Raw genomic sequence first — 54,517 nt, 5'->3', positions numbered from 1 at the left:
GATCCCGGTGGTGGCGTATGACCGCCTGATCGAGGCGGCCGGGGTGTTCTACATCACCTTCGACAACGTCGAGGTGGGCCGCATGCAGGCGCGCGCGGTGTTCGAAGCCAGGCCCAAGGGCAACTACGTGATGGTCAAGGGCTCGCCCACCGACCCGAACGCCAACTTTCTGCGCGCCGGGCAGCAGGAAGTGATCGAGGCGGCCATCACCAAGGGCGACATCAAGATCGTTGGCGAGGAATACACCGAGGGCTGGAAGCCCGAGGTGGCGCAAAAGAACATGGAGCAGATCATCACCAAGACCGGCGGCAAGATCGACGCCGTGGTGGCCTCCAACGACGGCACCGCCGGTGGCGTGGTGGCGGCGCTGACGGCCAAGGGCATCAAGGGCATTCCGGTGTCGGGCCAGGACGGCGACCACGCCGCGCTCAACCGCGTGGCCCAGGGCTCGCAGACGGTGTCGGTCTGGAAGGATGCACGCGACCTGGGCCGCGATGCCGCATCGGCCGCTGTCTCCCTGGCCAAGGGCCAGAAGATTGCTGGCGCGCAGGCCTGGAACGGGGGCGAGAAGAAGGTGTCCTTGCAGGCGCAGTTCCTCAAGCCCGTGCCGATCACGGCGAAAAACCTGGACCTCGTGGTCAAGGCGGGCTGGATCAAGAAGAGCGAGCTGTGCAAGGGCGTGGACGCCGCCAAGGGGCCCGAGGCGTGCAAATGATGGCGTTGCCTGCCTGACGGCTGAAGGCTCCCGGACCGTGAGCCGCCCCTCGTGTCCTGTCCCGCAAATAAATGCCAATAAAACCGCGTCTTTCACGCCAGAGCCGCGTTGCAAATCCTCGCGATAGCTACGGCTATCGCTGCGGTTTGCGCCTTGCCCTGGCGCGAAATCCATCGGTTTTATTTTTGGCATTTATTTGCGGGACAGAACACTAGCCTGCGGTCCCTTTTTGTTTCTGGTGGAGTGCGCTTGTGAGTCCTGTTCCCAATGCCCTCAGGCAGTTGGCCATCGATTGGCGGCTGGTGCTGATGGGGGTGGTCCTGGTGGCCACGGCCATCGTGTTCAACATCCTCTCCGGCGGCCTGTTCCTGTCGCCCGAGAATCTCTACAACATTGCCCAGCAGACCGCGGTGGTCGGCATCGTGGCCACGGTGGTGGTGCTGGTCATCGTCGCACGCCACATCGATCTGTCGGTCGGCTCGGTCATGGGTTTTGTGGGCGTGCTGATCGCCACGCTGATGTACACCGCCGGCTGGCACTGGGTCGAGGCCTCCCTCGCCGGGCTGGCCGTCGCCATCGGCGTATCGCTTTACCAGGGTGCGCTCACGGCAATGCTGGGGGTGCCGTCTTTCGTGGTCACGCTGGGTGGCCTGATGTCGTTTCGCGGCGCGGCCTTTCTGGTGGCCGACGGCAAGACCCAACCGGTCAGCGACGCATTCTTTCAAAGGCTGGGCGGTGGTTTTGATGGCGCCATCGGCGTGCAGGCCAGCTGGTGGCTGGCGCTGGCTCTGGTCGTGGCCATGGGGGTCAAGACCTGGCTGCGGCGCCGGGCCAAGGCTGCGTATGGTGTGCCCAGTCCGCCGCTGTGGCTGGATTCCCTGGTGGCCGCCGTGCCAGCGTTGATTGCCGTGGCCTTTGTCGCCACGATGAACGCCTACCAGATCCCCACCAAGGACGCGCCCCAGGGCGTGCCGATCCCCGTGCTGATCTGGGGCGGCGTGGCCGTGGTGCTGTCGTTCATCGTGCGCCGCACACGTTTTGGCCGCTATGTGTTTGCCATGGGGGGCAACCCGGAGGCCGCCGCGCTGGTCGGTATTCCGGTGCGTCGCGTCACCCTGATGCTGTTTGCGCTGATGGGGGTTCTCATCACCATCGCGGCCATGGTCTCCATTGCACGGCTGAACGCGGGCACCAATTCACTGGGCACCGGCATGGAGCTGTTTGTGATCGCAGCGGCCGTGATCGGCGGCACGGCGCTCTCCGGCGGCAGTGGTTCCATTCTGGGATCGGTGCTGGGCGCGCTCATCATGCAAAGCATCGACAGCGGCCTGTTGTTGCTGGACATCTCGATTGGCCTGCGCTACGTGATCATCGGCCAGGTCCTGATTGCCGCCGTGGTGTTCGACGTGGTCTATCGCCGCTTGACGGGAGACGCGGCATGAACGCGCCCCTGGTGGAAATGCGCCACATCGGCAAGTCGTTTGGCGGCGTGAAGGCGGTGGACGGTGTCAGTCTGAACCTGCACCCGGGCGAGGTGGTCGCCTTGCTGGGGCACAACGGTGCAGGCAAGTCCACGCTGATGAAGATGCTGGCGGGCGCCTACCCGATCGACAGCGGAGAGGTGCTGGTGCAGGGGCAGAAATCCCACATCCGTACGCCCGTCGATGCCCAGCGCCTCGGCATCGAGTCGATCTACCAGACGCTGGCGCTGGCCGACAACCTGGACGCAGTGGCCAACCTGTTCCTGGGGCGTGAGCTCCTCACACCCTGGCGCACGCTGGACGACCACCGCATGGACGCCGAAGCGCGCAAGGTGTTCGAGCGCCTGAACAAGAACTTTCGCAACGTGCGCACGCCGGTGCGGCGCCTGTCGGGCGGCCAGCGCCAGGTGGTGGCGATCTCGCGCGCCATCTACTTCAACGCGCGCATCCTAATCATGGACGAGCCCACTGCCGCGCTCGGTCCTGAGGAAACCGCGATGGTGGGCAACCTCGTGCGCCAGCTCAAGGCCGAGGGCGTGGGCATCTTCCTGATCACCCACGACATGCCCGACGTGTTCGGGCTCAGCGACCGCCTGGCGGTGATGAAGAATGGGCGCCTGGTGGGCATCTACCGCACGGCCGAGGTTACCGAGGACGAGGTTCTGGGCATGATCATCGCCGGCAAGCAACCCGAGGGAAAAGCGCAGGCCCACAGCCTTTGAAAACCGGCGCTCCGAAGACCACACCATGAAAACCACCGGCGACCAGCAACTTGTCAAACGGATCAACCGCAGCGTGCTCCTGCGGTTGCTGCGCCAGCGGGGCGGCCTCTCGCGCGCGCAACTGGCCAGCGAGAGTGGCCTGACCAAGTCGACCGTGAGCCTGCTGGTGCGCGAGTTGATCGAAGAGGGCTGGATCACCGAAACCAGCCTGGCGGCCGCACAGGGCCTTGGCCGCCCCTCCACACCCTTGCAGCTGGACGGCAGCCGCCGCGCCATGCTGGGCGTGGAGATCGGGGTCGAGTCGCTGCGCGTGGTGGGTGTGTCGCTCACGGGCGAGGTGCTGTGGTCGGCCGAGGAGCCCCTGGCCGACCGCGCGCCTGGAGCGGTGTGCGGCCAGGTTGCGGCCCTGGCGGTGCGCGCGCATGGCGAACTGGCGGCCAGGCCGGTGCAGGTCTCTGGCATGGGCATCGGCGTGCCCGGCGCGTTCGACGAGGCCACCGGCACCATCCGCTTCGCGCCCAACCTGGGCTGGCGCGATGTGGCCTTCCAGCCGCTGATGGCACGCGCCCTGGCCGAGGCTGGCTGCCCGTCGGTGGCGATGCATGTGCAAAACGAAGCCGACACCGCCGCGCTCAGCGAATACGAGTTTGCGGGCGGTGAAGCGACGGATTCGCTGATCTTCGTGACCTGCGGCGTGGGCGTGGGCGCTGGCATCGTGCTCAACGACCGGCTGTTCACCGGGCTGCAGGGCATGGCTGGCGAAATCGGCCACAGCATTGTGCAGATCGACGGACCGGCGTGCTCCTGCGGACGCAAGGGGTGTGCCGAAACCTTTCTTGGCGCCCGCGCTCTGGAGCGGCAGGCCGAGCCAGCGCGCGGCGGCGTCTACCTGGGCGTGGTGCTGCAAAACCTGTGGACTACCTTCAACCCGGGCGCACTGGTCGTCGGTGGACCCTCCTGCGAGCGCTATCCCGACATCCTGCGCGTGGCCCGAGAAACGCTGGAGGGCTATGCGGCCAGCGCAGGCATGGCCGCGCCCAAGGTGCGTTCGGCCCGCTACGGGCTGCTGGCCTCGGCCGTCGGCGCGGCCGCACTGGTGCTGCACCACGAGCTTCGGCCCATGCATGCGCCTGCGGTCACCGCGCCACCGGACGAGCCCGAACACCGGCAGGGCGAAGCAGCGCCCCAGTTCCTTCACTGATTGATTGCAACAACCCATGTACATCGGCATCGACATTGGCACCTCCGAAGTCAAGGCCCTGCTGCTGGGGCCTGACCAGTGCGTGGTGGGCTCGGCGGGCGTGGCCCTCACGGTGTCGCGGCCCCATCCGGGCCACAGCGAGCAGGACCCCGCTGACTGGTGGGGCGCCACGCAGGCAGCCCTGGCCAGCCTGCAGGCGGCGCACCCGGGCGAGTATGCGGCGACGCAAGCCATCGGCCTCTCGGGCCAGATGCATGGCGCCGTGCTGCTGGATGCGCAAGACCGCGTATTGCGGCCCGCGATCCTCTGGAACGACACGCGCAGCGCCGCAGAGTGCAGCGAGATGATGCACGAGCTTGCCGCCCTGAGCGATCTGGGCGGCAGCCTCGCGATGCCGGGCTTCACCGCGCCCAAGCTGCGCTGGGTCGCGCGCCACGAGCCCGAGGTGTTCCGGCGCGTGGCCAAGGTGTTGCTGCCCAAGGACTATGTGCGCCTGATGCTGACAGGGGAACACGCCAGCGACATGTCGGACGCCAGCGGCACGCTCTGGCTTGATGTGCGGCGCCGTGACTGGTCCGACCCCCTTCTGGCGTTGACTGGCCTTTCGCGCCGGCACATGCCCCGGCTCGTTGAAGGCAGCGAGGTCAGCGGGCGGCTGCGGGCCGAGGTCGCGCAGTCGCTGGGCCTGCGGCCTGGCACCGTGGTGGCGGGTGGTGCGGGCGACAACGCGGCCAGCGCCGTGGGCATGGGCGCGGTGCAGCCAGGCCAGGGGTTCCTGTCGCTGGGCACCAGCGGTGTACTGTTCGTGGTCACGCCCACTTACCAGCCCAATGCCGCCAGCGCCACGCATGCGTTCTGCCATGCCGTGCCCGGCCGCTGGCACCAGATGAGTGTGATGCTCGCGGCGGCCAGCGCGCTGCAGTGGGTCGCGAAGCTGCTGGGTACGGCCCATGTCGCAGACGTGGCGGCACGCGCGGCGGCGCTGGATGCTGCGGGCCGAGAGGCCGCGCCACTGTTCCTGCCGTACCTGAGCGGCGAGCGCACGCCCCACAACGACGCCAATGTGCGGGGCAGCTTCCACGGCCTGGACTTCGATACCGATGCCGCGCGCCTGGGCTACGCGGTGATGGAAGGCGTGGGCTTTGGCTTGCGCGATGGCTTGGCCGCATTGAACGCCGCTGGCAGCGAGGTCACGCGCCTGTCGCTGGTGGGCGGCGGCGCCCGCAGCGCCTTCTGGGCCCAGATGCTGGCCAGCGCGCTCGATGTGGAGATCGTCACCCACGGTGGTTCGGCCGTCGGCGGCGCCCTGGGCGCCGCCCGCCTGGGCGCCCTGAGCGCGGGGGCCCCGATGGCCTCCACCTGCCTGCCTCCCCCCGTGGACACCGTCTACCAGCCCGACCCGGGCGAGAGCGTGCTGCTGGCGCCTCGCCATGCCCTGTTCCGCAGCCTGTACCGCAGGCCCTGACGTCCTTAGCCGAGAAACCCATGAGCACCTACTTTTCCGACATTGCCCCCATCGCCTACGAGGGCCCTGAGTCTTCCAACCCGCTGGCCTTCAAGTGGTACGACAAAGACCGCCTGGTGCTGGGCAAGCGCATGGAGGAGCACCTGCGTTTTGCCGTCTGCTACTGGCACAGCTTCTGCTGGAACGGGTTTGACCCTTTCGGCTACGACGGCACCTTCGAGCGTCCTTGGCAGCGCACGGCCGACCCCATGGCCGCTGCGCGCATGAAGGCTGATGCGGCGTTTGACTTCTTTGTGCGCCTGGGCGCGCCTTACTACTGCTTTCACGACCGCGACGTGGCGCCCGAGGGCAGCACACCCCGCGAAAGCGTGAACCACCTGCACGAGATGGTCGATGTGCTGCAGGCCAAGCAGGCCGAGACGGGCATGAAGCTGCTGTGGGGCACGGCCAACCTGTTCAGCCACCGCCGCTTCATGTCCGGCGCCTCGACCAACCCCGACCCCGAAATCTTTGCCCTGGCCGCCCTGCAGGTGAAAGAGGCGATGGACGCGACGCTCAAGCTCGGCGGGGAGAACTATGTGCTGTGGGGTGGCCGCGAGGGCTATGAGACCCTGCTCAACACCCGCGTGGGCCACGAGCTGGACCAGATGGGCCGCTTTTTGAACATGGTGGTGGAGTACAAGCACAAGATCGGCTTCAAGGGCACGATCCTGATCGAGCCCAAGCCGCGCGAACCCTCCAAGCACCAGTACGACTTTGACACCGCCACGGTCTATGGCTTCCTGGCCCGCTATGGGCTGGACAAGGAGATCAAGGTCAACATCGAGGCCAACCACGCCACGCTGTCGGGCCACAGCTTCGAGCACGAGATCGCCACCGCCATCGACCTGGGCATCTTCGGCTCGATCGACATGAACCGCGGCGACATGCAGTGCGGCTGGGACACCGACCAGTTCCCCAACAACATCCCCGAGACGGCTTTGGCCCTGTACCTGATCCTTCAGGCCGGCGGTTTCACCACGGGGGGGCTGAACTTCGACGCCAAGGTGCGGCGCCAGTCCCTGGACGCCGAGGACATGTTCCACGGCCACATCGGCGGCATGGATGTCTCGGCCCGGGCGCTGCTGATTGCCGAGAAAATGATCACCGACGGGCGCCTGGCCCGCCATGTCGATGCCCGCTACGCCGGCTGGGGTGATGCGTTTGGCCAGGACCTGCTGGCCGGCCGGCTGGGGCTAGACGAGGTGGCGGCCCGTGCGCTGCAGCGCAACCAGGACACGCGGCCGGTTTCCGGGCGGCAGGAGCTGCTCGAGAATCTGCTCAACAGCTATCTTTGACTCGCCCTTGTGAACGGGGAGTGCCCATGAAACCCGTGGTGTGGGGTGTTCTGAGTACGGCCAGGATCGGCATCCAGCATGTGATTCCCGCCATGCGGGCCAGCCCGCTGGTCGAGTTGCGCGCGATCGCTTCGCGCTCCCTGTCCGCTGCCGAGGGGGCTGCGCGATCATTGGGCATTGCCCAGGCCTACGGGAGCTACGAAGAACTGCTGGCCGACCCGGCCATCGAGGCGATCTACAACCCCCTGCCCAACCACCTGCATGTGCCGCTGACCCTGCAGGCGGCGGCCGCTGGCAAGCATGTGTTGTGCGAGAAGCCGGTGGCGCTCAGCGCGGCAGAGGCCGAGCTGCTCAGGGCCGCGAGTCGCAGTGTGCATATTGAAGAGGCCTTCATGGTGCGCTACCACCCGCAGTGGCTGCGCGCCCGCGAACTGGTGCGCGCGGGGCGCATTGGCACGCCCCAGGCGGTACAGGTGTTCTTCTCGTACTTCAACGACGATCCGGGCAACATCCGCAACCAGCCCGGCATCGGCGGTGGGGCGCTGTTCGACATTGGTTGTTATGCGGTTCTGGCGGGGCGCTATCTGTTCGAGTGCGAGCCTTTGCGCGCCGTTTCGCTGGTAGACCGCGACCCGCAACTGGGGACCGACCGGCTCACCAGCGCACTGCTGGATTTTGGCTCCGGCAGGCAGGTGGCATTCACGGTCTCGACGCAGAGCGCCCGGTTTCAAAGGGTGCAGGTGGTGGGCACGCGCGGACGCATCGAACTTTTCATCCCCTTCAATGCGGTGCGGGGCGGCGAGATGCGCTTGGCGGTGGACGACGGCGGTCAGCTCGATGGCAGCGGCATCACCGTCGAAACCCTGCCGCCCTGCGACCAGTACCGGCTGCAGGTGGAGGCGTTTTCCCGCCGGGTACGCGACGCAGCGGGGCCGCAGCCCGATGGCCTTGATGACGCGGTGGCCCAGGCGCGGGTGATCGATGCCCTGTGGCTGTCCGAGCGCACGGGGCGCTGGGAGCCGGTGGCCTGAGGCGCATCGGCTGCAACGCCCGATAGGCCGGTGTTGCCGGGTTTTACCTCCGACCTGCGGGGGAGCACCCTGCGTTTATCGGTACTGCGGAATGTCCCGTCCCCTGCGCAAATGCCCGATGGACCGCGCGGGCCATCGGCACTCCGGCTTACTCCGGCTGAATCCCCGCCTCCTTGACCACCTTGCCCCACTTGAGCAGGTCCGACTTGATCAGCGCCGCATACTCCTGCGGCGTGCCGCCCTGGATCTCGATGCCGGCGGCCTCCAGCTTGCTGCGCACGTCGGGCAGCTTCAGCGCCGCGTTGATCTCGGCGTTGAGCTTGGCGACGAAGGCCTTGGGCGTGCCGGCCGGTGCGAGAAAGCCGCCGTTGGTGTTGGCGTCGTAGCCCTTGAGGCCCTGTTCGTCGGCCGTGGGCACGTCGGGCAGGGCGCTGGAGCGCTTGCGGGTGGACACGGCCACGGCGCGCACGTTGCCGCCCTTGACCTGCGGCAGGATGGCGCTGATGGTGTCGATGTACAGCGCAGTGCGCCCGGCCAGCAGGTCGGGGTGCGCGGCCGACGAGCCCTTGTAGGGCACCAGCAGCATCTGGGCGCCGCTGGCCATGCGGAACATCTCGGCGGCCATTTCCTGGGCGCTGCCCCGGCCCGAGGTGGCAACCTTGGCCTGGTCGGGGTTGGCCTTCATCCAGGCGATGAACTCGGGCAGCGTCTTCGCCGGGATCTGCGGGTAGATGGCAAAGACTAGCGGCACCTCGTGCGTGTAGACGATGGGCTCGAAGCTCTTTTCCGGGTCCCAACCCAGGTTCTTGAACAGGTACTTGTTGATGTTGTGGCTGCCGCCCACGATGCCGATGGTGTAGCCGTCGGGCGCGGCCTTGGCCAGCACGTCGGTGCCCAGGTTGTTCGAGGCGCCGGGCCGGTTGTCGACGATGACCGCCTGGCCCAGCGCCGCAGCGAGCTTGTCGCCGACCACGCGGGCAATAGTGTCGATGGCCCCGCCGGGCGGCGCGGGCACGATGATCTTGATGGCGCGCGTGGGGTAGGCGGCCGCCTGGGCCGATGCCAGCTGTGGTGCGGCTGCCAGCAGGGCCAGCACCGCCGTGTGGGCCAGCGCCTTGAAGCGTGTGGATGTGGTTTGCATGGTGTTTGTCTCCGTTGTGGTCTTGTGGAATCGGGTCGTCGCCAGGCGTCAGCCGCGCCCGACGAAGGGCATGGCGCTGGCCATGAGGGTCATGTTCAGCACGTTGGCCGACAGCGGCAGCGCGGCGATGTGGCGCACCGCATCGGCCACGTGGGTGGCGTCCATCATGGGCTCGGGCGCCACGGTGCCGTTGGCCTGCAGCACACCCCTGGTCATGCGCTCGGACAGCTCGGTGAGCGCATTGCCGATGTCGATCTGGCTGGCCACGATGCCGAAGGCGCGGCCATCGAGCGCCAGCGCCTTGGTCAGGCCCGTGACGGCGTGCTTGCTCAGCGTGTAGGGGGCCGTGAAGGGGCGCGGCGTGTGCGCCGAGATAGAGCCGTTGTTGATGATGCGCCCGCCCTGCGGCGCTTGGCGGCGCATGAGCCCGAAGGCCGCGCGGGCGCACAGGAACACGCCGCCCACGTTGGTGTTGAGCACGCTCAGCCACTTCTCCAGCGGCAGCTCGTCCATGGGCACGGCCGGGGCGTTCACCCCGGCGTTGTTGAACAGCAGGTCCAGCCGGCCAAAGCGCTGCTCGATGGCGTCGAACAGGGCCTGCACGCTGGCCGGGTTGCTCACGTCGGTGGGCACGGCCAGGGCCGTCTGGCCACGCGCGGCGGCCTCGTCCGCCAGGGCCTGCAGCGGCTCGGGGCGTCGGCCCGCCAGCACCACGGTCCAGCCGTCGCCCAGCAGGCCAAGCGCGGTGGTGCGGCCGATGCCGCTGCCCGCGCCGGTGACCAGGGCGATGCGGGGGGGGGAAAGTGCGTTCATGCTCAAGGGCCGTCTCCTTCAATGGGGGAAATCGGCGATGGGCCTGCGCCCACCGCCATGGAAAGTTCGCCGATGCCCTGCACGCCTGCGCGCACCACATCGCCCGGCTGCAGCGGGCCCACCCCGGCAGGGGTGCCGGTGTAGACCAGGTCCCCCGGCGCGAGCGCGACCGAGCGCGACAGCATGGCCACCAGCTCCGGCACCGTCCACAGCAGGCCGGACAGGTCCGCCCGCTGGCGCTCCTGGCCATTCACCGTGAGCCAGATGGCGCCTTGGCGGGGGTGGCCACACACCGCAACGGGCACGATGGGCGTGCAGGGGGCGGATTGGTCGAAGGCCTTGGCGGGCTCCCAGGGGCCACCCGCCTGCTTGGCCTGTTGCTGCAGGTCGCGCCGTGTCATGTCCAGCCCGGCGGCATAGCCCCAGATGTGCTCTGCCTCCACGCGCTCCGGTGAAATGTCACGGCCGCCCCAGCCAATGGCCACCACCAGCTCGATCTCGTGGCAGAAGTCGCGGGTTTGTGCAGGGTAGGGCAGCACACCCTGCGCGGGTACCACGGCGCTGGCGGGCTTCATGAACCAGGCGGGCATTTGCACGGGCCGGGGTTCATCGGGCGCCCAGCGGTAGTTGCGGCCGATGCAGAACACCCGGCCCACGGGGAACAGGGAGCTGCTGCCCGCCACCGGCAGGGCGGTGGCGGCGGGTGGAGGGAACGCGAAGTCCGGCATGGTGACTCACTCGATGGTGATCTTGCGGCTGCGGATGATCTGCGCGTAGCGCGCCCTGTCGGCCGCGATCAGCTTGCCGAACTCCTGCGGCGAGGTGGCGCGCGGCACGCCGCCCAGGCCGGCAAAGCGTGCCTTCACGGCTTCGTCCGCCAGCACGGCACGCACATCGGCCGCTACCTTGTCCACCACTTCTGGCGGCGTGCCGGCGGGCGCCAGCAGGCCGATCCACGAGATGGCATTGAAGCCCGGCAGCGCGCCTTCGCCCAGTGTGGGCACCTCGGGCAGCGCAGGCAGGCGCTTGTCGCCGGTGACGGCCAGGGCGCGCAGCTTGCCGGCCTTGATGTGGCCCGAAGCCTCCAGCGCGGTCATGAACGACAGCTGCACGTGGCCCGCCAGCAGGTCGGCAATCGCAGGGCCGCCGCCCCGGTAGGGCACGTGCAGGATGAAGGTGCCCGTCTGGTCCTTGAACATCTCGGCCGCCAGGTGTGGCGCGCCGCCGGCCCCCGAACTGCTGTAGCTCAGCTTGCCGGGCTGCGCCTTGGCCAGGCCAATGAATTCGGCAGGTGTCTTTGCCGCCACGGCCGGGTTGACCATCATCGCCAGCGGCAACTCGGCCACCAGCGAGATGGGGGCGAAGGCCTTGTCCGCGTCGTAAGGCAGTTTGGCGTACAGCGAGGGGTTGATGGCCTGCGTGCCGATGTTGCCCAGGAGCAGGGTGTAGCCGTCGGCCCTGGACTTGGCCACGTAGTCGGCACCGATCTGCCCGGCCGCGCCGCCCTTGTTCTCCACCACCACGGGCTGGCCCCAGCGCCGGGCCAATTGCTCGGCGATGACACGGCCCCCGGTGTCGGTGCCGCCCCCGGGCGGGAAGGGCACGACCAAAGTGACCGGGCGGTTGGGATAGGCCTGTGCAAAGGCGGCGGGTGCCGCCAGGGCCGTAGTGCCAAGGGCGATGGCCAGGGTGAAGGCGAAGCGTCGTCGTGTGGACGTCATGGTGGTGTCTGTCTCCGTTGTGTTTTTTGGGGGATGGGGAAGCGGCGGGTACCGCCAGGCTCAGTTCATGTGGTCAGGCTCATTGCCGGCCGCTCGCCGGCCAGCGCCTGGGCCACGCTGTCCAGCACCATCTGGCCCATGGCTGCACGCGTCTCCCAGGTGGCGCTGGCGCGGTGGGCCTGCAGCACGGTGCGCTCGCTTTGGCGCAGCGCCAGGGGCACGCGCGGCTCGTCCACGAACACATCCAGCCCTGCGCCTGCGATCTGGCCCGCACTGATGGCTGCCGCGAGGTCGGCCTCGTTGACCAGGCGGCCACGCGCTACGTTGACCAGGTAGCCCTGCGCGCCCAGCGCATCGAGCACGGCCGCATCGACGATGCCCTCGGCGCTGTCGGCCGCAGCGCACAGCACCAGTGCGTCGGACTCGCGCGCCAGGTCCATCAGGGTGGGCACGAAACGGTGCGCCACATCGCTCATGGCGCGCAGATCGGTGTAGGCGATGGTGCAGCCGAAGGCGGCGGCGCGCACGGCCACGGCGCGGCCCACCCGCCCCATGCCGACGATGCCCACGCGCATGCCGGAAAAGCGCCGCGCCAGCGGGATGGCGCTGGGCTGCGGAAACTGCTCCCACTGGCCGTCGCGCACGAAGCGGTCGCCGGTGCAGATGTTGCGGCAGGCGGCGATCAGGAGGCCGATGGCCAGGTCGGCCACGTCCTCGGTCAGCGCGCCCAGCGTGGCGGTGACGGGCAGGGCGCGGCCACGGCAGTAGGCCAGGTCTACCGCGTCGGTGCCCACGCCGTTCACGGCCACCACCTTGAGGGCGGGCAATTGCTCCAGCATGGCGCGCGAGATGCCCGTGTGCCCGCCGGTGATCACCGCGCCGATGCCTGCGCCGTGCGCTTGCAGCCATGCCGCGCCATCGGCCATCTCGAAGTATTTGTGCACCGTGTACAGCGAGGCGAGCGCGTCGTTCACCGACGGGATCAGGATGGGGTTGAGTTGCAGAACCTGGGGCTTTGTCATGTCGGTATGCGGAAACACGTTGGAATGGAAGGCATCGTAGTTTTGTGTTGATGCTGTGGTCAATCTTGACGTGTAAAATCAATGTATAGACCTCAACGACGACCACCACCATGGCTTCCTGGATTTCGATGACCGAGGCCTGCCAACTCCTCGGCGTGCAACCGCAGACCATCTATGCCTACGTGAGCCGCGGCAAGCTCGAGGTCATGCCCGACCCGGCCGACACGCGCAAGAGCCTGTACCGCGCCGAGGACCTGAGCGGCCTGGCCCGGCGCAAGAAGGCCGGTAGCAAGCGCGAGACGCTGGCCACCAACACCTTGTTCGGTTCTGAGCCCAGCATCCCGACGGCGCTGTCGGCCTTCTTCCGCGAGCGCCCGCACTACCGGGGTGAAGACGCCATCGTGCTGGCGCGCACCGCCACGCTCGAAGATGCGGCGCAGCTGCTGTGGGCGGCAGAGCAGGCGGTGGACTTTGCCAGCGATGCGCCGGCCGGCACCGCGGCACCGGGGCGGGGCGCCGCGTTCACGGTGCTCGCCGGGCTGGCCGCCACGGGGCACTCCACCAGCGGGCGGCTCACGCGCGTGCTGCATGCCGAGGGCCAGGCCCTGGTGGGCCTACTGGCCAATGCCTTCGGCGCCCAGCCCGGCAAGGGCCCGCTGCACCTGCGCTTTGCCAAGGGCTGGAAGCAGCGCGCCCCGGTGGCCGAGCTGCTGCGCACGGCGCTGGTGCTGCTGGCCGACCATGAGCTCACGAGCTCGGCCTTTGCCACGCGCATCGCGGCGTCCACCGGCGCCTCGCTGCCGGCCTGCGTGCTGGCGGGGCTGAGCACGCTGTCGGGGCCGCTGCACGGCGATGCCTCGGGCCGGGTGCAGGCGCTGTTCAGCGAGGTGGAGCGGCTGGGCGAAGACAAGGTGCTGGCCCACTACCTTTCCACCGGCCTGCCGTTGGCCGGCTTCGGCCACCACATCTACCCCGATGGCGACCCGCGCGCGGCGGCCCTGCTCGCGATGTTCGAGCCGCCCGAGGTGATTGCGCGCTTCATCCACAAGGCGACCGAGTTGACCGGCCTGCAGCCCAACATCGACGTGGCCCTGGCCGCCCTGGTCGCGCACCACCGCCTGCCTGCCGACGCAGCATTTGCCCTGTTCGCCACTGCGCGCAGCGTGGGGTTGCTGGCCCACAGCCTGGAGCAGCGCGGCGTAGCGCAGGTGATCCGCCCGCGCGGGCGTTACGTGGGGCGCGTGCCGGTGGAGCAGCACAACGCCCGCAAATAGGCAGGGTGTGAGCGCATGTATCGTCTGCTATGCAATGTGTAGCTGCATATCCATGCAGCATAAGCCGTGGCCGCTGCAAATGCCCGATGCATTCAGCGGGCCTTCCGCTTGGGAACGCGTGCCCCGGCGGCTATGATCAATTCATGATCAATCGCCTGCCCGGCCTGTCCCTGCCCGAGCGTGCCTGGAGCACGGTACGCCGCTGGGCCGTGGCGTGGTGGCGCATCCTGTACCTGGGGGCGGTGGTGCTGGTGCTGGTGTTGTCGCCCTCGAGCTATGGTCGCGCCACGCGCCGCTCGCTGGCGCGCCATCTGTACCTGGACACGGCACCGGTGCTGCTGGGCTTCACGGTGCTGGCGGCGCTGATCAGCCTGGTGCTCACGCGCATCGTGGTGGTCACGGCGCTCAGCTACGGGCTCTCGCGCTACGCCATGGAGATGGTGATCCGCGTGCTGGTGCTGGAGCTGATCCCGCTCACGGCCGCACTCTTCGTGGCCATGCGCGCCACCATCCCCAACGGCACACAACTGGCGCTACTGCGCCAGTCGGGTCGCTTCGACGAGCTGCGCCGCCAGGGCTCGGACCCGGTGCGCGTGGAGCTGCTGCCGCGCGTGGTGGCCGGGGTGTTCGCCAGCATCACCCTGGCCGCGCTCAGCTGCGTGGTGGCGCTGGTCATGGGCTACCTGGGCGTGTACGGCTTCAACCTGGCCGAGGCGGGGGGCTACACACGCATGTTCGGGCGCGTATTCACCCCCAGCGTGACCACTCTGTTCGCGCTCAAGACGCTGTTCTTCAGCCTCACCGTGGCGCTGATCCCCATGGCCGCCGGTTTGTACGACGCCGAGGGCCGGGGCCAGCCCGATTCGGAACTGGGCGGCCTGGCGCGCATGTTCGCCGTGCTGCTGCTGATCGAAGTGGCCTCGCTGATGGGCAACTACTACTAACCCATAACAACAACACCCCATGACCGACCGCACACCACCTCCCGCGCCGCCGCCGCCGCCGACCGAAGGCTCCACGCAGGAGACGCTGCGCCCCGTGGCCTACCTGGAGATCAAGGCTGCGGCGCTGCTGATGTTCACGCTGGCGCTCATCGTCGGCTCGGGCCTGTTCCTCATGTATGCGCGCGGCGTGTTCGAACCCACGCAGACCCTCGTGCTCACGGCCGACGATTCCGAGGGCGTGGTGGTGGGCATGGACATGACGTTCTCGGGCTTTCCCATCGGGCGGGTGCGCCGCATCGAGCTGGCCAACGAGGGCAATGCGCGCCTCACCATCGAGGTGCCGAGCAAGGACGCGCACTGGCTGCGCAGCTCCAGCGTGTTCACCCTGGTGCGCGGCATCGTGGGCGGCACCAACATCCGCGCCTACAGCGGCATCCTCACCGACCCGCCGCTGGAGAATGGCGCCGTGCGCCCGGTGCTGCGCGGCGATGCCACGGCCGAGATCCCGCAGCTCATGGCCTCGGCGCGCGAGCTGCTGGGCAACCTGAACAACCTGACCGCGCAGGACGCGGCCCTGGGCAGCACCCTCTCCAACGTGCAGGCGCTGACCGAGCGGCTGAACGGCCCAGGCGGCGTGCTGGGCGCCCTCATGGGCAGCGAGAGCGATGCGAAGAAGCTCGTGACCACACTGGACCGCACCAACACCCTGCTGGCGCGCCTGGATACCCTGGCCGCACGCGCCGACCGCCAGGTCTTCGGCGCCGATGGCAACAAGGATGCACTGGTGCCGGAGCTGCGCGCTGCCGTCGGCCAGGTCAATGACCTGCTGGCCGACACCCGCACCAGCCTGAAGAAGGTCGACGCCGTGCTGGTCGAAGCCCAGGCCGTGGGCGCCAATGCCCGCGAGGCCACCAACGACCTGGGTGCCCTGCGCGCCGAGGTGGAAAGCAACCTGCGCAAGATCGACAGCCTGGTCACCGAGATCAACCGCAAATGGCCGTTTGCACGCGACCGGGAGATCAAGCTGCCATGACCCACAAGACGATGCCCATCGTACGGAGTTTGCTTGCCGCTGCCCTGTTCGGCAGCTTGCTTGCCGGCTGCGCGAGCAAGCCGCCCGAGCCCGAGTGGGAGATGAACGCCCAGGGCTCGGCACAGAAGGCGCTCGACGCCTACCTGTCGGGCAATGCCCGCGTCGACAAGCTCGAATGGGAGCGCGCCCGCGCCGAGGTCGCCCGCACCGGCCGCCCGGACCTGCTGGCCCGGCTGGAGCTGCTGCGCTGCGCCGCCCAGGTGGCCAGCCTGGTGGTGGAGCCCTGCACCGCCTTCGAGGCCCTGCGCCAGGACGCCGCGCCGCCCGAGCGTGCCTATGCCGATTACCTAACGGGCAAACCGCTGTCCGCAGCGGACGTGGCGCTGCTGCCCGCCGCTCAGCGCGCGGCGGCCACTGCGGGATCAGGCGGCGCTGCACTGGCCGCCATCGAAGACCCGCTCTCGCGCCTGGTCGCCGCCGGCGCTTTGCTGCAGGCCGGCCGTGCCGACCCGGCGGCCATCGCCACGGCGACCGACACCGCATCCGCCCAGGGCTGGCGCCGCCCGCTCATGGCCTGGCTGCTGCTGCAGGTGCAGCGCGCCGAGGCGGCGGGGGACAAGGACGCGGCCGAGCGCCTGCGCAGGCGCGTGGCGGTGGTGGAGCAGGCGGGCGCCAGCAAGTAGGCTGCCGGGAGGGCCGCAGGGCCAAACCCTTCGGTTTGGCCGGGACGCACCGCTGGGGTACATTGCAGCCGTGCGAAGATTCCTTGCCATCTGCTTGCTGTTGCTGGGCAGTGCTTTCCTCACCCAAACGGTGTCGGCCAGCATGTCGGGCTACGAGCATTGCTGCATTGCCGACTGCGGCACTGCCGATGCCTGTGGCATGGCCGGCTGCCAGCCTTGTGGCACGCCGTTGATGGGCGCCCCGGATGTTCCATGGCACGGGGTATCACGGGCCTCGATGCACGCCATTGGAGCTGGTCGGCAGTGGGTGTCCTGGGATGCTGCGGTGTGGAGGCCGCCCGATTGAGGTCTGGATGATTTCTGGTTTCCCGTTTTCTATCCAATCCATTCATTTCTCAATCAGGAATTTCCCAATGAAAAAACAACTCTTCAAATTCGGTGTGGCCGCTGTCTTGCTGTCGATGGCCGGCATGGCCATGGCCCAGTCGGGCTGCTGCTCGGAGCTGGCCGAGTGCTGCCTGGAAATGCTGGGCTGCTGCGATTGATAGATCGCCTGAACCTGGCTGAATGACGGCGGGCCGGCACCCCTGGGTGCCGGCCCGCCTCTTTTGGGGCCTACCTGAGCGAAAGCCGCAGCGCCAGCGCCGCCAGGGTGACCAGCAGCACGGGCAGGGTGATGACCGCCCCCACGCGAAAGTAATAGCCCCAGCCGATGCGGATGCCCTTGCGCTGCAGCACATGCAGCCACAGCAGGGTGGCCAGCGAGCCAATGGGTGTGATCTTGGGGCCCAGGTCGCTGCCGATGACATTGGCGTAAATCATGGCCTCCTTGACCACGCCGGTGGCGGCGGATGCGTCGATGGACAGGGCGCCCACCAGCACCGTGGGCATGTTGTTCATCAGGGATGACAGAACCGCCGTCAGCACACCGGTCCCCATGGCCGCACCCCAGATGCCGTAGCCGGCAAAGGCGTTGAGCCACTGGCTGATGTACGCAGTCAGCCCCTGGTTGCGCAGCCCGTAGACCACCAGGTACATGCCCAGCGAGAAGACGACGATCTGCCAGGGCGCCTCGCGCAGCACCTTCTTTGTGCTGATCACGTGGCCCCGGCCCGCCACGGCCAGCAGCAGCACGGCACCTGCGGCTGCGGTGGCGCTGACCGGCACGCCCAGCGGCTCCAGCCCGAAAAAGCCGACCAGCAGCAGCACCAGGACAACCCACCCCGTCTTGAAGGTGGCCGGGTCGCGGATGGCAGCGGCCGGCAGCTTGAGCTGGTCCTGGTTGTAGGTTGCCGGAATCTCCCGGCGAAAGTACAGCAGCAAGATGGCCAGCGAGGCCGCGACCGAGGCGATGTTCACCGGCACCATGACCGAGGCGTATTCATTGAACCCGATGCCAAAGAAGTCGGCCGAGACGATGTTCACCAGGTTGGACACCACCAGCGGCAGGCTGGCCGCATCGGCAATGAAGCCCGCCGCCATCACGAAGGCCAGGGTGGCACCGGGGCTGAAACCCAGGGCCACCAGCATGGCAATCACGATGGGGGTGAGGATCAGTGCCGCGCCGTCGTTGGCGAACACCGCCGCAACCGCCGCGCCCAGCAGCACGATGAGCGCGAACAGCATGCGGCCGCTGCCGCGCCCCCAGCGCGCCACATGCAGGGCCGCCCACTCGAAGAAGCCCGCCTCGTCGAGCAGCAGGCTGACGATGATGATGGCGATGAAGGCGGCCGTGGCGTTCCACACGATCTGCCAGACCACCGCGATGTCGGACACCTGCACGACTCCGGTGAGCAGCGCCACGGCGGCACCGGCGCTGGCGCTCCAGCCAATGCCCAGCCCGCGCGGCTGCCAGATGACCAGCGCGATGGTGGCGACAAATATCGACAGAGCCAGGAGCATCTGTTTTCTCTTTTCAAAAAGGGGGAGGGGGCGCAAGCATCTGCGGGTGCGGCGAGTTTGCGGTTGCTTGAATATTTCAATAATAGTTGTATTATTGATGCCATGCAAGCCTCCACCGACCACACCATCTTCCACAACCCGGACTGTGCGACGTCCCGCAATGTGCTGGCCATGATCCGCCACGCCGGCATCGAGCCCACCGTCGTCGAATACCTCAAGACGCCACCCAGCCGCGAAAAGCTCACCGAACTGATCGCCGCCATGGGCATCCCCGTGCGCGCGCTGCTGCGGCAAAAGGGCACCCCGCATGACGAGCTGGGCCTGCAAGACCCCGCGCTGTCCGATGAGCAGCTGCTCGACGCCATGCTCACCCACCCGATCCTCATCAACCGGCCCATCGTCGCCACGCCCGCCGGCACCCGCCTGTGCCGCCCCTCCGAGGCGGTGCTGGACCTGCTGCCCGCGCTGCCCGGCCCGTTCGCCAAGGAAGATGGCGAGCTGGTCATCGACGCGCAGGGCCGCAGGGTCGCTTGATTCCCTGGGCCTGTGCCGCCATCCAACCGCTCTTGTATAGTCAGTCCGTGCAAAAAACCGCCGCCACCGCCGTCTTCGAATCGCTGTCCTCCCCGGTGCGGCTCGACGTGTTCCGCCTGCTCGTGCGGCAGGGGCCCGGCGGCATGGTGGCCGGTGAGATCTCGGCGGCGCTGGACGTGCCGCGCACCAATCTGTCCTTTCACCTCAAGGGCATGACGCACGCCTCGCTGCTCACCGTGGAGCAGGAGGGCCGCTACCAGCGCTACCGGGCCAACCTGGCGCTGATGGTGGATCTGATCGGCTATCTGACCGAAGAGTGCTGCGCGGGCAATCCGGGCCTGTGTGCCGAATTGCCCGTCAAGGCTGGCTGCGCGCCAGCTTCGGTCGTTGGCAAGAAGCGCCCCAAGGCCACTGCTGCGGCCTGATAGGCCGATCCATTGTCTGTCGTTTCATGGTCATTATTTCAATATTTAATGAAATGTTGAAATTAAACGTTCAACCCGCCGCCGTCGCCACTTCCTGGAGTCTTTCCCCATGACTGAAAAAACCTACAACGTGCTCTTCATCTGCACGCAGAACTCTGCCCGTTCCATCCTGGCCGAGGCCTTGCTCAACCATTTCGGAGGAGGGCGCTTTCGGGGGCACTCGGCCGGCAGCTTTCCCAGCGGCACCGTCAACCCGCTGGCCCTGGCCACGCTGGAGCGGCTGCATGTGCCGTCCACAGGCGCGCGCAGCAAGAACTGGGACGAGTTTGCCCAGGCCGGCGCGCCCGAGATGGACTTCGTGTTCACCGTCTGCGACAACGCCGCCGGCGAGGTCTGCCCCGTCTGGCCGGGCCAGCCGATGAGCGCACACTGGGGCGTGCCCGACCCCTCGGCCGCCGAGGGCACGCCCGAAGCGGTAGACAAGGCGTTTCGCGACACGGCGCTGATCCTCAAGCGGCGCATCGAGCTGCTGCTGGCGCTGCCCCTGGATAAGCTCGACTCCCTGGTGATCAAGCGCCAGGTGCAGGACATCGGGCGGGCGTGAACCCCACCGGTCCACCTCCTTGTTCATTCCTTTTCACGACCATGACCACCCACATCCTCATCCTGTGCACGCACAACTCGGCACGCAGCGTGCTGGCCGAAGGCATGCTCAACCAATTGGCCAAGGTCCGCGGCCTGGACGTGCAGGCCCACAGCGCCGGCAGCGCACCCAGCGGCCGCATCAACCCCTTGGCACTCGAAGCGCTGGCCAGCGCGGGCGTCAAGACGGACGCCTTTCGCAGCAAGAGCTGGGACGAGTTCACCGCTGCCGATGCACCGGTGATGCGCATCGTCATCACCGTCTGCGACAGCGCGGCCAGCGAGGTCTGCCCGTACTGGCCGGGCACCCCCATCCAGATGCACTGGGGCTACCCCGATCCCTCCAATGCCCAGGGCGGCGACGAGGCCAAACGCCAGACCTTCGAGATCACCCGCCAGGCCATCGGCTACCGCATGCTGCAATTGCTGGAGCTGCCCCTGGCCGACCTGAGCGACGCCGACCTGCAGGCCCAGCTGAACAGAATCGCACACAGCTGAGCAACCACCATTACCGCACCACAGCCTGCCCCATGCTTTCTGACCTGCCCCACATCGACGCCCAACTGCTGCAGATGCCCGACACCGCGCGCCTGTCTGCTGCGCTGGCGTCCACCCATCCCGCGCGCATCCTCATGCTCTACGGCTCCCTGCGCGAGCGCTCGTTCAGCCGCCTGGCCACCGAGGAGGGCGCACACATCCTCACGGCGCTGGGGGCCGAGGTGAAGATCTTCAACCCCGAGGGCCTGCCGCTGGCCGATGGCGCGCCGGACTCGCACCCCAAGGTCGCCGAGTTGCGCGCGCTGGCCGCCTGGTCCGAGGGCATGGTCTGGTGCTCGCCCGAACGCCACGGCGCCATGACCGGCATCCTCAAGACCCAGATCGACTGGATCCCGCTGGCCCAGGGGGCCGTGCGCCCCACGCAGGGCAAGACCCTGGCGGTGATGCAGGTGTGCGGCGGCTCGCAGTCGTTCAACGCGGTCAACCAGATGCGAGTGCTCGGCCGCTGGATGCGCATGCTCACCATCCCCAACCAGTCCTCGGTGGCCAAGGCCTTCCAGGAGTTTGGCGACGACAACCGCATGAAGCCCTCGGCCTACTACGACCGCATCGTGGACGTGATGGAAGAACTCATGAAGTTCACCCTGCTCACGCGCGATGTGTCGCCGTACCTGGTAGACCGCTACAGCGAGCGCAAGGAGTCGGGCGAGGCGCTGATGCGCCGGGTCAACCAGGCGTCCATCTGACGGCCCACCCCGCGAGGGGCTGGCTGCTCCATGTAGTTGCTATTGACAACGAAATGAACATCTCCTAATCTGCAGCCATTTAGTTGCTAGACACACTCAAATGACAGCCGCAAATTCAGGAAGCCTGCTGCGCGAAGTCGCCCGCATGTACACGCGGGCCCAGCGCGTGGTGGCCGAATGCAGCAGCACCACCAACACCCAGTGCCATCTGCTGACCGAGTTGGGGCGCTCGGGCCCGTTGCCGTTGTCCGAACTCGGCGCCCGGGTCAGCCTGGAAAAGAGCTGGGTCTCGCGCGCGGTGGAGGCCATGGCCGCGCGCGGCCTGGTGACCAAGGAGCCCAACCCGGCGGATGCCCGCAGCTGGCTGGTCACGCTCACCGCCGAGGGGGAGGGCAGGGTCCGCGAACTGAACAGCACCCTGGACGCCCACGCGGCGCAGTTGCTCGGGTGCCTGAGCGAGCGCGACCGCGCCGCCGTCGAGAAGTCGCTGCAGTTGCTCATGAAGGCGCTGCGGCAAGACCAGGCCGTGCCTTGCTGCACCTTGCCGCGCCCGCCCAAGGACGCGGACCTTGCTGCTGAACAGCGCCGTGCTCTTTCTTCACCCCGTACCACCAGACGCTGACCCATGACCATCCGCATCGCCACCCCCGCCGACGCTGAAGCCATTGCCGCAATCTACGCGCCCATCGTGCAGCACACCAGCATCTCGTTCGAGCTGGAGGTGCCCACCGTGGAGCAGATGCGCGAGCGCATGGCCCAGACCCTGCAGACCTTGCCCTGGCTGGTCAGCGAAGACACGCAGGGCCGGGTCAACGGCTACGTGTATGCCAGCAAGCACCGCGAGCGCCCGGCCTACCAGTGGTCTGTGGACACCACGGCCTACATCCGCGAGGACGCGCGGGGACAGGGCACCGGCAAGCGGCTGTATGGCGAGCTCAAGCGCATCCTCGTCGGGCTCGGCTACTGCCAGGCATTCGCCGGCATTGCCCTGCCCAACCAGGCCAGCGTGGCGCTGCACGAGTCCGTGGGCTTCGAGGCGCTGGGCGTGTACCGCCAGGTCGGCTTCAAGCACGGGCAGTGGCACGACGTGGGCTGGTGGCAGTGCAGCCTGCAGTCGCCGGCGCAGCCCGCCGTCCCGCAGAAGTTCGATGCCCTGGCGTACCACACCGACGCGTTCCAGGCCTGACCACGAAAAGACCGACCATGCCCGTCTTCTTGTCCCGCCATCTCCTGGTTCTGGTCGCTGTGGCCAGTCTCGGTGCGTTCGCCGCCGTCCGGGCTGCCGGGGGCCCGCTGGAGCCGGTGGTGCTGCTCGCCTCGGTTTTGACGCTGCTGCTGGCCAGCGTGCTGGAGCGCTATTTCCCCTACCGGACCCGCTGGAACCAGCCGAACGGAGACCGCGCCACCGACTGGGCCAGCGCAGCCACCCTGGTCGCCGTGGTGGAGCCGCTGCTCAAGCTGCTGGGCACGCTGGCGCTGCTCGCGGTCTACGGGCACGGCGGGCCCGGCAATACAGGCAGCTCGGCGTGGTTGCAAAGCCTGCCCTTTGCACTACAGGTCCTTCTGGCAGCGCTCTTCATCGAGTTCGGCAAGTACTGGGCGCACCGGCTGCACCACAGGCTGGCGCCGCTGTGGTGGCTGCATGCCATGCACCACGGCAGCGAGCGCCTGTACGCGCTCAACAACCTGCGTTTCCATCCGCTCAACCACGCCCTCAACTTCGCCCTGTCGATGCTGCCGGCCCTGCTGCTGGGCTTCCCGGCCGAGGCGATCCTGTGCTACCTCGCCATTTCGCAACCAGTCCTCATGCTCCAGCATGCCAACCTCGGTCTGCGCAGCGGCTGGGCCAACTACGTGTTCAGTACCAACGAGTTGCACCGCTGGCACCACTCCACCGAAAGCAGCGAGGGTGACTCCAACTTCGGCAGCGCCTTCGTGCTGTGGGACCAGGTCTTCGGCACCTTTCGCTACACGCCCGCAGGCAACGACCCGGCGCGGGTAGGCCTGTTTGCGGCCAGCGCGCGCTATCCGGCGAGTGCGGGCTACTGGGTCCAGTTGAAATCGATGTTCCTGCCGGGGTGCTGCAGGGCGTGAAGACGGTCTCCCTGACCGCCTTGTGCCCCTCGCAGCGCGGATCACGCTCTGCACATGGCGGTCCAGGTGGTCTCAAGTCCGGTTGCCTGGTGCACCCAGGCCACCTCGGTTCGTTGGCGCACAGAGGCAAGGCACCCATGGGCCTATCCTCCCTTCCAGGCGTTCACACGGGAGTTGACCCAGATCAGCCCCCTTGCCTAGCGGGCGGAGCCCAATGGCGGTGCCATGTCGCCCCGTAGATGCTTGGCCGCCACTGCCCACGCGCTCCCATCCCTTTATCAGCACACTCCACCAAGGCCGCACCCATGCAAATCAAAGTTCTGGGACCGGGCTGCAGCAAATGCCACAGCACGGTCGGCACCATTGAGCGGGCCGCACGGGATGCGGGGGTCGAGGTGGAGATCCTTCAGATCGAGGACATGGCAGAAATCCGGCGCGCCGGTGTCATGGCCACCCCCGCTGTCATGATCGACGGCCGGGTGGTGCACAGCGGCGGGGTTCCATCGCACCAGCAGGTGCAGGCATGGCTCAAGCCAATGGGGTTCCTCCGCCAGCCCACACGCCATTTGTTCTTTACCGGCAAGGGTGGGGTTGGAAAGACATCGCTGTCCACGGCCGCTGCGCTGGCGCTGGCCGATGGCGGTAAGAAGGTGTTGCTGGTCAGCACCGATGCCGCGTCGAACCTGGACGAAATGCTCGGCATCGCGCTGCGCAACATCCCCACGCCGGTGCCCGGCGCGCCGGGGTTGTCGGTGCTGAACATCGACCCCGACACGGCGGCAGAGTCCTACCGCCAGCGCGTGCTGGTGCAGATGGGCACTGGCGCCAGCGATGCCGAGCGCGCGACGGTGCGCGAGCAGCTGTCGGGCGCCTGCACCACCGAGATCGCTTCGTTCGACGAGTTCGCCTCCCTGCTGTCGGGCGAGGGCGGGGCGTTCGAGCACATCGTCTTCGACACCGCACCGACGGGGCACACCCTGCGGCTTCTGAGCCTGCCCAAGGCATGGAGTGGCTTTCTGGACGGCAATGACCGCGGGGCCTCGTGCCTGGGCCCGCACTCGGGCCTGAAGATGCAGGAGGCCCGCTTCAAGGCGGCCCTCGACGCCCTGAGCGACCCCGCCAGGACCACGGTGGTTCTGGTGGCCCGGCCGGACAAGGGCGCCATCGCCGAGGCGGCGCGCACCTGCGAGGAACTGCATGCGCTGGGGCTGAACAACCAGCGGCTCGTGGTCAACGGCGTGTTCCACGCCAGCGAGCGCACGGACGGGGTGGCCGCCGCCATCGAGAGCCTGGGGCAGCAGGCCCTGGCCGAAATGCCCGACGCCCTGCGCGCCTTGCCCCAGGATCAGGTGCCGCTGCGCAGCTTCGACACGGTCGGCCTTCCCGCCTTGCGGACGCTGCTGTCTACGGAAGTGCACCACGCTGCGCCCCGCCCGGCGCCGGCCATCGAGCGCACCGCCCCCCTGCCGGGTCTATCCGCCCTGGCCGATGAACTGGCCGCTGCCGGCCACGGACTGATCATGGTGATGGGCAAGGGCGGCGTGGGCAAGACGACCGTGGCCGCCGCCCTGGCGCTGGGGCTGGTGCAGCGCGGCAAGACGGTGCACCTGAGCACCACCGATCCGGCCGCCCACCTGCAGGGCACGCTCGATGGCCAGGTGCCGGGCCTGCGCGTCGACCGGATCGACCCCAAGGTCGAAACGCAGCGCTACGTGGACAAGATCATGGCCGCCAAATCACCGGGCCTGGACGCCCAGGAACAGGCGCTGCTGCTGGAAGACCTGCGCTCGCCGTGCACCGAAGAGGTCGCTGTCTTCCACGCCTTCTCGCGCATCGTCAGCGAGGCGCGCAGCGCCTTCGTCGTGCTGGACACCGCGCCCACCGGGCATTCCCTGCTGCTGATGGATGCCACGGGCGCCTACCACCGCCAGATGGTGCGCGAGTTCGAAGGGCATGGCGCGGGCCGGCTCGTCACGCCCTTGATGCGGCTGCAGGACGCGGCATACACCAGGATCATCCTGGTGGCCCTGCCCGAGGTCACGCCGGTGTCGCAGGCCGCAGCGCTGCAGGAGGACCTTCGGCGCGCCGACATCGAGCCCTATGCATGGGTGCTCAACAAGAGCGTTTTGGCGGCGGGCACGCGCGACCCTCTGCTCGCGGCCCGCCTCGACGGCGAGCGCAGGCAGATGGCGCGCATGGCCGACGGCCTTGCCCAGCGCACCTTCACCATTCCCTGGCTGACCCGTGCGCCGGTGGGCATTGCCGAACTGTCCAGACTGGTCATTTCGGCTTTGCCTGGTCAGCACCCTTGACATGGTTGATCCAAAGATCGATCATTCGTAAAAATACGAATGAAGAGAGCCGCCCATGTCCTGCTGCCCTGGTGAAGAAGAAGTGGACGTCCTGGTCCTGCTCGATGATGACCGCACGGCCGAGCTGGCCATGCTGCTGAAGGCGCTGGCCCACCCGGCCCGCATCCAGCTGCTGCGCCACCTGTCGAGCTATGGCCAGTGCTACTTCGGCAGCCTGGCCGATGTGGTGGGCTTGGCGCCGTCCACCACTTCACAGCACGTGAAGGTGCTCAAGGAGGCGGGGTTGATCCTGGGCTCCGCCGAGGAACAGCGCACCTGCTACTGCATCAACCCTGCGCGGCTCGCCGAGCTCAAGCAGTTGGTCCAGTCCCTGTGAAGAGGCAAAGGCCTCTTCTTTTTGTCATGAATGTTCGTTAATCTACGAAATACGAAGGATATCCCCATGGCTGATTACACATCCCCCATTTCATTTACGGTGGCCGTGATCGGTGCCGGCCCCATCGGACTGGCGGCCACCGCCCACCTGGTCGGACGCGGTATCGCGGTGGAGGTCTTCGAAGCCGGCCAAGGTGTTGCCGCCCATCTGCAGTCGTATGGCCATGTGCGCCTGTTTTCGCCCTGGCGCTACAACGTGGACACGGCGGCGCGTGCGCTGCTGCAACCCGGCGGGTGGTCCATGCCTGACCCCGAGGGCCTGCCTACCGCTGGCGAGCTGGTTGAGCGCTACCTGCGCCCGCTGGCAGCGCATGGCGCGCTGGCACCCCACATCCATTTCGGCCACCAGGTGCTGGGCATTTCGCGCGCTGGTTTCGACAAGGTCAAGACAGCCGGACGGGAGCATGCGGACTTCGTGCTGGTGGTCGAGACCACAGAAGGGGTGAAAGAGATCCGGGCCCATGCCGTGATCGACGCGTCGGGCACCTGGGGTCAGCCCAATCCCATGGGCATCCATGGCTTTCCCGCGCTGGGCGAGCGTGCGGCGCGGGAGCACATTGCCTATGGCATGCCGGACATCCTCGGGGCTGCCCGTGGCCGGTATGCGGGCCGCTCGGTGATGGTGGTGGGCGCGGGCCATTCCGCTGCCGGCAACCTGCTGGCGCTGGCAGCACTGGCCGATGAAGGACCGGGAACTCGCGTGCACTGGGCGGTGCGGGGCAAGGACCTGCGCAAGATCTTCGGCGGGGGCAGTGCCGATGGCCTGCCGGCCCGCGGCGCCCTGGGCACACGGCTGCGCGACCTCGTCGGGCAGCAGCGCATCGTCCTGCACCCGGGCTTTGGCGTGCAGTCCGTGGAGCGGGCCGGTGGCCTCATGACCGTGCGCGCCATCGACCCACTCCTGGCCCCCGTGGAGGGCATCGACGAGATCATCGTGGCAGCGGGCTCGCGCCCCGATCTGTCGCTGGCGCGCGAACTGCGCACGCGCCTGGATCCCTGGATCGAAAGCACCGAGGCCCTGGCCGACCTGATCGATCCCAATCTGCACAACTGTGGCACCGTGAGGCCCCACGGCCACAAGGAACTGGCCCACCCGGAGCCCGGCTTCTATGCCATTGGCGCCAAGAGCTACGGGCGTGCGCCCAACTTCCTGATGGCCACGGGCTATGAGCAGGCGCGTTCGGTGGTGGCGGCCATTGCCGGCGACTGGGTGGCGGCAAACCAGGTACAGCTTGACCTGCCGCAGACGGGCGTGTGCTCGGTGGACCTTTCCGAGCCGCCAACGGGGCAGACCACCGCTGCTGCGGGTTGCTGTGGTGGCCCGGCGGTGCAAGACACGTCGGCCTGCTGCGCGCTGGACGAGACAGAGAAGGTCAAGGGCAGCGGGGGATGTACTCCGGCTGCCGCTCCCACGGCATCCAAGGCGGCATCCTCGAAACAGGTGGTGACGGCCAAAACGTCATGCTGCGGCTGATGCCCGCCGTCCCCATGGATTTGCCGAGAGGATTCCCCTTGCCACGCCTGACATCAGCAACCACAGTCGCCAGCCTGGGCACGGCCCAGACCCTGGCCTGGGCATCGACCTACTACCTGCCGGCCATCCTGGCCGCGCCCATGGCACGCGAGCTCGGTGTGTCGGTGGCCATGGTGTTCACTGCGTTCTCGTGCGCGCTGGTGGTCTCCGCACTGCTGGGGCCCTATGCCGGCCGCAGCATCGACCGCTGGGGCGGTCGGCCGGTGCTGATGGCGACCAGCGTGGTCTTTGCGCTGGGCCTGGCCGCGCTGGCGATGGCCCAGGGCCCGTGGGGTCTGTTTGCCGCCTGGGTGCTCATCGGCGCCGGCATGGGCAGTGGGCTGTATGAGGCGGCCTTTGCCGCGCTGGTGCACCTGCATGGCAAGAGCGCGCGCAACTCGATCACGGGCATCACCCTGATCGCCGGCTTTGCCAGCACGGTGGGCTGGCCGCTGTCGATGTGGATGGAGTCGCAATGGGGCTGGCGCGGCGCCTGCTGGACCTGGGCCGCGCTGCACCTGGTGGTGGGGCTGCCGCTCAACGCCTGGACGCCACGCCGACCGCAGGCCGAAGCGGTGGCCGCGAACACCGCAACACCGCAGGGCGTGCAAGCGCTGGCTGCAGATCCTGAACCTGCTCATGCGCGCCGGGCCACCCTGCTGCTGGCCTTTGTGTTTGCGGCCACGTGGTTCACCAGCACCGCCATGGCGGCGCACCTGCCGCGCCTGCTGCAGGAGGGCGGCGCCACGCTGGCCACTGCCGTGGCCGTGGGCGCCTTGGTCGGGCCGGCCCAGGTGGCGGGGCGCCTGCTGGAGTTCGGCTTTCTGCGCCATGTGCACCCGCTGCTGTCGGCACGCCTGGCGGCGCTGATGCACCCGCTGGGCGCCGGGCTGCTGGCCGTGGCTGGTGCGCCGCTGGCGGCCGTGTTCGCGCTGCTGCACGGTGCGGGCAACGGCATCTTGACCATTGCCAAGGGCACGCTGCCGCTGGTGCTGTTTGGGCCCGCAGGCTACGGGCATCGGCAGGGCTTGCTCATGGTGCCGGCGCGCATTGCGCAGGCGGCGTCTCCATGGCTGTTTGGGCTGTGCCTGGACCGCCTGGGTGCGGGGGCGCTGTGGGTTTCTGCAGGCCTGGGGGCTGCGGCGTTTCTGGCACTGCTGGCGCTTGCTTCACCAGTTTGGAAAGGCCCCTGCAGGGTTTGACAAAGTTCCAGTCGTGGCGTGACATTTGCATCTATCCCGTTTTGCTCGCCACGCTGCCAACTCCCATGACCTCTTCGACTCGCCCGTCATTTCTTCATGTTCACCAATTCATGGCCCTGAAGCCAGGGCCGCGAGTCGTGGTCCTTGGTGCCGTGCACGGCAACGAGAGATGCGGTGCCCAGGCCATTGCGCAGGTCGTGGACGAACTGGCGGCTGGAGCCTTCGGCATCGAACGGGGTGTCCTCACGATGGTGCCGGTGACCAATCCCTACGCCTATCAGCAGCGCACCCGGCAAGGGGACCGCAATCTCAACCGCAATCTGCGCGTCAGCGCTGAGCCGACCGACTACGAGGACCAGATCGCGAATGTCCTGTGCCCCTTGCTGGACGCGCACGACGTGTTGCTCGACCTGCACTCGTTTCACACCCCGGGGCAGCCTTTCACCATGGTGGGCCCCACCAACAACACCGGTATCCTTGAGTCGTTCCAGCATTCAGCGCAGGAGGAGCGCCTGGTTGCGCACCTCGGGCCCCGGCGGGTGGTGGAAGGCTGGATGGATGTGTATGCCCGTGGCGTGCAGCGGCGACGGCAGGCCCAACAGTCTGCCAACGCCGCTCTTCTGGACACGGGGTATGGCATCGGCACATCCGAGTACATGCGCTCGCGGGGTGGCTACGGCGTGACGCTGGAATGCGGGCAGCATGACGATCCAGAGGCGGTCGGTGTCGCCTATCGCGCGATCCGGCAGACGCTCGCAGTGCTTGGGCTGACATCGCTTGCGCTCAAGCCGCCAGCTTCCGAGTTCCAGGTCCTGCGGTTGGAGGATGTGGTGGATCGCGAACATGGCGATGACCGCTTTGCCCAGCCGTGGAAAAGCTTCGATCCCGTGGTGGCCGGGCAACTCATCGGGCTGCGGCACGATGGCCGCGAAGTGAACGCTCCTGCCGATGGCTTTGTGGTCTTCCCGAACCCTGGGGCGCTGCCGGGCAACGAATGGTTCTACTTTGCGCAAAAGAGCGTTCGAACCATTGGCTGATCCTTGCCCAGGAGCACTGGAACCCGTTCTCCATTCCAACCGGGCATCGTCGCGCTGCCCAGAGTCCCCAACCCTCCTCAAAGCGCTTTCGCGGTGGCCAGGATCTCCGAGAGCCGCTCGCGCACTAGCAGAAACTCGTCGGCAAAGTGCAGCACCATCACCTCTGGTGCAATGCTGGCCAGGTCCACCGTGTTGGTTGCGGGGCCGAATCCGGCGTAGCACGGGCCATGTCGGGCGATGGTGAAGGCGTCGAGCGCCGACGACACCAGCGGGTACGCAGCGAGAACCTCCGGGTCCACGCCGAACCGGGCAGCCTGCTGCGCGACAGGAATGGCGGGGTCGAACTGCACAATGATGCGCTGTGCCGCCTCGAACAGGGTGACCAGGTGGGCCTTGCCCTCTGCCAACGCCTGCCTGTACCGGGGGTACATGAACTGGTCGTTCAAGGCGAATCCCTTGGCGATGTTCTCCAGCGTATTGGAGCGCCAGGGTCCGAACGACCACAGGCCGCTGGGGTAGCCGGGATCGCCCCGGCGCAGACCAAAGTCATCGCTCCACTGCCTCCAGACACCGCTGTTCTCGAACCGTGCGCCCGCGATCAGCGGGTGGTGAAGGCGCACGGTCAGGGGAGTTCCGTGAAGGTCAGCGCGTAGCTGAGGTAGTAGTCCTCCCTGACGCGCAGGAAGTTTTGCGAAACGAGGAGTCCGCTGGGATCCGGGCGCACGAATTCCATGAATCGACCCGACACTCCACGGTTCTTGCGGTAGCCCGGGTCGATTTGCTGAAGTATCGCCAGGCACTCCCTTGCCCAGGCAGACGGAGTTCGTTCAGGGTGATCGTTGTTCATGGGGGTTGCTGCGTTCGACCTACTTTCGACCGTGCGCATTTTGGGACTCTGTGCCCCACGTAGCGCACTGGATGACCAAGCGGTAGCCATCAGGGTCCTCGAAGGTGCGGCCCGATCGTGCCCAGTAGGGTTTGAAGGGCTGCACTTCGATGAAACCGGCAGCGCGCATGGCGTCGCAGCGCACCTGCCAGGCTTCGGGCTCCGGAACATAGAAAACCAGCAGGTCTTCAGGCGTCGGTGCCGGCACGACCGGGTGGCTTTTGCAGACAGTGAACTCCCAATGGAAGCCTGCGCCGGGGGTTCCGAGCATCGTTCCGTCAAAGCCGTCGTGGTCGATGAAGCTGCCCAATTGTTCGATTCCGAGGCCTTGCGTGTACTGGGCCACCGAGCGGGCCAGATCGCTCACTGGGCGCGCGATTCGAAGATGGGCGTGCATGCGGTTCATTGGCGATAAGCAGGCATGGCTATGGCATGCCAGGGGCCCCGGCGCTTCATCTTCGCGGGGCTGTGGGCGGACTGGCCAGGCTCAGCGCAGTCGCGCTTCAAGCTGCGTTTCGATGTGCTCGCGTTCTGTGTTGAACTGCAGGGCGGTGATTTCGCTGGACTCGTATTTGCGCGCGGTGGAGAGCAGCAGCACGGTGTTCTCCAGCCGCGTGTCCTGCTGCATGGAGGGGGGCAGGGCGGTCAGCCGGTCGAAGCTCTGCTTGTAGAACTCGCTCCACATCAGCGCGCCGGCCTGGGCTTGCGCCTTGGCCTTGTCGTGCCAGCGGGCAAATTCGTCGAGAGAGCCTTCGCGGGGGCTGGAGCAGCCGGCCAGCAGGGCCGACAGGGAGAGCACCAGGGTAGGGGCCAGAACGGCCGGGCTTTGGTGGCCAGGGGTCAGGAAACGTGGGTTCACGGTATTCCTCCTTCGGGGGTGCAGCGCCGGAAATTCCGGTGTGCACGCCAGATGGTACTCCCGTGCTCCTCTTTTTTCCAGCAGGCTCCGCGCGGGCGTTGCGTTGGCGCCCTATTTGGGGGGATTTGCATGTGCCCAGTGGGCTGCAGGGCCGGCGCGGCGCATCAATGGAGTTGCGGGAGTCAAAGGGGTGTGGCATGCCTGCGGCAAATGCGCAGGCAGAGGATCTGCGAATCGCCGGGATGACCGGGGCACCGGCAGGGCCCGTGCCCGCACGGTGCGCGCAAACTTACTCGGGAAACCCTTGCGTGAGGATCTGCTCCACCCCACCGGGCAGGCGGACCATGGAGTCCACCGACTGCACCGTGATGTCGGGCATCAGGACGGTTGCCGCCGCCAGGAAGGCCAGCACAACGGTCGCCACAAACGCGGCAACGGCACGCGCGCGGGGAGGCAGGTGATGGAACTTCATGGCACTACTCCTGGTGGGTAAAAACAATCCGGGGCAGGGGCCTCAATGACCCCCGAATCAGCCTCAATGGCCGATGGGTAGATTTCAGCAAAGTGTCCCAGTTCCGCGTGTAAGACAACAGCGATAAATGGGCTTGGTGACCGCTGTTACGGGTGGTTGCGTGTGAGCGCGCAGACCACCAGCGGGGCGCGACTACGAGGCGTGTTGTCACCCACCGTAAAAGACTGCAGCAGGCTATGCGCAGCTTGTGTTGCAGATGCTTGCAAATGGTGCACGGCCACGCCTCCACGGCGGTGCAAGGCAGCCCTGAATGGCCGCCGATGCCCCGCTATGTAACGCCATGCTTCATGCGAGCCTGAACGCGACGGCAAAGCGGCAAAAGGGAGAAACGAAAGCGCGCCACGCGCAGCGCGTGCAGGCACGCAGCGTGGCACCGGTGTTCGCCAGATAGGGGGTGGCGACGGCACCTTCTCTGGCCAGCGGACAGCTGGCACCGCTGCGGCCTGCCAGGTCAGCAGTGGATGCGGGGGGTGATGATGATCGCGGGGAAAAAAAGCATGGCTGCCGGGTTACGGGTGGCTAGCAAAAAAAGACCCTTCGAGACCGAGGTCCCGGGAGTCTCCCCACGATGAAACCTATTTCGTCAGAATCAGCTTTCCGAGCTTGGTGGTCTTGAGCTGGTAGACCGAACCGTTGTGCAGGATGTTCACGACCTTGGCCGTGCCCAGCATGGTGGCGCTGTTGATGCTGCGCAGAAAACCTGCGGCAGTGGACTCGGCCTGCGCCTGCGCCAGAGCATCATCGGCAACTGCCGACGCGCGTGGCGCCGCGGGGCGCTGCAGTCGAAGGACGGGGCGAGGCATGGCAAGTGTCGACATGGTGTGCAGGAATCGGTTGGTTGGTGGACTGGGTGCTGGTGCTGTCTCTGCGGTATGGGTGAAGTATAGAGCAACAAATGAGAATGTGTCTCATTAGCCTTTGAAACAATAGGTAATTCTGCGAAGGCGGCGCGGGGGGGGCGGTAGAGCGCGCGGATGCATTGAGTGGCTTACGCGGATGCCTTGCGCAACGCCTCCACACCATAGGCCTCGCTGAACTGCTGCGCGGACATGGGCCGCGCGAAGAGATACCCCTGGGCCTCGCCGCAGCGCTCGCTGCACAGGCGCTCGCGCTGGGCCTCGGTCTCCACGCCTTCGGCAATGGTCTTGAGGTCGAAGCTGCGCGCCATGTCCAGGATGGCGCGCACCACTGAGGCTTCGCGCCGCGAGCCCAGCATGCCCTGCACGAAGCTGCGGTCTATCTTGATGCGCGTGAGCGGGTAGCTGGTGAGCAGGCTCAGCGACGCATAGCCGGTGCCGAAGTCGTCGAAGGCGATGCCCACGCCCTGGTCGCGCAGGCGGCGCAGCATGCCGGGCACCACGTCGTCGTGGTCGAGCACGATGTTCTCGGTGATCTCCAGCTCCAGCGCATCGGGTGGCAGGCCATGGCGCGCCAGGGTGGCCATGACCTCGGTGGCCAGGTCGCCCACGCGGAACTGCACGCCAAACAGGTTCACGCCCATGCGCAGGGTGGGCGCGCCGTTGCGCCGCCAGTAGGCCGCCTGCGCGCAGGCCTCGTCCAGGATCCATGAGCCCACGCTGGCGGCAAGGGGGCCACCCTCCAGCGCGGGCAGAAAGGCGGCCGGCGCCAGCAGGCCACGCTGCGGGTGCTGCCAGCGAATCAGCGCTTCGGCACCCGAGAGCGAGCCATCTTCCAGGTGCACCTGGGGCTGGTAGAACAGCACCAGCTCGCCCTTGTCCACCGCGCGGTCGAGCTCCATGCCATACAGGCGCCGGGCCACCGCCGCCATGCGCAGGGCAGGCACAAAGACGGAGCTGCGCCCGCGCCCCTCGGTCTTGGCCTGCGACAAGGCCAGATCGGCATTGCCCACCAGCTCCAGCGCCTCGTGGGCCTGCAGGGGCGCGACGGAAACCCCGCAACTGGCGCCCACGCGCACCTCATGCCCGCCGATGGCAATGGGCTGGTGGATGGCGCTGACGGCACGCTGGGCAAACTGGTTGGCGGCATCGGCATCGCCCACGCCGGGCAACAGCAGGGCGAATTCGTCACCTCCCAGCCGCGCAGCGATGGGCCCCCGGCTCTGGTGGGCCTCGAACAGCGCGTGGCCTGCCAGCCGGGCCAGCCGCTGCGCCACCTCCCGCAGGATGCCATCGCCCACGGCGTGACCCAGCGTGTCGTTCACATCCCTGAAACCGTCAAGGTCCAGCATCAGCACGGCGGCAGCGGCATCCGGCAAAGGGCTGAGCAGAGCCTCCTGCACGCGGCGGTAAAAGCAGGCGCGGTTGGCCAGGCCGGTCAGCGGGTCGCTGCTGGCCTGGCGGCGCAGGTCGTCCTCTTCGCGCCGCTGCGCCGTGAGGTCCTTGAGCACCGCCTCGAAGCGCAGGCGCCCGTTGTGGCGCCAGATGAACAGCGAAATCCCCAGCATGAAATGCGTACCGTCCTTGCGCCGCCCGCACACTTCGGTGGGGATCTGCAGGTCCTGCATCGAGGCCGCCGCCACCGCGCGCGCAATCCCTTCGCGCAGGGTGGCATGCTCCTGCTCGGCCAGCAGCAGGTCCAGCGGCTGGCCCACGCATTCGGCAGGGTGGTAGCCGTGCAGCGCGGCGGCGGCGGTGTTGATCGCCACGACGCGCCGCTGCTCGTCGAACCAGACCACCGGCGTGGTGGAGTTGCCCGCGTACTCGTCGAACGAGGGCCGCGTGCGCTCGGACGAGGTCTCGATGCGGTGCAGCTCCAGCCGGTCAGAGGCCATGCGCGCCAGCTCGCGCAGGCGCTCCTGGTCTTCCGTGCTGAAGTCGTCGTGCGGGCGGTCATCGAGCACGCACAGCGCTCCCATGGCATGGCCCTCGGGCGAGAGCAGCGGCACGCCAGCATAAAAGCGCACGTTGGATGGCCCGGTGACCAGGGGGTTGTCGTGAAAGCGCTCGTCCTGCAGCGTGTCGGGCACCACCATCACCCCGCCTTGCGCAATGGCATGGGCGCAGAAGGAGACGTCGCGGCCCATGTCGAGTTCGCCGACGCCAACACTGGCAGCAAAAAACACGTGGTCGCTGCCGACCATGTTCACGGCCGACACGGGCATGCCGAACATGCGCGCTGCAATGCGCACCACCGGGTCCAGGCTGGGCAGCGCTTGCTCGCCTTCAAGGCCATGGTCTGCCAAGGCCTGCAGCCGCGCCTCCTCGCTCTGCAGGGTAGGGGGGCACTTCATGTGAGCCTCCAGGTAGGGTGGCCAAGTCTCCGCCCCCGAAGACGCATGCCACGTCCCCAAAATAACCGCTTGTCGTGGGCCGCGCTGTAAGACGGCGCTGACAGAACCGGCCGGTTCCGGGAAAGGTAGTGATCTGCCTGAACTTCTACCACGGGCCGTTCAAAACGCCGCCATGTTTATTTCCACGGGCGGCTGCGAGGGCTTACGAGTTCCAGGCCGATATCACAAACCGCAACTGCCCGCGCACGCCGGGGTGCGCCGGTTTTTGCGTGCCCCGGACGTCCACCGTGTGGCTGTCGAACGGGATCACCACCTCCACCCGGCCGTCGCCCAGCGGCTGCACGTCGAGCACCGTCTGCGCCTGCACCATGCCCGTGCCCTGCCAGGAATATTTCACCTTCCAGGGCGTGGCGTCGTTGGGTGGGGGCTCCATTTCCAGGATCAACGCGTTGCGAAACAGGTAGCCGCCCTCGTAGTGCTCGTTGATCCACAGGCGCCGCTCGATCTCGTAGTCGGGCGCGCGCACGCCGAACTCCAGCCCGTAGGCCAGCGAGCGCCGGCGCGGGTTCACGCGTGCGCTGTTGGCCAGGAACACGCTGGACAGGTAGTGTTGGTTGTCGCTCTGCCAATTTGCGTGGGCCATGCAGGCCACCGAGTCCTCCTCGGCCGTGCGCCGGGTCAGGTACCACAGCTTGCCGCGCGGCGAGGCGCGCAGCTCCATCTGGTAGAGCGCGTTGACCTTGTGGCCTGCGTCCACCTGGGCCTGCACGGGCGTGGGCAGGCGGATCTCGTCGATGTCCGCCCACAGGTCCACCCGCACGTCGCCAAACAGAAAGCGCGCCAGGTTCTGGAACGCCTCTTCGCTGTTCACGATGCCGTAGAAGCCCGAGTGCGCGCGGTAGGCAAACGCCTTGGCGCAGGGCTCGCCGACGCTGCCGTCGGCGTTCAGGCCGTGCAGCGTGGCGTTCTCGATGCGCACCAGCCCGTCGCTGCCGTTGCCCACGAAGGTGCGCGACAGGCCCGCCGCCGTCTCGTAGTCCAGCCGGTTGGTGCCCACCATGCAGAACACCCGGCGCGACGGAAACAGCGCTTCGGGCAGCAGGTCCACGCGCTGGTGCGTGGCATACGCGGGCGCCAGGTCCAGGTACTGCACCATGCGCTTGCCGCGGTTGAAGTTGCTGATGTCCATGGCGGAGAGCCAGGCCGGTGCGTTGATGCCCGCCACGTCGATGCCGTTGTGCGGCGTGGCGTAGGTGAAGAACTTGTCCACCCGGGGCCGCATGCCTTCAGGGTCCAGCGCCGGGTTCTGCAGCATGGCGCGGCACACCAGCCCGCCCATCGAATGTGCCACCAGGTAGCAGCGAAAGTCCGCAGGCGTCACCGCATTCGCGACATTGGCGCAGACCAGGTCGCGCACGCGGGCCAGCAGCCGGCTCAGCTCCTTCGCAAAGTCCTCGATGCCTGGCGTGTTGCCATCGCCCAGCAGGGTCGATGCGCTGTCGTAGTAGCGAAAGATGATGATGCTCTGCCCCGTCAGCACATTGCCCGTGGGCTTGCCGTCGGCCGTGGTTTCCCACTCGGGGTCCACGATGTCGTAGCCGTCCTCGTACACGTCGGTGTAGCCGTGGTCCGACGCCAGCCGCACCAGCGGTGACTCGAACACATGCTTGCGCGGCTTGCTGCGCCGCTCGGGCACCGCCCGGTGCACGGTCGACCCCACGTTGAACCCGCAGAACGGGTCGGCGGTGGTCTGGTCGATCTCGCCCTGCGTCATGGCGTAGCCACGCACATAGATGATGGGAAAGTAGGGGGCTTTGAAGGTGGCTGCAGGCATGTTGGTTGCGCTCCCGGTGGTGCAGCCGCTGCGGGCGGTGCCTCGGGGCGGGGGGCTGCAAGTGCGCGATGGTCTGGGGGCGCGCTCGGGGCGTCAAGAGAAATAGTGGCGCAGAACCCTGCCGCCAGCGCCGTGCAATTCAAAACTAGCCAAGCACCCCCTGTTTCGAATAATGCGAGCAACACCCAACAACCGGGAGGGAACCACCATGGCAGCACGGCGCAAGAAAACCAGCCCCCTGGAGGACATGATGGACCTCGTCGCCCTGTTGCCCTGGTGGGCTGGCGTGGGGCTGGCGGTGGTGTTCTACCTGGTGCTCAGCCCACTGGCCGCGTCGTTCAGCCAGCCGGCGCCGGTCAAGCCCGGCCAGATCGGAGCGATGGTGCAGGGCGCGCTGCTCGGCGGGCTGGCCATGGTGGGCCAGTATGTGGCGCCCATGGTCTGCCTGGCAGGGGCGGCTCTGTCTGGCTGGCGGCGCCGGCAGCGCCGGGCCCTGGTGGACGAGGTGGCGCAGGCCCCCGCGGCCAGCGCCATCGACGGCATGTCCTGGGCCGAGTTCGAGATGCTGGTGGGCGAGGCCTACCGGCTGCAGGGCTTTCAGGTGACCGAGACGGGCGGTGGTGGGCCCGACGGCGGGGTGGACCTGGTGCTGACCCGGGGCGGTGAGAAGTTCTTCGTGCAGTGCAAGCACTGGAAGGCCTTCAAGGTGGGAGTGGAGACGGTGCGCGAACTCTACGGCGTGATGGCCCCGCGAGGGGCCACAGGCGGCTTCGTCGTCACCTCGGGGCGCTTCAGCAACGACGCCAGGCTCTTCACCCAGGGGCGCAACCTGCAACTGGTGGACGGGCCGCGCCTGCTGGCCATGCTCCAGCAGGCGCAGCAGTCCCGGTCGGCGGTGGCGGCGGTCATCGCTGTCCATGGCGGAGTACACCACGAACCGGTGGCACACCCGGCTGTGGCATCGGCCCAGGCCGCCGCAGTCGCCCCGGCCGATGGCCCTGCCAGTGCCCAGCCCGGTTGCCCCAAGTGCGGCTGCGGCATGGTTCGCCGCATCGCGCGCACCGGCAACAACGCGGGGGGCTCATTCTGGGGCTGCTCTACCTTCCCGGCCTGCCGCGGGGTGCGGCAGGTGGACTAGTGTCCTGTCCCGCAAATAAATGCCAATAAAACCGCGTCTTTCACGCCAGGGCCGCGTTGCAAATCCTCGCGATAGCTACGGCTATCGCTGCGGCTTGCGCCTTGCCCTGGCGCGAAATCCATTGGCTTTATTTTTGGCATCTATTTGCGGGACAGAACACTAGGGTTGGCCCGAGCGGTCCGGCTGGGCCGGTGCGGAAATGCCGGACAGCGAGGCGGCCACATCCAGGGCCTCACCGCGTTCCTTCACCGCCACGTCGCCCAGCGACAGAATGCCCACCAGGCGCTGGTCGCCGTCCAGCACCGGCAGGCGGCGGATCTGTGCGCGCGACATCTGCTGCAACACGTCATCGATCGATTCGCCCTCGCGGGTCGATTGCACGTCGGTGCTCATCACGTCCTTGAGCAGCGTCGTCCCGGCATTGCGCTCCTGTGCCACCGAGCGCAGCACGATGTCGCGGTCGGTCACCATGCCCACCAGCCGGTCGCCTTCACAGACGGGGATGGCTCCCACGTTGAGCTCTTGCATGGCCTGGGCTGCCAGCAGCACGCTGTCGGTAGGCGCCAAGCTGCGCACACCACGGGTCATTACTTCGGATACGGTTGTCATGGAGGTTTTCCTTGAGGGCAAAGGGGTCCAATCTATGCCGGCGCTCCGGCGGCGTCTGTAGGAGCACAAGCTTTTCGCCCGCGCCGCACAAGGCTGCTGCCCGACCTCCTGCGAGATGGGCGACGGGCGCGCTCATTGCCTACACGTCGCTGCTTTGTCCGCAGGTACAAATGGCACACACACTGCCCTGGCCACGCCATGAAAATCTCCACCCTGTTCGACATCAGCAAAAAGACCGCCATGGCCTGGGTGGACGACTACGCCCCCAGCATGGGGGCCGCCATCTCGTACTACACGGCCTTCTCCATCGCGCCGCTGCTGGTCATCGTGATCGCGATTGCGGGCTATGTGTTCGGCGAGGAGGCCGTGCGCGGCGCGCTGCAGGGCCAGATATCGGGGCTGGTGGGCAGCGATGGCGCGGCCGCCATCCAGGGCCTGGTCAGCAGCGCCCGGGAGCCGGCCGAGGGCCTGGTCGCCAGCGGCATCAGCATCGTCTTTCTGGTCATTGGCGCGACCACGGTGTTCGCCGAGATCCAGAGTGCGCTCGACCGCATCTGGCATGTGCCCGAGAAGGCCAAGCCCAGCGGCCTGTGGGGCTTGCTGCGGGCGCGCTTCCTGTCGTTTGGGCTGATCCTGGGGCTGGCCTTCCTGCTCATGGCATCGCTGGCCGTGAGCGCGGCGGTGGCGGCGCTGGGCACCTGGTTCTCGGCGCTGCTGCCGGGCTGGGAGATCGTGCTCCAGGTGCTCAACATGGCGCTCTCGGTGGTGGTGGAGACCCTGCTGTTTGCCATGATTTTCAAGCTCATGCCCTCCACCCGCATTGCCTGGAGCGATGTGTGGGTGGGTGCCGGCGTGACGGCGGCACTGTTCGAGCTGGGCAAGGTGCTGATCGGGCTGTATGTGGGCAAGGCCGGCATCAGCTCCACCTATGCTGCGGCCGGCTCCATCGCCATCATCCTGATCTGGGTGTACTACGCGGCGCAGATCTTTCTGCTGGGCGCCGAGTTCACCAAGGTGTATGCCACCGAATACGGTTCGCACCGCGGTGCGCCCAAGACCCAGGCACCCGAAACCCCGGTAAAGAGCGAGGACCCCGTGCCTGAAGTGCCACCCCAGCCTGTGAGGTGGCCTGGCGACCCGGCCGGGGGCGCTGCGCGGCGGGGCAGCGATGGTGAAGACCTGCCGCTGGCCACACGCATCGCCCTGGTGGCCGTGGTTGGAGGGCTGTTTGCGGTGCGCGCTGCGGTTGTGCAATGGATCGGTGGCAGAAAGCGGCGCGTGCGCCAAGGCTGACGCTGCAGCCGCGGGCGCCTCAGCCCGGCGATCACTCGGTGAGTTTCGGGAATTCCAACGGAACGAAATGCTGCCAAAAGCGCCGTGGCAATTCCCGCAAGGTGTCTTCCCGCGAGAGCGGCCACTGCGCATGCACGAAGACGCTCACGATCCGCCCCTCGAAATACCGGCCCATCAACCGATAGGCGCCTGCGCCGCCTGGCCCAATGCCGTGGGGTGTGGCTGCCGGGCAGTCGGGCAACTGCCGGGTCTGGCCATCGAGAGGGCCGCCAACGTACAAAGCGGTGATCATGGTGTGCGCAAATGGATGGGGGAGCGGGGGCTTCGGTCCGCCGTGGCCCGGCTGCAGACAACAGCGCTTACGCCCGTTTTGTTGCAGTAGTGCGCATGCGCCAGTACCAGCACTCGCGCAGCAACCGGCGGTCGGGACCGGGCAGGTCACCGGGCACGGCATCTCCAGGCTCGAATTCGACTTCGATTTCCACGCTGCAGTACTCGGGTACGGTCAGGTACTCCTCTGCGGCATCCAGCGCATCGGCCCAGACCTGCGCCGCGCGGATCTCCGTGTCCGAGAATGCCCATCCGGGGATGAGCAGCCCGGAGTTCACCATGGAGTGGTCGCGCCACGCCATGTACGGGTGCTCCTGCGCCTCGTCGCAGACCCTGCGCGCCGCTGCGACGGCGGCATCGGCCATTTCCTGGTTTTTGGCATCTTCCGGATAGGTCAGTATCAGGCGCATCCACGGACTCCGGTGAAGGGGTGGCTGAGCAGCCGAGGCAGGCGGCGCGAGGCGGGGCGCCGCCTGCCCCGATCAAGGGGCCCGAAGGCCCCTCAGGCAGCGCTCACGCGGGCGCGAGCTCGGCCTCCATCAGCTCGGCCTTGCGCGCTTCCAGCGCATCGCGCATGGCCACCAGGTCGAGCTTCTTGGCGGCACGGGCCTTGGGGAACATCTCGTTGCGCTCTTCCTTCACGTGGTGGTCGATGTACTCGCCCAGTACGATGACCTTGGCATCGAACTGTTCGTCGACCTCGGTGGCTGCCTCGATCTGCGCGATCAGGTCCTTGGCGGTCTGGTGTTCCACCTCGGCTTCGGCCAGCAGGTCGGTTTCCTTGATGGCGGCGCGCACTGCGGGGTAGAAAATCTCTTCCTCGATCTGGGCGTGCACGGTCAATTCCTTGCAGATCTGCATGGCCAGGTCCAGGCGCTTTTGTTTGGCAGCGCGGGCCTTCGATTCCATGAGCTCCTCGAACTCCTTGAACATCTTCTTGACGGCCTTGTGGTCTGCATCGAGCAGGTCGCAGGCATCTTTTTCGCGGCGGGCTGGGGTGGTGGTGGGCATCGTGGGCTCCGTAGGTAGTGGGGCCTTGATCATTGGGCGGCGCGCGTGCGGGCACTGTAGGCGCAGCCTCGCAGCGGGCGTAGGAGCAGCAGCAATCGGGCGCGCGTAGGCTGCGGCGTCTGGCTTGCGTGCCAGATTGGGAGTGCGTCCTACAGCCCCGCTGCGGCGTGGCTTTACGCTCGGTGGTTGCCTGTTCTGGCCCTCCCATCCCTTTACCCCCTATGAAATCGCTACCCTCGCTCGCACCCGATATCCGCCTGTTTGGCAACGTCAACGAAGCCATGCTGTCCGAGTTCTTTCGGCAGCAATCCGAAGCGAGGGCCGGCGCCCCCATCGTGTTCGAGCTGAGCACCTCCGGCGGCGATGCCGAGTCGGGCCGCCGCATCGCCGAAGAACTGCGCCTGTGGCAGAAAGCGGGCACCGAAATCTTCTTCCTGGGCAAGACCTACGTGTTCTCCGCCGGCATCACCATCATGTCTGCCATCCCCCGCAGCCACCGGTTCCTGACGCGCGATTGCGAGCTTCTCATCCATGAGCGCAAGATGACCAAGCAGATCACGCTGGATGGCGCTCTTCGCAGTTGCCGCGCCAAGATCAACGATGTGCTGGCCGAGATCGAGTCGGGCCAGCGGCTGCAGACCGAGGGCTTTGCGCAGCTGGTGCATGGCTGTTCGCTGACCGTCCAGGATGTGGAAAAGAAGGTGCTGGAGAAAGACTGGTACCTCACTGCGCAGGAGGCGCTCGACCATGGCCTCGTCGGTGGAGTGGTCTGATCCGCGCGTTTGCGCAGCGGCGGTCGCGCTGCCCGGCTGGTGGCTACCATGGCAAAAACCCGAAGCAGCGCCATCCTTTCTAGGCCTTTAAACTGTAGTGATGCTGTCCCTACCCACCGCCAATCCTCGTTTCCCCACCGACTTCATCCCGCTGGAAGGCACCCGGCAGGACTGTGAAGACTGCGGCAAAGGGGAGAAGCTGGGGTTTCAGTTCGACTACGCCTACCAGCCCATCGTCGACCTGGAGCGGCGCACGGTGTTCGCGCACGAGGCCCTGGTGCGTGGGCCTGCCGGCGAGGGCGCCATGACCGTGCTGTCCCAGGTCAACGACGGCAACCGCTACCGCTTCGACCAGGCCTGCCGTGTCAAGGCCATCAAGGGGGCGAGCGAGCTGGGCATACGCGAGCCGGTCTCCATCAACTTTTTGCCCAACGCCATCTACAAACCCGAGGTGTGCATTCGCACGACGCTGGAGGCCGCCCGCACCCACCACTTTCCGCTCGACCAGATCATCTTCGAGGTGACCGAGGGCGAGCGCGTGCAGGACGGGCCCTGGTTCGCCTCCATCTTGCGCGAGTACAAGCGCTGCGGGTTCAAGACCGCCATCGACGACTTCGGCGCGGGGTATGCAGGCATGAAGCTGCTGTCCGACTTCCAGCCCGACATCATCAAGATCGACATGGACCTGATCCGCAACGTGGACGCCAACCGTGCGCGCCAAGCCATCGTGCGCAGCCTGGTGTCCCTGTGCAAGGACATGGACATAGAGGTGGTTGCCGAAGGCATCGAAACACCCGCTGAGCGCGATTTTCTGCGCGATGTAGGCATCCACCTCATGCAGGGCTATCTGTTTGCCCGGCCGGCCTTTCGCTCCATCGCGCAGGTGGATACCTCGCTGTTCAGCGCCCGGTCTTGAATTTCCGGCGGCGATTTCCTATCATTTCACCGGCCTCGCGCCACCCCCTGCCACGAGCAATCGGCTCACTTGCCAAGAAAGGAGTTTGACCATGAATTCGCATTCCCCATCTCCCTCTTCGGGAGCAGACCGTGCCACCCGTGGTGCGGGCCGGCGCAGCGGCTCATCAATGCGCTACCTGTCGCAGCTGCAGACCGACGCCTACCTCCTCGCGCGCGAGGCGCTGCGGCGGGTGCAGCGCACGTCCACACTCCTTGCAGCGGGCTTGGGCTCGCCCGAGCGAGCCGGCGCCCGCGCAGACGGGCGCCATCTGCACTGAAAAAGCGCAAGCCTGCACCACACCCGTGAGCGGCGGCGCCATGAAAATCGCCCGGACGAAGCCGGGCGATTCGTTGTGCCGCAAGGGCGGCGCAGGCAGGCCTTAGGCCAGGTGCAAGGCGATGGCCCGGCCCCGCACCGCCTCGGACTTGGGCAGCTCGATGCGCAGCACCCCATCGCGGTAGATGGCCTTGCTGTTGCAGGCATCTACCGCCGTTGCAAGCGGCAGGTCGCGGCGCAAGGGCCCATACGCATACCGGGCGATGTGCCAGCGGCCCACCGCGCCGGGCTGGTGGGCGCGCTTTTCGCCCCACACGGTGAGCACATGGCCATTGAGCTCGATACGCAGGTCCTCACGGCGCATGCCGGGGGCCTCGACGCGCACGACCACCTTGCTGGGGCCGTCGAAAACGTGGGCCGCAGTGAAGGCCCAACCCCTCAGTCGCGGCACTGTGCTGAGCGGCGCTGGTGGCGTGCGCCAGCCGGTTGGGGTGGGTGCTGGCCACAGGCGCGCGAGGGCGCGTCTGGCCCGGCTGGCAAGGCCGTTCCATACCTGCCAGAGCGAAGCGCTGGCTTGGTCAGCCCCTGGTCCGGGTTGTTCTGCAATGGGGTTCATGTTTCCTCCTTTCTGAACAAAGATCTCATTGCAACCTGCATCAGCCGCGCGCTCAACCAGCCACCACGGCGATCCGGCGCGGTTGCGCATGGGCCTGCTTGGGAATGCGCAGGCTCAGCACTCCGTCTTTCAGGCTGGCCTCGATGCGCGCCGTGTCCAGCTCGCGGCTGAGCGTAAAGCTGCGGCGGTAGCGGGGCACCCGTACCTCGGCGTAAATGGCCTCCAGGCCGTCGGCGGCATGGGGCCGCACGCTGCCTTCGATCAACAGCGATTCGCCTTCCACCTTCAGCTCCAGCTGCTCCTTGGGCACGCCGGGCATGTCGGCCAGCAGCGTGATGCCAGCGCTGTCCTCGAACACGTCCACGGCAGGGAGCAGCGCGCGCTGCGGGTCCCGGTCGGCCGCAGCCGATGCGGATGCAGGCGAAGAGGTGGTGGCCACTTGTTTTTGTTCGCTCATGATGGGTTCTCCTTGGGATGCGACGCGGGTCATTGCACGGTGATGCGCTTGGGCTGGGCCGACTCGCGCCGCGCAATGCTGACCTGCAGCACGCCGTCGCGGTAGCTGGCATTCACCTGGGCCGGGTCCACATCGTCCGGCAAAGACACCGTGCGGGTGAACGAGCCCACGCTGCGCTCGCTGGCATACACCTGCACCTTGGGGTCGGCTGCTGGGATGGCGGACGCGCGCTCACCGGCAATGCGCAGCACGCCCCGGTCCAGGCTCACGTCGATCTTCGAGGCGTCCAGCCCCGGCGCGAAGGCATACACCTCCACGCTCGTGGGGGTGCGCCCCACATTGATCGCCGGCAGCGTGCCCGCATTGACCGAGCGGATGCTGCTGGGCAGCCCCGTGGCACCGAAAACATCATCCAGTTCGCGGCGAAGCCGCTCGAATTGACCGAACAGGCTGCCCGGTTGACTCAACAACGATACATACATGGTGTGTCCTCCGTTGGGTTGAATGACACCGGTCGGAGACCCGCCCCCGCCGGTTCGACTGCAGAAATAGAGGCGGCCAAAACAGTTTCAAGAGGGGATTTTTGAGGACGTTTTGCAGGCATTTTTTGCCCGCAAGCAGACCTCCTGCATGCCCGAAAGTGGAAGTCGGGACGAAAAAAAACCGGCTCGAAAGAGCCGGCTTTTTAGAGCGGATAACAAAACTCAGCGAAGCGGTTCTGGCTAGGCGCTGCGTCGCAGGCAGTACGAGTAGTACGACAAGACGCAGCAACGACGCCAGAAGAGTTTTGTTAGCCGCTCTTAGCAGGGAGCTACTGGATCAGTAGCGGCCGCCGCCGTAGCCACCCGTGCCGTAGCCGGTGTCCTGGCGATTGCTGGCGCTGTAGCCACCCGAGCCCGAACCACCCGAGCCACTGCGGTCTTCGCGGGGACGGGCCAGGTTCACGACGATCGAACGGCCGTCGACAGACATGCCGTGCAGACCGGTGATGGCTGCCTGGGCGACTTCGGCAGATGCCATTTCCACAAAGCCGAAGCCCTTGGAGCGGCCGGTGTCACGGTCCATCATGACCTTGGCGGAGGTGACGGCGCCGAACTCGGAGAAATTGCTTTCCAGGGTGGAGTCGGTCACGGAATAGGGCAGGTTGCCCACGTAGATTTTGCTGCTCATGAGAAGAGCCTTTCGGAGTGAAGGCGCGCAACGAGTGACGCACCGTTGGGGATAAGGGTGAGCTGGCCGGCGGCCGGCCGCAACGGGAAAAGGTGGATGGGGCCTGAGGTCAGCAGAGCATCAACACGTGGGAGGGTGCGGCATGCAGGTTTGCAGCCAGCCCTGGGTGACGGCAAACAGCCGGGCGGCTTCGCGCGAGGCAAAGGCTTTGTCGAAGCGGAACACGCGGCAGTAGCTGCCGTTGCCCTGGGATCGATGGACCGAAAATGAGGCGCGGAAATTGCCGCAGTCGGTCTGGTGTGTCGCGGGCGAAACGACGAACTTGCCCATGGAAATGGCGGTCTTTGAAATCTGATTCAGTCAGGATCACAGGCCCGTAAGCCTGCGTGAGCATCAACAAACGCGGTTGGCTGCAGCTCTACAGACCAACACGGGCGACAGAGGTCGCAAAAGGCGGCAAGCAGGTGGTGGGGAGCCATCCGGCGAGCGTTGCGGTGCAAGCTTTAGTCAAGAGCTTTCACTGCAACAGCGCAGATTATATTGCCTTTTTTTATTAAATTGCAAATTTATATTCTTTTTTGCCATGACGGCTTGGGTGTGGAGATTTTCCCGCCCCAAGCCTCCTGTGCATCACCTCCCAAGACGGGGTCGGTACGCTGACTGCATGGTACCGGGCGCGCCTTGTGGACCATAGGCGCTTGAGTTGCCTGCTGCTGCGTCATCGCCAGCGACCTGGAACACCGCCACGAGTTCAGCCAGGCGCCGCGCTTGCTCACGCAGATTCTCTGCGGCCGTGGTGCTCTCGCCCACGAGAGCGCCGTTTTGCTGCGTCATCTGGTCCAGCTGGGTAACCGCCACGTTTACCTGGGAAATGCCGTCGCTTTGCTCTGCGGCAGCGGTGCTGATCTCGCCAATGATGCCGTTGACGCGCTGAACACCCTGGACAATTTCATCCATCGTCGCGCCTGCATTGGCCACCAGTTGGGTGCCTGAATCCACTTTCTCGACGCTGTTCTGGATCAGTGACTTGATCTCCTTGGCTGCGGCGGCACTGCGCTGGGCCAGACTGCGCACTTCAGATGCCACCACGGCGAAGCCGCGCCCCTGTTCCCCCGCCCGAGCGGCTTCAACCGCTGCATTGAGTGCCAGGATGTTGGTCTGGAACGCGATGCCATCGATCACTCCAATGATGTCGGCGATCTTCTTGCTGCTCTGGTGGATCTCCTGCATGGTGCTGACCACCTGCTGCATGACCTCGCCGCCCTTGGTGGCGGTGCCGGCCGCCGTCGTGGCCAACTGGTTGGCCTGGCGAGCCGAGTCGGCGCTCTGGCGCACGGTGGCGGTTAGTTCTTCCATGCTGGCAGCGGTTTGCTCCAGGCTGCTGGCGGCCTGTTCGGTTCGGTTGCCAAGGTTTTGGTTGCCGCTGCTGATGTGGTCGCTGGCAACGCGCAGTTGCTGGATGTTGTCGCGCACGGCCGACACCAGTTCGTGGAAGCGCTGCTGCATGTCCCTCACCGCAACCATCACGCTGCTGGCATCCCCCGGCTTCACATGCACAGCGACCGTGAGGTTGCCCCGTTCAATGGATTGCACTATTGCCCGCACTTCGCCAGGCTCTGCACCCAACTCGCGACCAATGCTGCGCGAGACCGTCACCGTGGCTGCCACGCTGATCAGCACAGCCAGCAAGGTGATGGACAGCATCACGCCGGTGAACTGGCTGGCATCCTGGTTGGCTGAGTTGCTGTTCTTGATGATGCGGGCTTCCTCGTAGTCGATCAGCTTGTTGGCGGCTGCCAGCCATTGTTCATACTGCGGCTTTGCTTCAGTCCAGAGCAATGACTCTGCGCCAGCGCGGTCACCCGCCTGCATGAGCGCCACCACTTTTCCGGTGGTCGCCACGGTGCGCGCCTCTATGTCCTTAAGTGCCTGCACCATGGGCCCGACCTCCGGGGGGACCTGGCTGGCAGCTTTTAGTACCGCATCCAGCTGGGCGGCCGACTTTGCATAAAAATCTGCCAGCCTGGCGATGGATTCAATCTCCCTTTTTCGCGCTTCCTCGCTGGGGGCCAGAACCACATCGCGCACGGCGATGGAGCGGTCATGGGCAGAGCCCCGAAAGTTGATGGCTGCCCGTTGGATTGCAGCGTTTTGTGTAGCGTTGGCGGTCAATGCGCTATCAATCCCTCGCGCGATGATCACGCTGTAGATCGACATGCCCAGCAAGGCCAAGATCACCAGGCCAAAGCCGGCCATGAGACGGTGACTGATTTTCCACGTATGCATTGAAGAGTGCCTCAGAGGGGGTGGACGGTGACGAAGATGGAAAAACCGGCATGTCGACGGCGTGTCCGCTGTCGCATGGCTGTTTACATTTCATCACTATCTTACCAACTGGTCATAAAATAACCGATTGGTATAAGCTATTTACTCGATAGTAAAGACATGGGCGTGCGACTGGGGCATTCCCCGGGTGAGGCGGGTGCCCAGAAGGCTGGCCGGTGCGTGGACGCGCAGGTGCTCATTCGGCAGGCCAGCCGGTATTGCGCCCAGCAGCCAGCCGCGCCCGAGGATCCAGGCGATTCGGATCGGAGTTCGCGCGCTGGAAACGGCTACTCAGCGTCTGGCAGCGTGCCGATGGCGCAGATCTTCGATGTGCGGGGGCTAGCAGGCTGAAGAAATACTGTTTTTGGATCGGGAATTTATTCGATTCAAGGGTGCCTTACCCCTTGCCAAGGTCAGGAAAGTCGCTTGTAACGCGTTCTACGAGGTTGAAGATTCTTGGAAAAGGCTTGCCGGGAGGTATTTCTTCAGCCTGCTAGGAGCGTGCGCGGCAAAAGGCATCGAAGCGAAACGTCCGAAAACCGAGGATCGCTGGGTAGTACCGACAAGCCCGGGGTGGCCCCCTGGGCGCCGGAGGTGATACCCGGCGAGACCGGTTTGTCGGGCGTTGCAGCCGATGCTCCTTCTGCCGCGCACGCTCCTCGGCTTCTCGGTCGGTCCGTTACCCTGCCGTGCGGCCCTCCAGCTACTCCAGCCAGCGCACGTTCTGCAGGATCTCTTCAAAGAAGCTGCGCAGGCTCGCGGTGCCCATGGTGTAGGGGTCGAAATCCGCCGTGCCCGAGTATTTGAGAAACAGCTGCCGGTTGGTTTCCAGCGATGCAATCAGCCCCATGGACCAACCCGTGAAGCGGCGGTAGGGGATTTCGCTCAGGTCCAGGATCGCCGTGTCGCGGTGGCGGCCATCCTTGAGCAGGCGGTGGTACAGCGCGTTCACCGCAGCGCGGTCGCCTTCGAGCAGTTGCAGAAAGATGCCGTTGTTCAGGCACAGCGCACCCGTGATGCCGGCGCGGGTGTTGTTGCGCTGCGATGCGCCCAGGATGTCCTTGACATCTGCAGGTCCCAGAACGCGCGAGGTGCGGCTCGCGTAGATCAGTTGTATCAACATGTTTGCCTCCGAATACCTGAGTGTGTCAGGCCTGGACTGCGCCGTTGGGCGTGGGCCGAATACCCCGCGAATCCGCTCGCCATTGCACGCTTGCCAGGGTGTTCAGGGGCTTTGCGCGCTCTCGTGCGCCGCTTCGGACGATCGTGTAACGTTTGCACACTTTTTAAAGGTGCTGCATCCCATGGAAACACCGTCTCCCGTTCCCGCAGACGAAGCCAGCATCCTGGCGGCATTGGCGGACCCAGGCCGTGTCGCGGCGGTCCGGGACACCGGCCTGCTGGACACCCCTCCCGAAGAGAGCTTTGACCGGCTGACCCGCCTGGCAGCCAAGCTCACGGGGGCACCCGTCACCTTCGTGTCGCTGGTGGATTCGAGCCGGGACTTCTACAAAAGCGCCTTCGGCCTGGGCGAGCCGCTGAACACCACGCGCCAGCTGGAGGGCCGTTCGTTTTGCCACTACGCCATGGTGTCTGACGGGCCCCTGGTGCTCGCCGATGTCACGCAAATGGCAGTGTTCTGCGATGTTCCTACCGTCAAATCTCTGGGGGTGCGTGCCTATGCCGGCATTCCTCTCGTGACTGCCCAGGGGCAGGTGCTGGGCAGTTTCTGCGCGGTGGACTTCAAGCCCCGGCAATGGACCGAGACCGACGTCGAAGTCCTGACCGAGCTGGCGCATTCGGCCCTGCGTGAAATCCAGTTGCGCAGGGCCGTGCGCGAATCGGACGCGCTCAACCGGCGCCTGCTGGAGCAACTGCAGCGGGTGGATGAACTGAACCGCGCCCTGGCCGAACTGGCGACGACGGACTCGCTCACCGGCCTGCGCAACCGGCGCGCGTTCGACCACAGCCTGGCGCTGGAGCTGGCCATCGTGGAGCGCCACCGTTCGCCGCTGAGCCTGCTGATGCTGGACGTGGACCACTTCAAGCGCATCAACGACCGCCTGGGCCACGATGCCGGGGACCAGGTGCTGCAGATGATCGGGCAGGTCCTGAGCGCGGGCGCCCGGGTCATCGATATCGTTGCCCGTGTGGGAGGGGAAGAGTTCGCCGTGCTGCTGCCGAACACGGGCGCGCAGGGCGCCTTCGAGGTGGCCGAGCGCATGCGCCTTGCAGTGGCCCAGACGCCAGGGGCCCACGGCGGCGTGACCATCAGCATCGGCGCAGTCACCCTGCAGGACGGGGAAGCCGCCTGCAGCCTGTATGCCCGCGCCGATGCGGCACTGTATTCGGCCAAAGAGGCGGGCCGAAACAGGGTGGCCCAGGCCTGAACCATGTGAGAATCCCGCGGGTCTCTCTCTGGGTGATTGCCAGGATTTCGCCCGGAACCTGCCCTTGGCATCGTGCACCTGCGTGCGTTTTTGGCCCCTTGCAACCTACCGTGTATGTACAGCGCCCCCTCTCCTGCCACGCCTGTTGAGCCCATCACCCCCGTACGCCAGGCCTTTGCCCGATTCGACTGGTCCGCCACGGCACTGGGGCCAGAGCATGCCTGGCCGCCCACCCTCCGCGTGGCGGTGGACCTGATGCTGCAATCGCCCGTGCCCATGGCCACGATGTGGGGGCACGAAGGCATCCTGCTCTACAACGACGGCTATGCCGTCATCGCCGGCGCACGCCATCCAGAGATACTGGGCATGCCCGCACGCCAGGCCTGGCCCGAGGCCGAGGCTTTCAACGACCGGGTGATCACCGAATGCCTGGCGGGTGGCACGCTGAGCTTTCGCGACCAGTTCCTCGTGCTGCACCGCAACGGCGCGCCTGAAGAGGTGTACCTGGACCTGGATTATTCGCCCATCCCCGATGGGCAGGGCCAACCGGTCGGTGTGATGGCCATCCTTACCGAGACCACGGCCAAGGTCACGGCCGAAAAGCGCGTGCAGGGCGAGCGCGAGCGCCTGGGCAGCATGTTCGAGCAGGCTCCGGGCTTCATGGCCCTGCTGCATGGGCCGGACCATGTGTTCGAGCTGGCCAACCCGGCCTATATGCAACTGGTGGGCCACCGCGAGGTGCTGGGCAAGCCGGTGCGCCAGGCCCTGCCGGAGATTGCGGGGCAGGGCTTCTTCGAACTGCTCGACCAGGTGTATGCCAAGGGTGAGCCGTTCTTCGGCACGGCTCTGCCCGCCACGCTGCAGCGCCAGCCCGACGGCGCGTACGAAAGGCGCCATATCGATGTGCTGTACCACCCGCTGCGCGACGCGCAGGGCCGGGTGGCCGGTATCTTCGTGCAGGGCTCCGACGTGACGCCGCGGGTTCTGGCCGAGGAAGAGGCCAGCCGCCGCGAGGCGCAGTTCCAGGTGTTTGCGCAGGCCATGCCCAACCAGGTGTGGGCGGCCGGGCCGGACGGCCTGCTCGACTGGCTCAACGACAAGGTGCCCGAGTACAGCGGGCTGTCGCCGGCCGCACTGCTGGGCACCGGCTGGGCCCGCATCGTGCACCCTGACGACCTTCCCCAGGCCGGTGAGAAGTGGGCCCAGGCATTGGCCAGCGGCGTGGGCTACGAAACGGAATTTCGACTGCGCCGGGCCGATGGGACCTACCGCTGGCACCTGGCGCGCGCCGTGCCGCTGCGCAACGAGGCCGGCAGCGTGGTGCGCTGGGTGGGCACCAACACCGACATCGAAGAACAGCGGGCCGCCGCCCTGGCGTTGGCCCACCTCAATGAAAACCTGGAGCGTACAGTGGCCGAGCGCACGGCCGAGCGCGACCGCATGTGGCGCCTGTCCACCGACGTGATGCTGGTGGCCGATTTCGAAGCCACGGTGCTGTCCGTCAACCCCGCGTGGACGCGCCTGCTGGGCTGGCAGGCCAGCGAACTGCTGGGCCGCAGCTTCATGGACCTGGTGCACCCCGATGACCAGGCCGCCACCCTCGACGAGATGAGCGGCCTGGCGCGCGGGGTGACCACCTTTCGCTTCGACAACCGCTACCGGTGCAAGGATGGCAGTTACCGCGTGCTGATGTGGACCGCGGTGCCGGAGGCCGGCGTGATCCTTGCCGTGGGCCGCGACGTGACCGACGACCGCGCTGCCGAAGAGGCGCTGCGCCGCACCGAGGCCGCGCTGCACCAGTCGCAGAAGATGGAAAGCGTGGGGCAGCTCACCGGGGGCGTGGCCCACGACTTCAACAACGTGCTGCAGATCATCTCGGGCAACCTGCACCTGCTGCGCAAGACCCTGGCCAAGGACGAGGCAGCGCTGCGCCGCATCAACGGCGCGCTCGATGGCGTGGCGCGCGGCGCCAAGCTGGCATCGCACCTGCTGGCCTTTGCGCGCAAGCAGCCGCTGTCGCCCGTGGTGCTCAACGTGGGGCGCTTGCTGCGCGACCTCAACGACATGCTGCGCCGCGCCCTGGGCGAAGCGATCGAGCTGGAGACGGTGGTGGCAGGCGGCCTGTGGAACACCCTGGCCGACAGCAGCTTTCTGGAGAACACGCTGCTCAACCTGGCCATCAACGCCCGCGACGCCATGCAGGGCCATGGCCGCCTGACCATCGAGGCCGGCAACGCCAGCCTGGACGACATCTATGCGCTGACCCATGGCGAAGTGACGGCAGGCCAGTACGTGATGATCGCCGTGTCCGACACCGGTTGCGGCATGAGCGAGGACATCGTGCAGAAGGTCTTCGAGCCCTTCTTCACCACCAAGCCCGAAGGCCATGGCACCGGGCTGGGCCTGTCGATGGTGTACGGCTTCGTCAAGCAAAGCGGTGGCCACATCAAGATCTACAGCGAGGTGGGCCACGGCACCACCGTCAAGCTCTACCTGCCCCGGTCGGTCGAAGCAGAACTTTCCAGCGGCCCCCTGCCGCTGGTGGAGGCCGAAGGCGGCAGCGAAACCATTCTGGTGGTGGAAGACGACGCCCAGGTGCGCGAAACCGTGGTCGAGCTGCTCACCGACATGGGCTACAAGGTCCTCAAGGCGCCCGATGCGCAAAGCGCGCTGGCGGTGGTGGAGAGCGGCGTGCAGATCGACCTGCTGTTCACCGACGTGGTCATGCCCGGCCCGCTGCGCAGCCCCGATCTTGCGCGCAAGGCACGGCTGGTGCAGCCGAACATCGAGGTGCTGTTCACCTCGGGCTACACCGAGAACTCCATCGTCCATGGCGGGCGGCTCGATGCCGGGGTGGCGCTGCTGAGCAAACCCTACTCACGCGAAGACCTGGCGCGCAAGCTGCGCCAGGCGCTGGGTTAAGGCCAGTCTGCGTAAGACAACGCCGCATAGCGCGGTCTGCATCGCCTGTGGGCGATGTAGTAAGCCCTTAGGCCCTTACAATGTTTTGCCCATGCCCTCAGCCTCTTCTCACGCGGGACATGGAACGGACACTTAACTGGCGAGATCTCCTTCAATGACTAACCTGAACACCCAAATCCTCGATGCACTGCAGGAGGGCAACAAGCCCGCCCTCATTCAGGAGTGGCTCGAAGAGGCACGTTCAGGCAATGCCAGCCTTTCCAAGTCAGCCTCCGCCGATGCCGCCGACATTGCATCGGCACTGGCCAAGGGGCTCCAGGCGGGGGCCAACATCGAATCCTTTGCCGACGCCAAATGGGCGCCGTTACAGGAGGTGCTTTCCTCGCTGTCGCGCTCGCGCGCCGCGCAGGGCCAGAGCGCCGGAGAGACCAGCGTCTTTGTGTTGGCCCTCAAGAAACCTTTGCTCAACGCCCTGCAGCAGCGGCTTAATGGTAGCGACAGCGTTCAGCTCACCGCCGCATTCTGGGGCCTGACCAAGCTGGTGGACGGAATGGCTCAGTTCACGGCTACCACCTTCCAGCGCGCGCGTGAGGACATCATCAATCGCCAGCAGGAAGAGCTGCTGGAGTTGTCCACGCCCGTGGTCAAGCTTTGGGAAGGTGTGCTGGCTGTGCCCATGATCGGCACGCTCGACAGCAACCGCACCCAGATCGTCATGGAGACGCTGCTGCAAAAGATCGTGGAGACCGGCTCCGAGCTGGCGATCATCGACATCACCGGCGTGCCGACGGTGGACACCCTTGTGGCCCAGCATCTGCTCAAGACCGTGACGGCCATCCGCCTGATGGGCGCAGACTGCATCATCAGCGGCATCCGGCCCCAGATCGCGCAGACCATCGTGCACCTGGGCATCGACCTGCAGGGCATCACCACCAAGGCCAGCCTGGCCGACGCCCTGTCGCTGGCACTGCAGCGCACGGGCTGGCGCATCACTCGCCAGGCCG

The 54,517-nt window shown here is 66.7% G+C and carries 58 protein-coding genes (2 of these 58 only partly in view); 33 read left to right on the top strand and 25 right to left on the bottom strand.

What is annotated here, in order from left to right:
• From xylF to ACSQ9E_RS13440, 7 genes are all read left to right on the top strand, one after another.
• Window positions 1–715 carry the 3' portion of a D-xylose ABC transporter substrate-binding protein gene (gene xylF, locus ACSQ9E_RS13470; RefSeq protein WP_436218076.1) on the top strand. 305 nt of this gene lie to the left of the window's left edge, so only the last 715 of its 1,020 coding nucleotides appear in the window; the start codon falls outside the window, past its left edge; the stop codon is at window positions 713–715.
• A gap of 308 nt (window positions 716–1,023) precedes the next feature.
• On the top strand, window positions 1,024–2,157 hold the full coding sequence (locus ACSQ9E_RS13465; RefSeq protein WP_436220218.1) for a sugar ABC transporter permease: 1,134 nt from the start codon (window positions 1,024–1,026) through the stop codon (window positions 2,155–2,157).
• Window positions 2,154–2,918 carry an ATP-binding cassette domain-containing protein gene (locus ACSQ9E_RS13460; protein ID WP_436218075.1) on the top strand — a complete coding sequence of 255 codons (765 nt, stop codon included), beginning with the start codon at window positions 2,154–2,156 and terminating at the stop codon, window positions 2,916–2,918. Before ACSQ9E_RS13465 ends, ACSQ9E_RS13460 begins: the two co-directional genes overlap by 4 nt.
• A gap of 25 nt (window positions 2,919–2,943) precedes the next feature.
• A complete protein-coding gene (locus ACSQ9E_RS13455; protein ID WP_436218074.1) occupies window positions 2,944–4,119 on the top strand; it encodes an ROK family protein in 1,176 nt (391 codons plus the stop codon).
• Window positions 4,120–4,135: 16 nt separating this feature from the next.
• Window positions 4,136–5,584, top strand: coding sequence for a xylulokinase (gene xylB / locus ACSQ9E_RS13450; RefSeq protein WP_436218073.1), 1,449 nt, complete (start codon window positions 4,136–4,138; stop codon window positions 5,582–5,584).
• 20 nt (window positions 5,585–5,604) lie between these two features.
• Window positions 5,605–6,921 carry a xylose isomerase gene (gene xylA, locus ACSQ9E_RS13445; protein ID WP_436218072.1) on the top strand — a complete coding sequence of 439 codons (1,317 nt, stop codon included), beginning with the start codon at window positions 5,605–5,607 and terminating at the stop codon, window positions 6,919–6,921.
• A 26-nt stretch (window positions 6,922–6,947) separates the two neighbouring features.
• Window positions 6,948–7,952 (top strand): Gfo/Idh/MocA family protein, encoded by a 1,005-nt coding sequence (locus ACSQ9E_RS13440; protein WP_436218071.1) that lies wholly within the window; start codon window positions 6,948–6,950, stop codon window positions 7,950–7,952.
• Window positions 7,953–8,100: 148 nt separating this feature from the next.
• Here ACSQ9E_RS13440 and ACSQ9E_RS13435 read toward each other — a convergent pair whose 3' ends face one another.
• From ACSQ9E_RS13435 to ACSQ9E_RS13415, 5 genes are all read right to left on the bottom strand, one after another.
• Entirely contained in the window at window positions 8,101–9,093 is a 993-nt protein-coding gene (locus tag ACSQ9E_RS13435; RefSeq protein WP_436218070.1) for a Bug family tripartite tricarboxylate transporter substrate binding protein, read from the bottom strand.
• A gap of 48 nt (window positions 9,094–9,141) precedes the next feature.
• Complete coding sequence (locus ACSQ9E_RS13430; protein ID WP_436218069.1) at window positions 9,142–9,906, bottom strand: SDR family oxidoreductase; 765 nt, start codon at window positions 9,904–9,906, stop codon at window positions 9,142–9,144.
• Between the two features lie 2 nt (window positions 9,907–9,908).
• On the bottom strand, window positions 9,909–10,634 hold the full coding sequence (locus tag ACSQ9E_RS13425; protein ID WP_436218068.1) for a fumarylacetoacetate hydrolase family protein: 726 nt from the start codon (window positions 10,632–10,634) through the stop codon (window positions 9,909–9,911).
• 6 nt (window positions 10,635–10,640) lie between these two features.
• A complete protein-coding gene (locus ACSQ9E_RS13420; RefSeq protein ID WP_436218067.1) occupies window positions 10,641–11,627 on the bottom strand; it encodes a Bug family tripartite tricarboxylate transporter substrate binding protein in 987 nt (328 codons plus the stop codon).
• Window positions 11,628–11,692: 65 nt separating this feature from the next.
• A complete protein-coding gene (locus ACSQ9E_RS13415) occupies window positions 11,693–12,649 on the bottom strand; it encodes a 2-hydroxyacid dehydrogenase (protein WP_436218066.1) in 957 nt (318 codons plus the stop codon).
• A 110-nt stretch (window positions 12,650–12,759) separates the two neighbouring features.
• Here ACSQ9E_RS13415 and ACSQ9E_RS13410 point away from each other — a divergent pair, with 110 nt between their 5' ends.
• The 5 genes from ACSQ9E_RS13410 (at window position 12,760) to ACSQ9E_RS13390 (ending at window position 17,128) form a co-directional block, all read left to right on the top strand.
• Entirely contained in the window at window positions 12,760–13,923 is a 1,164-nt protein-coding gene (locus ACSQ9E_RS13410) for a citrate/2-methylcitrate synthase (RefSeq protein WP_436218065.1), read from the top strand.
• A gap of 143 nt (window positions 13,924–14,066) precedes the next feature.
• Window positions 14,067–14,867, top strand: coding sequence for an MlaE family ABC transporter permease (locus tag ACSQ9E_RS13405; protein WP_035204758.1), 801 nt, complete (start codon window positions 14,067–14,069; stop codon window positions 14,865–14,867).
• Window positions 14,868–14,886: 19 nt separating this feature from the next.
• Window positions 14,887–15,900 carry an MlaD family protein gene (locus tag ACSQ9E_RS13400; RefSeq protein WP_436218064.1) on the top strand — a complete coding sequence of 338 codons (1,014 nt, stop codon included), beginning with the start codon at window positions 14,887–14,889 and terminating at the stop codon, window positions 15,898–15,900.
• Window positions 15,897–16,583: a hypothetical protein gene (locus tag ACSQ9E_RS13395; RefSeq protein ID WP_436218063.1), complete on the top strand. Its 687-nt coding sequence runs from the start codon at window positions 15,897–15,899 to the stop codon at window positions 16,581–16,583. The genes ACSQ9E_RS13400 and ACSQ9E_RS13395 overlap by 4 nt, the downstream gene beginning before the upstream one ends.
• A 413-nt stretch (window positions 16,584–16,996) precedes the next feature.
• A complete protein-coding gene (locus ACSQ9E_RS13390) occupies window positions 16,997–17,128 on the top strand; it encodes a hypothetical protein (RefSeq protein ID WP_436218062.1) in 132 nt (43 codons plus the stop codon).
• Window positions 17,129–17,198: 70 nt separating this feature from the next.
• Here the strand turns inward: ACSQ9E_RS13390 and ACSQ9E_RS13385 are convergent, their stop codons facing one another.
• Window positions 17,199–18,485 (bottom strand): arsenic transporter, encoded by a 1,287-nt coding sequence (locus ACSQ9E_RS13385; protein ID WP_436218061.1) that lies wholly within the window; start codon window positions 18,483–18,485, stop codon window positions 17,199–17,201.
• 102 nt (window positions 18,486–18,587) lie between these two features.
• Here ACSQ9E_RS13385 and arsC point away from each other — a divergent pair, with 102 nt between their 5' ends.
• From arsC to ACSQ9E_RS13320, 13 genes are all read left to right on the top strand, one after another.
• Window positions 18,588–19,019, top strand: a complete 432-nt coding sequence (arsC, locus tag ACSQ9E_RS13380) for an arsenate reductase (glutaredoxin) (protein WP_436218060.1) — start codon at window positions 18,588–18,590, stop codon at window positions 19,017–19,019.
• Between the two features lie 47 nt (window positions 19,020–19,066).
• Window positions 19,067–19,444, top strand: a complete 378-nt coding sequence (locus tag ACSQ9E_RS13375) for an ArsR/SmtB family transcription factor (RefSeq protein ID WP_436218059.1) — start codon at window positions 19,067–19,069, stop codon at window positions 19,442–19,444.
• A 109-nt stretch (window positions 19,445–19,553) separates the two neighbouring features.
• Window positions 19,554–20,048 carry an arsenate reductase ArsC gene (locus ACSQ9E_RS13370; protein WP_436218058.1) on the top strand — a complete coding sequence of 165 codons (495 nt, stop codon included), beginning with the start codon at window positions 19,554–19,556 and terminating at the stop codon, window positions 20,046–20,048.
• Window positions 20,049–20,089: 41 nt separating this feature from the next.
• A complete protein-coding gene (locus ACSQ9E_RS13365; RefSeq protein ID WP_436218057.1) occupies window positions 20,090–20,584 on the top strand; it encodes an arsenate reductase ArsC in 495 nt (164 codons plus the stop codon).
• 32 nt (window positions 20,585–20,616) lie between these two features.
• Entirely contained in the window at window positions 20,617–21,330 is a 714-nt protein-coding gene (gene arsH, locus ACSQ9E_RS13360; RefSeq protein WP_436218056.1) for an arsenical resistance protein ArsH, read from the top strand.
• Window positions 21,331–21,430: 100 nt separating this feature from the next.
• Window positions 21,431–21,952, top strand: coding sequence for a MarR family winged helix-turn-helix transcriptional regulator (locus ACSQ9E_RS13355; RefSeq protein ID WP_436218055.1), 522 nt, complete (start codon window positions 21,431–21,433; stop codon window positions 21,950–21,952).
• Window positions 21,953–21,955: 3 nt separating this feature from the next.
• Window positions 21,956–22,516, top strand: a complete 561-nt coding sequence (locus ACSQ9E_RS13350) for an arsinothricin resistance N-acetyltransferase ArsN1 family B (protein ID WP_436218054.1) — start codon at window positions 21,956–21,958, stop codon at window positions 22,514–22,516.
• Window positions 22,517–22,533: 17 nt separating this feature from the next.
• Window positions 22,534–23,424 carry a sterol desaturase family protein gene (locus ACSQ9E_RS13345; protein WP_436218053.1) on the top strand — a complete coding sequence of 297 codons (891 nt, stop codon included), beginning with the start codon at window positions 22,534–22,536 and terminating at the stop codon, window positions 23,422–23,424.
• A gap of 305 nt (window positions 23,425–23,729) precedes the next feature.
• Window positions 23,730–25,736, top strand: coding sequence for an arsenical pump-driving ATPase (gene arsA, locus ACSQ9E_RS13340; protein ID WP_436218052.1), 2,007 nt, complete (start codon window positions 23,730–23,732; stop codon window positions 25,734–25,736).
• A gap of 55 nt (window positions 25,737–25,791) precedes the next feature.
• The gene (locus tag ACSQ9E_RS13335; protein WP_322593679.1) at window positions 25,792–26,112 is read left to right on the top strand and encodes an ArsR/SmtB family transcription factor; all 321 of its coding nucleotides are present in this window, start codon (window positions 25,792–25,794) and stop codon (window positions 26,110–26,112) included.
• A gap of 66 nt (window positions 26,113–26,178) precedes the next feature.
• Complete coding sequence (locus tag ACSQ9E_RS13330) at window positions 26,179–27,645, top strand: NAD(P)-binding domain-containing protein (protein WP_436218051.1); 1,467 nt, start codon at window positions 26,179–26,181, stop codon at window positions 27,643–27,645.
• Between the two features lie 38 nt (window positions 27,646–27,683).
• Window positions 27,684–28,886, top strand: a complete 1,203-nt coding sequence (locus ACSQ9E_RS13325) for an MFS transporter (RefSeq protein WP_436218050.1) — start codon at window positions 27,684–27,686, stop codon at window positions 28,884–28,886.
• 65 nt (window positions 28,887–28,951) lie between these two features.
• Complete coding sequence (locus tag ACSQ9E_RS13320) at window positions 28,952–29,923, top strand: succinylglutamate desuccinylase (RefSeq protein ID WP_436218049.1); 972 nt, start codon at window positions 28,952–28,954, stop codon at window positions 29,921–29,923.
• Window positions 29,924–30,000: 77 nt separating this feature from the next.
• Here ACSQ9E_RS13320 and ACSQ9E_RS13315 read toward each other — a convergent pair whose 3' ends face one another.
• The 8 genes from ACSQ9E_RS13315 to ACSQ9E_RS13280 form a co-directional block, all read right to left on the bottom strand.
• Window positions 30,001–30,543, bottom strand: coding sequence for a hypothetical protein (locus ACSQ9E_RS13315; RefSeq protein ID WP_436218048.1), 543 nt, complete (start codon window positions 30,541–30,543; stop codon window positions 30,001–30,003).
• Between the two features lie 2 nt (window positions 30,544–30,545).
• On the bottom strand, window positions 30,546–30,770 hold the full coding sequence (locus ACSQ9E_RS13310) for a hypothetical protein (RefSeq protein WP_436218047.1): 225 nt from the start codon (window positions 30,768–30,770) through the stop codon (window positions 30,546–30,548).
• Window positions 30,771–30,789: 19 nt separating this feature from the next.
• Complete coding sequence (locus ACSQ9E_RS13305; protein WP_436218046.1) at window positions 30,790–31,215, bottom strand: VOC family protein; 426 nt, start codon at window positions 31,213–31,215, stop codon at window positions 30,790–30,792.
• Window positions 31,216–31,296: 81 nt separating this feature from the next.
• The gene (locus tag ACSQ9E_RS13300; RefSeq protein ID WP_436218045.1) at window positions 31,297–31,668 is read right to left on the bottom strand and encodes a hypothetical protein; all 372 of its coding nucleotides are present in this window, start codon (window positions 31,666–31,668) and stop codon (window positions 31,297–31,299) included.
• Between the two features lie 289 nt (window positions 31,669–31,957).
• The gene (locus ACSQ9E_RS13295; protein ID WP_057269412.1) at window positions 31,958–32,140 is read right to left on the bottom strand and encodes a hypothetical protein; all 183 of its coding nucleotides are present in this window, start codon (window positions 32,138–32,140) and stop codon (window positions 31,958–31,960) included.
• A 635-nt stretch (window positions 32,141–32,775) separates the two neighbouring features.
• Window positions 32,776–33,018 (bottom strand): hemin uptake protein HemP, encoded by a 243-nt coding sequence (gene hemP, locus ACSQ9E_RS13290; protein ID WP_082608296.1) that lies wholly within the window; start codon window positions 33,016–33,018, stop codon window positions 32,776–32,778.
• 170 nt (window positions 33,019–33,188) lie between these two features.
• Window positions 33,189–35,411, bottom strand: a complete 2,223-nt coding sequence (locus ACSQ9E_RS13285) for a putative bifunctional diguanylate cyclase/phosphodiesterase (protein WP_436218044.1) — start codon at window positions 35,409–35,411, stop codon at window positions 33,189–33,191.
• A gap of 202 nt (window positions 35,412–35,613) precedes the next feature.
• Window positions 35,614–37,245, bottom strand: coding sequence for an esterase/lipase family protein (locus ACSQ9E_RS13280; RefSeq protein WP_436218043.1), 1,632 nt, complete (start codon window positions 37,243–37,245; stop codon window positions 35,614–35,616).
• A gap of 208 nt (window positions 37,246–37,453) precedes the next feature.
• Between ACSQ9E_RS13280 and ACSQ9E_RS13275 the strand changes: the two genes are divergently transcribed.
• A complete protein-coding gene (locus ACSQ9E_RS13275; protein ID WP_436218042.1) occupies window positions 37,454–38,383 on the top strand; it encodes a restriction endonuclease in 930 nt (309 codons plus the stop codon).
• Between the two features lie 159 nt (window positions 38,384–38,542).
• Here the strand turns inward: ACSQ9E_RS13275 and ACSQ9E_RS13270 are convergent, their stop codons facing one another.
• The gene (locus tag ACSQ9E_RS13270; protein ID WP_436218041.1) at window positions 38,543–38,992 is read right to left on the bottom strand and encodes a CBS domain-containing protein; all 450 of its coding nucleotides are present in this window, start codon (window positions 38,990–38,992) and stop codon (window positions 38,543–38,545) included.
• Between the two features lie 198 nt (window positions 38,993–39,190).
• On the opposite strand from ACSQ9E_RS13270, the gene ACSQ9E_RS13265 reads away from it, so the two are divergent.
• Window positions 39,191–40,285 carry a YihY/virulence factor BrkB family protein gene (locus ACSQ9E_RS13265; RefSeq protein ID WP_436218040.1) on the top strand — a complete coding sequence of 365 codons (1,095 nt, stop codon included), beginning with the start codon at window positions 39,191–39,193 and terminating at the stop codon, window positions 40,283–40,285.
• A gap of 31 nt (window positions 40,286–40,316) precedes the next feature.
• On the opposite strand, the gene ACSQ9E_RS13260 is transcribed toward ACSQ9E_RS13265, so the two are convergent.
• The 3 genes from ACSQ9E_RS13260 to ACSQ9E_RS13250 all read right to left on the bottom strand — a co-directional run bounded on the left by ACSQ9E_RS13260 (window position 40,317) and on the right by ACSQ9E_RS13250 (window position 41,626).
• Window positions 40,317–40,577, bottom strand: a complete 261-nt coding sequence (locus ACSQ9E_RS13260) for a hypothetical protein (protein WP_436178280.1) — start codon at window positions 40,575–40,577, stop codon at window positions 40,317–40,319.
• A gap of 67 nt (window positions 40,578–40,644) precedes the next feature.
• Window positions 40,645–41,025 (bottom strand): hypothetical protein, encoded by a 381-nt coding sequence (locus ACSQ9E_RS13255; RefSeq protein WP_436218039.1) that lies wholly within the window; start codon window positions 41,023–41,025, stop codon window positions 40,645–40,647.
• A gap of 103 nt (window positions 41,026–41,128) precedes the next feature.
• Window positions 41,129–41,626 carry a hemerythrin domain-containing protein gene (locus ACSQ9E_RS13250; protein ID WP_057269421.1) on the bottom strand — a complete coding sequence of 166 codons (498 nt, stop codon included), beginning with the start codon at window positions 41,624–41,626 and terminating at the stop codon, window positions 41,129–41,131.
• A gap of 221 nt (window positions 41,627–41,847) precedes the next feature.
• Here ACSQ9E_RS13250 and ACSQ9E_RS13245 point away from each other — a divergent pair, with 221 nt between their 5' ends.
• The 3 genes from ACSQ9E_RS13245 (at window position 41,848) to ACSQ9E_RS13235 (ending at window position 43,634) form a co-directional block, all read left to right on the top strand.
• Complete coding sequence (locus tag ACSQ9E_RS13245) at window positions 41,848–42,399, top strand: ATP-dependent Clp protease proteolytic subunit (RefSeq protein WP_057202917.1); 552 nt, start codon at window positions 41,848–41,850, stop codon at window positions 42,397–42,399.
• A gap of 100 nt (window positions 42,400–42,499) precedes the next feature.
• Window positions 42,500–43,315, top strand: coding sequence for an EAL domain-containing protein (locus tag ACSQ9E_RS13240; protein WP_436218038.1), 816 nt, complete (start codon window positions 42,500–42,502; stop codon window positions 43,313–43,315).
• A 91-nt stretch (window positions 43,316–43,406) separates the two neighbouring features.
• Window positions 43,407–43,634 (top strand): hypothetical protein, encoded by a 228-nt coding sequence (locus tag ACSQ9E_RS13235; RefSeq protein ID WP_428000901.1) that lies wholly within the window; start codon window positions 43,407–43,409, stop codon window positions 43,632–43,634.
• Between the two features lie 102 nt (window positions 43,635–43,736).
• On the opposite strand, the gene ACSQ9E_RS13230 is transcribed toward ACSQ9E_RS13235, so the two are convergent.
• From ACSQ9E_RS13230 to ACSQ9E_RS13200, 7 genes are all read right to left on the bottom strand, one after another.
• Window positions 43,737–44,249, bottom strand: coding sequence for an Hsp20/alpha crystallin family protein (locus ACSQ9E_RS13230; protein ID WP_436218037.1), 513 nt, complete (start codon window positions 44,247–44,249; stop codon window positions 43,737–43,739).
• A 52-nt stretch (window positions 44,250–44,301) separates the two neighbouring features.
• The gene (locus tag ACSQ9E_RS13225; protein ID WP_436218036.1) at window positions 44,302–44,706 is read right to left on the bottom strand and encodes an Hsp20/alpha crystallin family protein; all 405 of its coding nucleotides are present in this window, start codon (window positions 44,704–44,706) and stop codon (window positions 44,302–44,304) included.
• A 29-nt stretch (window positions 44,707–44,735) separates the two neighbouring features.
• Window positions 44,736–45,188, bottom strand: a complete 453-nt coding sequence (locus tag ACSQ9E_RS13220; protein ID WP_436218035.1) for an Hsp20/alpha crystallin family protein — start codon at window positions 45,186–45,188, stop codon at window positions 44,736–44,738.
• Window positions 45,189–45,525: 337 nt separating this feature from the next.
• The gene (locus tag ACSQ9E_RS13215; protein ID WP_057202912.1) at window positions 45,526–45,876 is read right to left on the bottom strand and encodes an RNA recognition motif domain-containing protein; all 351 of its coding nucleotides are present in this window, start codon (window positions 45,874–45,876) and stop codon (window positions 45,526–45,528) included.
• Window positions 45,877–45,996: 120 nt separating this feature from the next.
• Window positions 45,997–46,206 (bottom strand): hypothetical protein, encoded by a 210-nt coding sequence (locus ACSQ9E_RS13210; protein ID WP_057202911.1) that lies wholly within the window; start codon window positions 46,204–46,206, stop codon window positions 45,997–45,999.
• Window positions 46,207–46,506: 300 nt separating this feature from the next.
• Entirely contained in the window at window positions 46,507–48,162 is a 1,656-nt protein-coding gene (locus ACSQ9E_RS13205) for a methyl-accepting chemotaxis protein (RefSeq protein WP_436218034.1), read from the bottom strand.
• 742 nt (window positions 48,163–48,904) lie between these two features.
• Window positions 48,905–49,324: a BLUF domain-containing protein gene (locus ACSQ9E_RS13200; protein ID WP_057202908.1), complete on the bottom strand. Its 420-nt coding sequence runs from the start codon at window positions 49,322–49,324 to the stop codon at window positions 48,905–48,907.
• Between the two features lie 181 nt (window positions 49,325–49,505).
• Between ACSQ9E_RS13200 and ACSQ9E_RS13195 the strand changes: the two genes are divergently transcribed.
• The 3 genes from ACSQ9E_RS13195 to ACSQ9E_RS13185 form a co-directional block, all read left to right on the top strand.
• Complete coding sequence (locus ACSQ9E_RS13195; RefSeq protein WP_436218033.1) at window positions 49,506–50,591, top strand: sensor domain-containing diguanylate cyclase; 1,086 nt, start codon at window positions 49,506–49,508, stop codon at window positions 50,589–50,591.
• Window positions 50,592–50,705: 114 nt separating this feature from the next.
• Window positions 50,706–53,513, top strand: a complete 2,808-nt coding sequence (locus ACSQ9E_RS13190) for a PAS domain S-box protein (protein ID WP_436218032.1) — start codon at window positions 50,706–50,708, stop codon at window positions 53,511–53,513.
• Window positions 53,514–53,667: 154 nt separating this feature from the next.
• A protein-coding gene (locus ACSQ9E_RS13185; protein WP_436218031.1) for an STAS domain-containing protein crosses the window boundary here: on the top strand, window positions 53,668–54,517 show its 5' portion. The gene runs 5 nt beyond the window's last position; the window shows 850 of its 855 coding nt (coding positions 1–850); the start codon lies at window positions 53,668–53,670; its stop codon lies beyond the right edge, outside the window.

The organism is Acidovorax sp. LjRoot118, assembly GCF_964253575.1.
Classification (GTDB): domain Bacteria; phylum Pseudomonadota; class Gammaproteobacteria; order Burkholderiales; family Burkholderiaceae_C; genus Acidovorax.
The sequence above is the reverse complement of the archived record's forward strand: the minus strand, read 5'-3'. Positions and strand labels throughout refer to the sequence as shown.

Excerpts from the sequence above, each read along its gene's own strand:
- ACSQ9E_RS13465 (WP_436220218.1), top strand. The coding sequence starts at position 1,024 with ATGGGGGTGGTCCTGGTGGCCACGGCCATCGTGTTCAACATCCTCTCC.
- ACSQ9E_RS13460 (WP_436218075.1), top strand. The coding sequence starts at position 2,154 with ATGAACGCGCCCCTGGTGGAAATGCGCCACATCGGCAAGTCGTTTGGC.
- ACSQ9E_RS13455 (WP_436218074.1), top strand. The coding sequence starts at position 2,944 with ATGAAAACCACCGGCGACCAGCAACTTGTCAAACGGATCAACCGCAGC.
- xylB (WP_436218073.1), top strand. The coding sequence starts at position 4,136 with ATGTACATCGGCATCGACATTGGCACCTCCGAAGTCAAGGCCCTGCTG.
- xylA (WP_436218072.1), top strand. The coding sequence starts at position 5,605 with ATGAGCACCTACTTTTCCGACATTGCCCCCATCGCCTACGAGGGCCCT.
- ACSQ9E_RS13440 (WP_436218071.1), top strand. The coding sequence starts at position 6,948 with ATGAAACCCGTGGTGTGGGGTGTTCTGAGTACGGCCAGGATCGGCATC.
- ACSQ9E_RS13435 (WP_436218070.1), bottom strand. The coding sequence starts at position 9,093 with ATGCAAACCACATCCACACGCTTCAAGGCGCTGGCCCACACGGCGGTG.
- ACSQ9E_RS13430 (WP_436218069.1), bottom strand. The coding sequence starts at position 9,906 with ATGAACGCACTTTCCCCCCCCCGCATCGCCCTGGTCACCGGCGCGGGC.
- ACSQ9E_RS13425 (WP_436218068.1), bottom strand. The coding sequence starts at position 10,634 with ATGCCGGACTTCGCGTTCCCTCCACCCGCCGCCACCGCCCTGCCGGTG.
- ACSQ9E_RS13420 (WP_436218067.1), bottom strand. The coding sequence starts at position 11,627 with ATGACGTCCACACGACGACGCTTCGCCTTCACCCTGGCCATCGCCCTT.
- ACSQ9E_RS13415 (WP_436218066.1), bottom strand. The coding sequence starts at position 12,649 with ATGACAAAGCCCCAGGTTCTGCAACTCAACCCCATCCTGATCCCGTCG.
- ACSQ9E_RS13410 (WP_436218065.1), top strand. The coding sequence starts at position 12,760 with ATGGCTTCCTGGATTTCGATGACCGAGGCCTGCCAACTCCTCGGCGTG.
- ACSQ9E_RS13405 (WP_035204758.1), top strand. The coding sequence starts at position 14,067 with ATGATCAATCGCCTGCCCGGCCTGTCCCTGCCCGAGCGTGCCTGGAGC.
- ACSQ9E_RS13400 (WP_436218064.1), top strand. The coding sequence starts at position 14,887 with ATGACCGACCGCACACCACCTCCCGCGCCGCCGCCGCCGCCGACCGAA.
- ACSQ9E_RS13395 (WP_436218063.1), top strand. The coding sequence starts at position 15,897 with ATGACCCACAAGACGATGCCCATCGTACGGAGTTTGCTTGCCGCTGCC.
- ACSQ9E_RS13390 (WP_436218062.1), top strand. The coding sequence starts at position 16,997 with ATGAAAAAACAACTCTTCAAATTCGGTGTGGCCGCTGTCTTGCTGTCG.
- ACSQ9E_RS13385 (WP_436218061.1), bottom strand. The coding sequence starts at position 18,485 with ATGCTCCTGGCTCTGTCGATATTTGTCGCCACCATCGCGCTGGTCATC.
- arsC (WP_436218060.1), top strand. The coding sequence starts at position 18,588 with ATGCAAGCCTCCACCGACCACACCATCTTCCACAACCCGGACTGTGCG.
- ACSQ9E_RS13370 (WP_436218058.1), top strand. The coding sequence starts at position 19,554 with ATGACTGAAAAAACCTACAACGTGCTCTTCATCTGCACGCAGAACTCT.
- ACSQ9E_RS13365 (WP_436218057.1), top strand. The coding sequence starts at position 20,090 with ATGACCACCCACATCCTCATCCTGTGCACGCACAACTCGGCACGCAGC.
- arsH (WP_436218056.1), top strand. The coding sequence starts at position 20,617 with ATGCTTTCTGACCTGCCCCACATCGACGCCCAACTGCTGCAGATGCCC.
- ACSQ9E_RS13355 (WP_436218055.1), top strand. The coding sequence starts at position 21,431 with ATGACAGCCGCAAATTCAGGAAGCCTGCTGCGCGAAGTCGCCCGCATG.
- ACSQ9E_RS13350 (WP_436218054.1), top strand. The coding sequence starts at position 21,956 with ATGACCATCCGCATCGCCACCCCCGCCGACGCTGAAGCCATTGCCGCA.
- ACSQ9E_RS13345 (WP_436218053.1), top strand. The coding sequence starts at position 22,534 with ATGCCCGTCTTCTTGTCCCGCCATCTCCTGGTTCTGGTCGCTGTGGCC.
- arsA (WP_436218052.1), top strand. The coding sequence starts at position 23,730 with ATGCAAATCAAAGTTCTGGGACCGGGCTGCAGCAAATGCCACAGCACG.
- ACSQ9E_RS13335 (WP_322593679.1), top strand. The coding sequence starts at position 25,792 with ATGTCCTGCTGCCCTGGTGAAGAAGAAGTGGACGTCCTGGTCCTGCTC.
- ACSQ9E_RS13330 (WP_436218051.1), top strand. The coding sequence starts at position 26,179 with ATGGCTGATTACACATCCCCCATTTCATTTACGGTGGCCGTGATCGGT.
- ACSQ9E_RS13320 (WP_436218049.1), top strand. The coding sequence starts at position 28,952 with ATGACCTCTTCGACTCGCCCGTCATTTCTTCATGTTCACCAATTCATG.
- ACSQ9E_RS13310 (WP_436218047.1), bottom strand. The coding sequence starts at position 30,770 with ATGAACAACGATCACCCTGAACGAACTCCGTCTGCCTGGGCAAGGGAG.
- ACSQ9E_RS13305 (WP_436218046.1), bottom strand. The coding sequence starts at position 31,215 with ATGAACCGCATGCACGCCCATCTTCGAATCGCGCGCCCAGTGAGCGAT.
- ACSQ9E_RS13295 (WP_057269412.1), bottom strand. The coding sequence starts at position 32,140 with ATGAAGTTCCATCACCTGCCTCCCCGCGCGCGTGCCGTTGCCGCGTTT.
- hemP (WP_082608296.1), bottom strand. The coding sequence starts at position 33,018 with ATGTCGACACTTGCCATGCCTCGCCCCGTCCTTCGACTGCAGCGCCCC.
- ACSQ9E_RS13285 (WP_436218044.1), bottom strand. The coding sequence starts at position 35,411 with ATGAAGTGCCCCCCTACCCTGCAGAGCGAGGAGGCGCGGCTGCAGGCC.
- ACSQ9E_RS13280 (WP_436218043.1), bottom strand. The coding sequence starts at position 37,245 with ATGCCTGCAGCCACCTTCAAAGCCCCCTACTTTCCCATCATCTATGTG.
- ACSQ9E_RS13275 (WP_436218042.1), top strand. The coding sequence starts at position 37,454 with ATGGCAGCACGGCGCAAGAAAACCAGCCCCCTGGAGGACATGATGGAC.
- ACSQ9E_RS13270 (WP_436218041.1), bottom strand. The coding sequence starts at position 38,992 with ATGACAACCGTATCCGAAGTAATGACCCGTGGTGTGCGCAGCTTGGCG.
- ACSQ9E_RS13265 (WP_436218040.1), top strand. The coding sequence starts at position 39,191 with ATGAAAATCTCCACCCTGTTCGACATCAGCAAAAAGACCGCCATGGCC.
- ACSQ9E_RS13260 (WP_436178280.1), bottom strand. The coding sequence starts at position 40,577 with ATGATCACCGCTTTGTACGTTGGCGGCCCTCTCGATGGCCAGACCCGG.
- ACSQ9E_RS13255 (WP_436218039.1), bottom strand. The coding sequence starts at position 41,025 with ATGCGCCTGATACTGACCTATCCGGAAGATGCCAAAAACCAGGAAATG.
- ACSQ9E_RS13250 (WP_057269421.1), bottom strand. The coding sequence starts at position 41,626 with ATGCCCACCACCACCCCAGCCCGCCGCGAAAAAGATGCCTGCGACCTG.
- ACSQ9E_RS13245 (WP_057202917.1), top strand. The coding sequence starts at position 41,848 with ATGAAATCGCTACCCTCGCTCGCACCCGATATCCGCCTGTTTGGCAAC.
- ACSQ9E_RS13240 (WP_436218038.1), top strand. The coding sequence starts at position 42,500 with ATGCTGTCCCTACCCACCGCCAATCCTCGTTTCCCCACCGACTTCATC.
- ACSQ9E_RS13235 (WP_428000901.1), top strand. The coding sequence starts at position 43,407 with ATGAATTCGCATTCCCCATCTCCCTCTTCGGGAGCAGACCGTGCCACC.
- ACSQ9E_RS13230 (WP_436218037.1), bottom strand. The coding sequence starts at position 44,249 with ATGAACCCCATTGCAGAACAACCCGGACCAGGGGCTGACCAAGCCAGC.
- ACSQ9E_RS13225 (WP_436218036.1), bottom strand. The coding sequence starts at position 44,706 with ATGAGCGAACAAAAACAAGTGGCCACCACCTCTTCGCCTGCATCCGCA.
- ACSQ9E_RS13220 (WP_436218035.1), bottom strand. The coding sequence starts at position 45,188 with ATGTATGTATCGTTGTTGAGTCAACCGGGCAGCCTGTTCGGTCAATTC.
- ACSQ9E_RS13215 (WP_057202912.1), bottom strand. The coding sequence starts at position 45,876 with ATGAGCAGCAAAATCTACGTGGGCAACCTGCCCTATTCCGTGACCGAC.
- ACSQ9E_RS13210 (WP_057202911.1), bottom strand. The coding sequence starts at position 46,206 with ATGGGCAAGTTCGTCGTTTCGCCCGCGACACACCAGACCGACTGCGGC.
- ACSQ9E_RS13205 (WP_436218034.1), bottom strand. The coding sequence starts at position 48,162 with ATGCATACGTGGAAAATCAGTCACCGTCTCATGGCCGGCTTTGGCCTG.
- ACSQ9E_RS13200 (WP_057202908.1), bottom strand. The coding sequence starts at position 49,324 with ATGTTGATACAACTGATCTACGCGAGCCGCACCTCGCGCGTTCTGGGA.
- ACSQ9E_RS13195 (WP_436218033.1), top strand. The coding sequence starts at position 49,506 with ATGGAAACACCGTCTCCCGTTCCCGCAGACGAAGCCAGCATCCTGGCG.
- ACSQ9E_RS13190 (WP_436218032.1), top strand. The coding sequence starts at position 50,706 with ATGTACAGCGCCCCCTCTCCTGCCACGCCTGTTGAGCCCATCACCCCC.